This is a genomic window from Streptomyces sp. NPDC001231 (assembly GCF_042896885.1).
In the GTDB taxonomy this organism is placed as follows: Bacteria; Actinomycetota; Actinomycetes; order Streptomycetales; family Streptomycetaceae; genus Streptomyces.
This window is the reverse complement of the sequence record NZ_JBIAXS010000004.1, coordinates 111,312-167,489: the sequence shown is the minus strand read 5'-3', so window position 1 is coordinate 167,489 and position 56,178 is coordinate 111,312. Positions and strand designations below refer to the sequence as shown.

Sequence of the window (56,178 nt, the reverse complement as noted above, 5' to 3'; positions counted from 1 at the left end):
TCCGCTTGGCCTGCTCCGTGCCGGCCGGCTTCACGTCCTTCTCCCCCTCCACCTTCGCGCCCATCCGGATCCCGGCCTCGGCGGCGATGGCGGCCTGCTCCGCGGAGTCGGCCCGGGTGAAGTCCAGTTGGACGGTGATGATCGAGACCGTCCGCCCGGACTCCTCGCGTACGGCCGCCGCCGCGTTGTACTTGCCGCGCTCGGCCGCGCTCTGCTCGACGTAACCCCCGGAGCCCGCGGGATACGACACGGAGACGCCCTTCGTGCTCAGCGTGCCCCAGCCGTCCGGCACGGAGGCGGAGCCCGCGTCGCCCTTGCCGCAGCCCGTGAGGGCGGCCGCGGCGGCGAGCAGGCCCGCGATCAGCAGTCGTGTCCTCATCGGAGCACCAGCCCTCCTGTCGGCGAGATCACTTGGCACAGTAGCTGTAGGGGACGTAGGACCGGCGGTCTCCGTTCGGAGCGCCGAGGAACCGGGCGTCCGTGAGGGTCTCCGCCTTCTGCTCGGTGCTGACCGACAGGCCGAGGCTGAGCCCGAGGTTCAGCTCGAAGCCGTACTCGGCGGCGTTGACCTGGCCGGTGTACGTCATCCTGCTGGACGTGCCCTTGTCGAAGACCAGTTGGCCGAAGGGGTCGTCGGCGCCGGGCCGTCGGGTCGGCGCGTGGTCGTCGAACATGTACTGGAAGGGCGTCATCAGCTGCTCGTCGGTGCCGCTCAGCCACTGCTCGGCGACGGCCCGGTCCCGGTCTCCGGCGGGACCGGGGTCGAAGCTCAGGGAGGTGGTGACGACCTCGATGCCGGTGGAGCTGTCGGTGCCCTTCCCGCTGACCCCGCCGCCGCGCTCGTCCTTGCCCGGCTTGCCGTTGCCCCCGCCGATTTTGGCGCCGTCCTTCTGACCGCCCTTCTCGACGGTGCGGGTCATGTTGACGCCGACCAGTTTGCCGGTGGACTTGTCGTAGGTGACGGTGATGGTGCCGGTCCGGGTGGTGGAGGCCGAGGCGTCGCCCTTGATCGGGCCTGCCTCGTAACTCGCCTTGGTGCCGTACTCGATCGACGAGGAGTACGTGTACGACTTGGTGTTCTTGTAGGCGTTGTCGGTCCAGGTGATCTCGGGGGAGTACTTGAAGTTGCCGCCGAGCGCGGCGCTGAGCTTCTTGTCGTCGCCCGCCGAGATCTTCAGGCCGGCCGCCGCGGACGCCTCCAGGCCCACCTTGCCGTAGGTGATCTTCCGGTTGTCGCCCAGCGCCTTCTTCACCCGGTTCTCCGTGTCCTCCTCGTCCTTGAGCGGACCGGTGCCGAAGAGGTAGAGGATGCTGTCGCCGAGGCTCGCGTCCGCGCCGCCCGGCGACTGGCGCCGCATCTGGTACATCTGGAGCTTCTCGACGTCGTCGCGGAACCTGCGCGCCTCCTCGGGGCTCTCGAACACCCACGTGTCGCCGTTGGTCACCTTGATCCCGGCGCCCAGCTCCACCTTGTCGGTGCCGGCCTTCCCCAGCTTCAGCCCGGGCTTGAAGTCCTTCTTGGCGCCGACGGAGGCCACGTCCGTGAAGGTGAGGTAGACCAGTTCGTCCTGGTCGTCGACCTTGCCGTCGTGGTTGACGTCCGTGTGCGCCGTGAGGTGCTGCTCCTGGAAGCCGTACTCCTTGCCGATCTCCCAGAACAGGATCTTCGCCTTGGAGCCCGCCTTGTCGCTGACCGTCGAGACCTGGCACAGCGCCGGCTCGAAGTCGGCGTCGGTCAGGGCCCGGTCGTCCCCCTGTGAGCTTCCGCCGCCGCAGTCCGTGCCGCCGGTGACCTTGCAGATCTCGGCGGCGATCCCGTCGTGGACGGTCCGGCCGATGCCGGTGGCGCCGATGCCGAGCACGACGGCGACGACGACCACGACCATGCCGAGGTACTCGGTGGCGGTCGCGCCCGAGTCGTCGTACCCGTACGTTCTCCGGCACGTCCGTCTGCCGCCCCCGCGAGCCATGCCGCACCCCTCCTCGCACCGTGGCAAGCGCCATTCCGGTCGGCGAGCGTAGGTGCGGGCGACGCCGGGCGGCGTGGGCCCGCGGGCCCAAACCCGGGCCCACGGTCAACGAGTTGCGTCCGGCCCATGCTTTCGGGTCGGGTCGGGATGCTCAGCCTGCCCCGGTTTGAAATGACTTGCGCAAGGAGAGTTGGCGGCCAGGTACAGAATCGCTGTTCTCCGGTCACAGGGGCGTGGATACAGTGCTGAGGTGGTCACGCAGTGAAGTCAACTCGGTGTGCCGGATGACCACCGGCGGGCCGACAGGCGTCTAACGGGGAGCTGCGCGTGTCAACTGCCATTGCTGTGACGAGTGCCGACATGGCGCTGCCCGCGCAGGACGAGCGGACCGTGCCCGCCGTCGTCCTGAAGGACCTGGACCGGCAGCCGCTGGAGCAGACGCTCGACGCCATGAAGGCCCTGATCGACCACCACGGGCACGTCGTCGTGGTGTGCTCGGACGCCGTCCCCAGCGGTGTGGAACGGCGGCTGCACACCGTCCGCTCACTGCTGGAGAGCGACCGCATCGCCCTGTTCCGGCCCGACCTGCCGCCGCTCGGACTCGCCGTCCTCGCCCGCCAGTTGCGTCAGCTCGCCTCCTGCGACCTCAGCCCCGGAGTGCTCGCCTCGGCCGGCCGGCTGCTCACCCACTACATCCACGCGGGCGCCGTCCTGGCCTCGGTCGCGCGCCTCGACCGCGTCCCCGTCGGTCTCAAGGCGCACGCCAAGTCCTGGGTTCCGGGCAGCCAGTTCGGCGTGATCGCCCACCCGGAACCGCAGCTCGTCCGGATCGGCCCCGAAGCGACCCTGGCCGGGCCGGACTTCGGGAGCTGGATGCTGCTCGCCAAGGGCCAGCTCCAGTCCGACTGGGTCGGCTCCACCCTCGCCCCCGCGTGGAACGCGCTGGGGCTGCGCGAGATCGGCCTGCCGGCCGAGTCGGCCACCTGGTGGGGCACCGGCAAGCTGATCGAGTTCTGCACCTACCTGCCCGACCTGTCGGTGCTCTACCAACTGGTCACCTCGGTCCGCCAGGGTGTGTGCCACTGGTGCGGCATCGACGTCATCGGAGACCGCTGCGTCTTCTGCTCGGCCACCCCACCCGTCCCCGAGAGCCGGACACCCACCGGATGAGTACCTGAACCACCGGCACCACCGTCATTCGATTCCGCTCGACTTCGCCGACCGATATCCCAATGAGGTTGCACGGTTCATGAACTCCCGTCAGCGCCGCGGCGTGATACTCCTGATCCTGTCCGTCATCTGCGCCCTCGCCGCGTTCGCGGGCGTGCTCTCCGTCATCAGCGACGTCAAGTCCAGAGTCGGACCGGAGGTCGCCGCCTACCAGCTGCGCACCGACGTGGCGCCGTACACGACGCTGAGCACGGGCCAGTTCGAGAAGGTCAAGATGCCCAAACGGTGGCTGTCGCCGAACGCCGTCACCGACCTCGGGCAGATCCAGGGCAAGATCGCGGTCACCACACTGCGCAAGGGCTCCCTGCTCCAGAGCGACATGATCGTGAACCAGCCCGCCCTGCAACCGGGGCAGCAGGAGGTCGCCATCATGATCGACGCGGCGACCGGCGTGGCCGGCAAGATCACACCCGGCTCCACGGTCAACGTCTACGCCACCTTCGGCGGACAGCGGCAGGGCGATCCCGCCCAGTCCAAGATCATCGTGACCAACGCCAAGGTCCTCGACGTCGGCAGGATCACCGCACTCCAGCCGAACGCCGACAACCGGGCCCAGCAGCCCACCGACGCCGTCCCCATCACCTTCGCGCTGTCCACCATCGACGCCCAGCGCATCACCTACGCCGAGTCGTTCGCCCAGCGGGTCCGGCTCGCGCTGGTCGCTCCCGGCAGCGACACCAGCGTCCCGGCCAAGGACCGGACCTACGAACTCGCGAACGACAAGTGAGAGGCCGGCAGGCATGACCACCAGGATCCTCCCGGCCGTCGGCGACCCCGACGCGGCCCGTTCCATCACCACCCTGCTCAGCCAGCTCCCCGACGCCGAGCCGGTGGCCCCGGTCGTCGACTCCACCCAGCTCATCGACACGCTGGCGCGCCTGGCCGCCGAGTCCGTCGACGAACTGCCCGAGATCGTGGTGGTGCACGAGCGGATCGGCCCGGTGCCGGCCCTGGAACTGATCCGCGAAGTGGCCCTGCGCTTCCCGGCGGTCGGCGTCATCCTCATCACCTCCGACGCCAGTCCCGGCCTGTTCTCGGCCGCGATGGACTCGGGCGCGCGGGGACTGGTGGCCCTCCCGCTGAGCTACGAGGAACTGGTCAGCCGCGTCCAGGCGGTGGCCCAGTGGTCGGTGGGCGTACGGCGGCACCTGGGCCACGGCGGAGACGTGTTCACCGGGGCCGGCGGCCGGGTGGTGACCGTGAGCGGAGCCAAGGGCGGGGCGGGTGCCACCCTCACGGCGATACAACTCGCCCTCGCCGCCCAGGCCTCCGGGCGCGGCACGGCCCTGGTCGACATGGACCTCCAGTCCGGTGACGTCGCCTCCTTCCTGGACGTCCAGTTCCGCCGCTCGGTCGTCGACCTCGCGGCCATCACCGACATCTCCCCGCGCGTCCTGGCCGACGCGATCTTCCGCCACGACAGCGGGCTCGCGCTGCTGCTCGCCCCGGGCGAGGGCGAGCGCGGCGAGGAGGTCACCGACCGGTCCGTCCGCCAGATCGTCAGCGCGCTGCGCTCCCGCTACGAGATCGTCGTCCTGGACTGCGGCGCCCAGATGAGCGGGGCGAGCGCGGCGGCCGTCGAGATGGCCGACACCGCGCTGCTCCTTACCACTCCGGACGTGGTCGCGGTGCGCGCGGCCAAGCGGACCGTACGGATGTGGGACCGGTTGCAGATCCGCAAGGCAGAGGAGACGACCGTCGTCGTCAACCGCCACACCCGGTCGACCGAGATCCAGCCGCCGCTCATCCAGAAGATCACCGGCACACCGGTGGCGGCCACGGCGATCCCCGCGGGCTTCAAGGAACTCCAGGGCGCGGTGGACGCAGGACGCATCCACGAACTGGAGAGCAAGAGCACGGTCAAACAGGCGCTGTGGGGGCTCGCCGGCGAGCTGGGCATCGTCAAGGCACCCGAGGGCGACCGCAAGGGCGGGCGGCTGCGGGGCGACCGGGGGTCGGTGAGTTTCCGGCGCCGCAGGGAGGCAGGGGGATGAACGTGCGGGCAGGCACAGGGAAGAGGCCGCCGGCCGGGCGGCTCCGCTCGGACAGCGGGCAGGTCGCCGTCGAGCTGCTCGGCATGACGCCCACGATCCTCATCACGCTGGTGCTGCTGTGGCAGTGCGTGCTGCTGGGGTACACGTACACGCTTGCGGGGAATGCTGCGGACGAGGCGGTACGGGCGGGGACGGCGGCCGATCGCGGCAGCAGGAACGCCGCCTGCCAACAGGCCGGGCTCGACAAGTTGTCGGCCGCGTGGCGAAGGGGGGCTGAGGTGGGCTGTGAGACGAGCAACGGCTACGTACGGGCGCACGTCGGCCTCAAGGTGCCCGTCCTGTTCCCCGGCACGATCGACTTCCCCATCACGGTCACGGGTCACGCCGGCGCCGTGGAGGAGGCGACGAACTGACATGCCGTACGAAGGCGTACGCCGCGACCGCCGCCATGACCGGGGCCAAGTCGCCATCGAGTACCTGGGGTTCATCCCGATCCTGATGCTGCTCGCCATGGCCGTCATCCAGATCGGGCTGATCGCCTACACGGCCCAGCAGGCCGGTACGGCCGCCCGCGCGGGGGCGCGCGCGGCCTCGCTCCGGCAGGGAGCCGAGCAGGCCTGCGCGAACGCGGTCAGCGGCTGGCTGGCGGACGGCACCAGCTGCCCGGCCTCGTACGGCGGCCAGGAGGTCACCGTCACCGCGGGCGTCGACATCCCCTCGATCGTCCCCGGCTGGAACTTCGGCCGGGCCCACAAGACCGCCACCATGCCGCTCGACCACTGAGGCCAAATGGACCACTGAGACCGTTCGACGACTGAGACCGTTCGACGACTGAGACCGCTGGACGACTGAGACCGCTGGACGACTGAGACCGCTGGACGACTGACACCGCTCGACGAGTGAGACCGCAGGACGACTGAGACCGCTCGACCACCGGCCAGGACCGGCGCGACAGCACCGGCCAGGACCGACTCGACCACCGACCAGGAGCGAGGAGCACCGGACCCATGAGCCTCCGCGCACGCATCAACTCCCCGGAGGAGAAAGGCAGCCGGGGCGAGGACGGCCACCTCGTCGCCTCCTACCGGGCCAAGCTCCTGGAGGAGATCGACCTCGCGGAGATGAGCTCGCTGGCCGCCGCCGAGCGCCGGGCGCGGCTGGAGCGGGTGCTCGGGCACATCATCAGCCGGGAGGGCCCGGTCCTGTCGACCGTGGAGCGCTCGCAGCTGATCCGCCGGGTCGTCGACGAGGCCCTGGGCCTGGGCATCCTCGAACCCCTCCTCGAGGACGCCTCCATCACCGAGATCATGGTGAACGGACCCGACGCGATCTTCGTCGAGCGCGGCGGCCGGGTCGAGCAACTGCCCATCCGCTTCGCCTCCGACGACCAGCTGATGCAGACCATCGAGAGGATCGTCTCGACGGTCAACCGCCGCGTGGACGAGTCGAACCCGATGGTCGACGCCCGCCTGCCCTCCGGCGAGCGCGTCAACGTCATCATCCCGCCGCTCTCGCTCACCGGCCCCACGCTCACCATCCGCCGCTTCCCGCGCTCCTTCACCCTCCAGGAGCTGATCGGCTTCGGCTCGCTCGACGAGCACATGCTGTACCTGCTGGCCGGCCTGGTGCAGGCGAAGTTCAACGTCATCGTCTCCGGAGCCACCGGCACCGGGAAGACGACCCTGCTCAACGCCCTGTCCGGGCTGATCCCCGAGGGCGAGCGCATCATCACCATCGAGGACTCCGCCGAGCTCCAGCTCCAGCAGACGCACGTGATCCGGCTGGAGTCCCGGCCGCCGAACGTGGAGGGCCGCGGCCAGGTCACCATTCGCGACCTGGTGCGCAACTCGCTGCGCATGCGCCCCGACCGCATCGTCGTCGGTGAGGTCCGCGGCGGCGAGTCGCTCGACATGCTCCAGGCGATGTCGACCGGCCACGACGGTTCGCTCGCCACCGTGCACGCCAACAGCGCCGAGGACGCGCTGATGCGCCTGCAGACCCTCGCCTCCATGTCCGACGTGGAGATCCCCTTCGTCGCCCTGCACGACCAGATCAACAGCGCCGTCGACGTGATCGTCCAGCTCACCCGCTTCGCCGACGGCGCCCGCCGCGTCACCGAGATCGCCCTGCTCGACAGTCATGGCAGCGAGCCGTACCGGCTGGCCACCGTGGCCCGCTTCGCCGCGCAGCCGATGGCGGCCGACGGCCGGATCTACGGCGCCTTCGAGTACCACCCCCTGCCACGCCGCACCGCCGACCGCCTCTACATGGCGAGCCAGCCGATCCCCCAGGCCTTCGGCGTCGCCCAGTCCGCAGACCAGCTGGCCACCCGAGAAGCCAGGTAGGAACCGTCCCCATGGATCTGAGCACTCTCGTCACCCTCACCACCGGCGTCACCCTGCTGACCTGTGTCCTGGCCGTCGCCGGGCTGCACGCCTACACCTCCGGCAAGGCCCAGCGGGCGGCCCTCGTCGACCGGCTCTCCCAGACCGGTCAGATCCCGGTCGGCCGCCGGCGCCGCTTCCCCAACCTCGACCGCCGACTGCGCCGTACGAAACTCGGCCGCAGGCTGGAGCTGAGGCTCGCCGCGACCGGCCTGGACGTCACCCCGGGCGAGTTCTTCGTCTACATGCTCGCCACCGTGGCCGCCCTCTGGCTGATCGGCCAGGCCTCCCTGGCCCCCTTCTTCGGCCCGCTTGCCGGTCTGCTCGGCATCTGGGCGGCGGTGCAGTTCCTCAACTGGCAGCGCCAGAAACGCATCGAGAAGTTCATCAACCAACTCCCCGAACTGGCCCGCATCCTGGCCAACGCCACCCAGGCGGGCCTCGCCCTGCGCACCGCGGTCGGCATGGCGGCGGAGGAGCTGGAGGCTCCGGCAGGCGAGGAACTGGCCAAGGTGGCACACCAGTTGGCGCTCGGCGCGTCGATGGACGACGCACTGGCGGAGCTCACGGTCCGCCTGCCCTCGCGGGAGCTGGTCGTCCTCGTCACCACCCTGGTTCTGTCCAACCGGGCCGGCGGCCAGGTGGTGAGCGCCCTGCGCAACCTCACCGAGACCCTGGAGGAGCGCAAGGAGACCCGCCGCGAGGTCCGCACCCAGCTGTCCCAGGTCAACATGACCTCCTACGCGGTCCCGGTGCTGGGCGTCGGCGCGCTGTTCCTCATGAACGGCGTCAAGGCCGGCGCCCTCGACCGCATGACCGCCTCCCCGATCGGCCAGGGCGCGGTGATCATCGCCTTCGCGCTCTACGCCGTCGGCTTCATCCTCATCCGCCGTATGTCCCGCATCGACGTCTAGCCGGGTTCCCGGAAGGAGGGAAGAGGGATGGCACTGCTGCTCGCACTCGTGATGGGCCTCGGCGTCTGGGGCGTCTTCGCCGGCATCCGCATGTACCGCGCCGACGCCCGGCTGCCCGACGACCTGGCGCTTGCCCTGGAGGTGGGCTCCACCCGCACCGGCGCGGTGGACTCCCTGGTCGACCGCCTCGGCATGCGCTACGCCCCCGCCGTGCTGCGCCTGATGGGCCCCAAGAGGGTGGCCCGGTACCGCCGCAAGATCGACCTGGCGGGCAACCCCGGCGGCCTGACGATCGACCGCTACGCGGCCCGGCGCGCGGTCTACGGATTCCTGGGCGGCCTGGGCGGACTGGTGTTCCTCATGCGCGGCCAGCTCTTCGTGGCCCTGCTCCTGCTCGCCTTCGGCGCCTTCTGGACCGAGGTCGGCATCTGGTCGGCGATCCGCATCCGCAAGGACGTGATCGAGCGGACGCTGCCGGACTTCCTCGACGTGCTCGCGGTCGTGGTGAGCGCGGGCCTCGGCTTCCGCCAGGCCCTGGACCGCGTCGCCGACAAGTACGAGGGCCCCTGGGCGGACGAACTGCGCATCACCCTGCGCCAGATGGACCTCGGCATGAGCCGCCGCCAGGCCTTCGCGGAACTGCGGCGCCGGAACGACTCCGAACAGGTCGCCATGTTCGTCACCGCCCTTCAGCAGGGCGAGGAACTGGGCGCCCCGATCGTCGACACCCTCGTCTCCCTGGCCAAGGACATGCGCCGCACCGACGCGCAGAACGCCCGCCGCAAGGCCGCCCGCGCGGTCCCCAAGGCCACCATGATGATCACCACGTTCATGGTCCCGGCCACGATGATCCTCCTCGGCGCGGGCCTGATCCTCGGTTCGGGCGTGGACTTCGGCTCCCTCACGGGTACGGGCGAGTAGGGGGGCGACGAGGACATGGCGACGACGGAGGAACGCGCGGGGCTGCTGCGCCGCCGCCCGAGGATCCCCGAGATCACCACCCCTCCGGCGGGCACGGTCCTCCCGGCCCACGTCCGCACGGGCGCGCCGGACATCCCGGTGACGTCGGTGACGCCGGCGTTGCCGCCCGGGTGGGAGCCGGCGGAGGCTTCGATGCCGGGGGTGCCGCAGCCGCCGCACGGGCGGACGGCCGCCGACGGTGAAGGCCGCCCGCAGAGGCCACCCGCACCTGGCGAAGACGCCCGCACGGGCGCTGCGGGCGGGACCGAAAGCCGGGCCGAAGGCGGGGCCGAGGCCGAAGCTCCCGCCCAGCTTCCGCCAGGCCCGACCCTCACCCCGGAGCCGGAAAGACTGCAGATCAGCGCGCTGCAAGCGATGTGCCGCTACGTCTTCGCCTTCCGCCTCGCGATGATCGCCCTCTCCGCCCCCGTCGCCCTTCTCAACGCCGCGCCCGGCCTGGCCACCCGCCTGGTCAGCGCCGCGGTCGTCGTCACCTTCATGGGCTCGTACGTCCTGTTCAGGGACTGGGAACGCTTCGGCCCCCTGCTCCTGAGGCACCCCACTCTCCTCGCCCTGGACACCCTCTTCGGGGCCCTCCTCCTGATCGCGGCGGGCCCGGACAGCACACTGGCCTACGTCAGCGTCTGCACGCCCCTCCTCGCCGGTCTCGTCTACGGCTGGCGCGGCGCGGGCCTGTTCGCCTCGCTCCAGTCGCTGATCCTGCTCGTCGTCTCCACCAGCTCCAAGGAGCTGTCCCCGGACCTGGCCCAGGCCGCCCTCCTCCCCGGCCTGTGCGTCATCGCGGGAGCGGCCGGGGTCACCCTGCGCAACCTGCTCCTCCGCTTCGGCGAGGCCACCCAGGCCCTGACCACGGTCCAGGCCCGCCTCGCCGTCACCGAGGCGGTCGGCGCCGAGCGGGCCCGCCTGGCCCGCGAGATGCACGACTCGGTGGCGAAGACCCTGCACGGCGTGGCCATGGCCGCCGACGGCCTGGCGGGCTCGACGGGCGCCGACCGCATGGACCCGGCTCTGGTGAGGCAGCAGGCGGAACTGGTGGCCCGCTCGGCCCGCCGGGCGGCCGCGGAGGCCCGCGAACTGCTGACCGACCTGCGCCGTGAGAACGACCCGGACCACGGCACCGACGTGCTCGTCGAACTCATGGCCCGAACCCGGGACTTCGCATCCCGGACCGGCCTGTCCGCCGCCTACCGCCCGATCGGCGAGCCCGGCGTGCCGCCGGTGCCGCCGGCCGTGGCCCGCCAGCTCCTGACCATCGCGTCGGAGGCGATGGAGAACGCCCACCGCCACGCGGAGCCCACCCACGTCGAGGTACGCGCGGGCGTCCACGGCGACCTGCTGCGCATCAGCGTGTACGACGACGGCCGCGGCCTGCCGCCCGGAACCAGCCTCGAAGAACTGCGCCGCGCGGGCCACTTCGGCCTGGTCGGCATGGTCGAGCGGGCGGCCTCGGTCGGCGCCCGCATCCGTATCGGCCGCGGCGCCCACCCCAAGGGAACGGAGGTCCGCCTCGAACTGCCCCTGGGCGCACTGACGACACCGACCGTATGACCGTCCGACCATCCATCCCTGCTCCACGACCCAGAGAGGAGGCCGCCGCCGTGCCGGACCAGACGACTCCCAACCCCTTCGAGGGCTTCCCACAGCCCGCACCGGCCGCGCCCCTGCGCGTCGTCGTGGCCGACGACAACCCCGTGGTCCGCGCCGGCCTGACGGCCCTGCTCTCCGGCCGCGCGGACATCACCGTGGTGGCCGAGGCCGCCGACGGCCGCGCCGCCTGGGAGGCCGCCCAGCAGCACCGTCCCGACGTCGTCCTGCTCGACGTCCGCATGCCCGGCGTGGACGGCCTCTCCGCACTGCCGTACCTGGTCCGGATCGCCCCGGTCATGATGCTGACCTACAGCAGCGAGTCGGAGATCGTCCAGGAGGCCCTGCGCCTGGGTGCGGGCGGCTACCTGATCCACGGCGAGTTCACGGCCGACCAACTCGTCACCGCCGTACGCGACATCAAGGAGGGCAGGGCCCACTTCACTCCCACGGCGGCGGGCGCCCTGGTGGCTCGGCTGCGCCTGGACCAGCCGGTGGAGGGTGCGATTGCACACGATCACACCTTCCCGACGTCGCATGAACCAGCCACATCTGCCCGACATCTTTCGCAGTTGCAACCGGATGTGGGACAGTCTTCGTCTGGATGGACAGGTGGCCGTCCGGCAGCCGTCGACAGGTCGAGGTTCCAACTCAGCGTGAGGGAGGCGGAGATCATGGACCTCATCGCGTCCGGCATGACCAACCAGCAGATCGCCGCCACCTGCTTCATCAGCGAGAAGACCGTCAAGAACCACATCAACCGCATCTTCGCCAAGCTGCACAGCACCAGCCGTTCCGAGGCCGCCGCCAAGTGGCTGGGCACGGCCCCGGGTTCGTCACGAGGGCTGGGGTGAAGCGTGATGACGACGGTACGGGGGAAGCGCGGCTGGGTCTCGCTTTGGGCCCGGGATTGGGTCCGGGGACCCTCTGGCGGACGGGGTGTTCCGGCATACGTTTCCGGTGTCGCAAGCGGCACCGAGACCGAGCCCGGAGGGGAACACCATGAGCGACCTGATGCTGAAGACCGCGGTTGCGACCAAGGTCCGCGTGAACGGCTGGAAGAACACCACGGCCGAGGCGATGCGGCGCCGCGCCGGCGACAGGGGGCAGACCGCGGTCGAGTACCTGGGCATCATCGCGGTGGTGGTGGCGATCGTGCTGGCGATTACGGGTACGGACATCGGAAAGTCCATTTTCGACGCCATCACGACCAAGATCTCCGAGGTCACCGGCGGGTGACGCGGCCGCGCAGATGCGGCGACGCAGGGCAGGCCTTCCCCATCTACATCACGGTGGTGGGGGGTCTGCTCTTTCTCGCGTTCGCATACCTGGCGGTCGGCCAGGCGGCGGCCAACCGGAACGGGGCGCAGACAGCGGCAGACGCGGCGGCGCTGGCGGCCGCGCAGGACACCCGGGACCAGCTCGCGGGCAAGTGGGTCGACACCGTGCTCGATCCGACCGAGTGGCAGGGCCTCCTCAACGGCAACGTAGCGCAGATGAACGGCTGCTGGCGGGCGTACCAACTCGCGCAGCAGAACGAAGCCCACGTGGAGGGCTGTCAGCCGTCGTTGTTGAGGTACACGGTGCATGTCCAGACCGACAAGTCGGTCGGGCACTCCATTGTTCCCGGCACGGAGAACAAGCGCTCCAAGGCGCACGCCAGCGCCGTCATCGAGCCGCTGTGCACGTTCGACCCTCCCCTTGAGGGCGCCGAGGACAAGGACGTACTTCCGCGACTCACCTGCAAGAACAGGTATTGGGACCTCGATCCGCACCACCTCACGGACCTGCCGCGCCCCGAGGACCTCTTCGACGTCCATCTGGCCGACTGACAAGCGAACGACGAGTGATGAAGGAAGCAGAGTGATGAGCATTCGGTTCACTGCGAAGGCCCGTAGGGGGTTGGTCGCGTTGACCGTGGCAGCCGGGTTGGCCCTCGGTGCGGCCGGTTGCGGCGGTGGCGACGACAAGAAGCCGGATGCGTCGGCATCCACCTCAAAGAGAGGTGGATCCAAGCCGAGCACTCAGGAAGGACAGGACGATGCACCCCTTGCCGAACTCAGGGGACCGAGTGGTCTGACCCTGAAGATCACAGCTGCCAAACGTGACTCTGGGGGGTTCGTCACGATCAACGCCGAACTCAAGAACGACGGGAGCAAGACAGCGGTGCTCTCATCCCAGCTCACAGGCAACGAGACCGAGATCATGAAGAACGGTAGGTCCTTCGGCGGTGCCACTCTCGTGGACTCCAAGGAGAAGAAGCGCTACTACGTGCTGCGGGACACCGATGGGCGACCGCTCACGACGACCGGGGTACAGACGATCAAGTCCGGCGACACCATCCCCATCTTCTTGCAGTTCCCGGCGCCGTCGGCGAGCACGGACGAGGTCAGCTTCCAGCTCCCGACGTTCGCCGAAGCCACCATCAAGATCTCCGGGTGAGGCCCCGATGACCCACACCCGCCTCACCCTGGCCCTCACAGCCGCCGGCGTCATGACCGTCGCGAACCTCTACGGTGCCGTGGCGGCCCGCGCCGACAGTGGTCCCAGCGTGCCGCCGGGCACCGAGCCCTCCGCCTCCGCCCCCGTGAAGGTCGACCCGAGCGACCCCGACCTCAAACTGCCCGAGGGGGCCACCCTCGCCGCAGCCAAGGTGCTGGACATCAAGTCGGTGGTCGAGGAGCAGGGCGGCGAGGAACGCCGTGAGGACACCAACACGGACGTCACGTTCGCCCTCCAGGCCGAGGTGCTGTTCGCCAAGGACAGCGCGAAGCTGAGCGACCAGGCGAAGTCCCGGATCGACGCGATCGCGCAGGAGATCAAGAAGCAGAAGGCGAGCCAGGTCCGTGTCTTCGGCTTCACGGACAACCTCGGCACGCACGCGCACGGCGTGGTCCTGTCCAAGCAGCGCGCCAATGCCGTCCAGGACGTCCTCTCCCAGGAGCTGAACGACCCCAACATCACCTTCGATGTGCGCGGTTACGCCGAGCAGTACCCCATCGCGGACAACTCCACGGAGGACGGCCGCAAGAAGAACCGCCGAGTGGAGGTCACGTTCCCCCGCAGCCAGAACTGACGGCGTACGCCACCAGTCGTGAGCGGGCAGCGATGCCCGGGCGCTGATTGGGTGTCCGTTTGGGTCTCCGGGCCCATGCCGGGCAGGCGGTCGTTCCCTAGCCTCGGGCGGAGTTGTGCGCCAACCGGGGGGAGGGCACATGCCACGGTCGTTGTCGGCGGCGTTGGTGCTCGTGCACGCACTGTTCGTCGCCACCGTGCTCGGCGGGATCGGCCTGCTGCTGACGGCCGGGTCGTACGGCGCCCTCGACGGCGGTGTCATCGCCCTCGTCGCGTACGCCGCCGCGCCCGGGATGCTCGGCTGGTGGCTCGCCCGGCGGAGCTGGGAGGGCGGGGGCCGGATCCGGTGGGCGCTGATCGGCGTGCAGGTGTGGCTGATCCTCGGCGGGCTCGCCAACCTCACCGGAGGTTCGGCCCGCGGTGGCATCCAGCTCTTCCTGCCCATCCTCATCCTCTACTTCCTGCTTCAGTCCGAGACCCGGCAGTGGTACGAACTCCCGGTGCCGGCGCGGGCCGAGCGCCGTCCCTTCTCGTTCGCCCGGATGATCCGGTGGCGGCGGGGGGACGAAGGGCAGACCGCGGTCGAGTACGTGGGCCTGGTCGCGATCGTGGCCGCCATCGTGCTGGCGCTGGTGCTCAGCGGTCTCGGCACGCAGCTATTCGCGAGCATCGAGGCCCAGGTCTGCAAGGTCGTCGGGACGGGCTGCGCGGCCCCGGCGGGCAACGGCACCGACACCCACGCCTCCGGCGACACCAGTGGCAGCACGACCGGTGGCGGCACGACTGATGGCAGTACCACCACGGGTGGTGGCTCCGCGACCGGCGGCAACACGACCGATGGCGGCAACACGACCACTGGCGGCGGCGACCGGACCACCGGCGGCGACCAGACCACCGAAGACACCCCGCCCACCGACGACACACCCACCACCGAAGCCGACAAGACCGACGACACCAGCAGCCCCGACGAGAAGAAGGACGACGGCTGTTTCTCCGGTTTCGGTGCCTTCTTCGGGTGTGCCGGGGATCAGCTCAAGCAGGTGGGTGAGGGGATCTTCGTCGACGGTGTCTGGGGGGACGTCACCGGGATCTGGGACATGGTCACGAACCCGGGGGACACCCTCAGCGGGATCGCCGACTACGGCAAGCAGCTCGGGCAGGACTGGCTGGAGGACTCCAAGGACGCCGGGAAGAAGTGGTCGGACGGGGACTACTTCGGGGCCATCCGGGACTGGGGCGGGGCCTCGCTGAACACCGGCGGGACGGTCCTGTGGGACATGTTCATCGGCGACGACGTGGCCGAGGACTGGAACAACGGCGAGAAGACCCGCGCCGTCTCCCACGTCGTCTGGAACATCGGCTCGCTCTTCATCCCCGGCTACGACGTCGGCAAGATCGTCGAGAAGGTGGGCGACCTCGGCAAACTCGGGAAGCTCGGCAAGCTGGGCAAGTTCGCGGAGCAGGCCGGCGAGGCGGCGGAGGACGCCAAGAAGGCGGCAAAGGCCGGTGACGTCGAGGGCGCCGAGCGGGCCGCGAAGAAGGCGGACGAGGCGGCCGACGAGGCCGAGCGGAAGGCACGCGAGTCCGGCTGCGCGATCGCCGCGCCCGCCCGCCGGATCCCCTACGAGGGCGGCGGCCTCGGAGGCGGCGCCGGCACCGGAACCACCGTCCTCGCCGCGGGCGGTCCCCGCTACGTGGTCCTTGCCCAGGCGGGCTGCGACGAGGAGGCGAAGAAGGAGGCCGCCGAGGCCCGCAAGCAGGCGGACGAGGCGGACGAGGCCGCCGAGGACGCGCGGCGCGAGAGCGGCAGGCCGGCCGGCGAGTGGCAGGCGGGGGACGACGTTCCCGGCCCGGCGCGCGGGAAGACGCTCAAGTTCCCCAACAAGCGTCACACGATCAGCGGAGCGTCGGGCGGTCAGGTCAAGGAGCGCAACACGGTGATCCTCAGGGGCAACGAGGACCTCGTACGCTCGGACATCGAGGGCATCGCCAAGGGCCGGGCGAACCTGTCGCCGGACGGGAACACCTACGAGATCAACGGCCGCAGGTACGAGGTGGAGGCCAACGGGACGGTCTTCCCCAAGTCCGGTCCGGGACTGGTCGAGCTGGACCGCATCGAGTACGCCGCGCTGAAGGAGATCGCGCGGAACAAGGGCGACCTGAGCAAGTCGCAGCAATTGCAGCGCGACCCCAAGTTCGTCAACAATCCCGCGAAGGTGCAGAAGGCCAAGGAGATCTACGACGGGACGTACAAGTGATCGCGAACCTCTTCACCGTCGCGGCGCCGGCGCCGGCCCGTCTTCGAGGGGCCCTGGCCGACCTGCTGGCGGTCCCGGAGGACGCGGTGGACGTGGCCGACGCGGACGGAGACCAGGAAGGGCGGCACTGGGAGGCTCCCGTGCTGTGCACCTACCGCCGGCTGCCGCCGGGTGACCTCGCCCTCGAACTGGACCTCACGGTGGAGGACGGCACCGCCGGACGCCTCACGGAGGGAGGGCTCGCGCGGGGTCTCGCGGTGAGGGCGGGCAGTTCCGTGCTCCACCCCGCGGAGTTCGAACTGCCGAGTGCCTACTGGGTGGCGACGCCTGACGGTCGTTCGGTCAGGTGCCGCCTGGAGGCGCTGGACACCGGGGACGACACGGCGTACCGCGTCGAGGCGGTGGAGGAGCCGGTGGCGGATCTACCGGACGCGACGGTGGAGACGCTCCCGGAGATCCTGGACCGGGAGCCCGTCGACACGCCCCTGTCCGACGCCGTCCTCGCCGGGCGGCGCACGGGCCCGGTGGCGAGCGTCGAGGGACACCTGCACTACGGACTGCGGGTGTGGGAGAGGCTGTGCCGCAGGCTGGAATCCGGGTGGCGGCCTTCGGGCCGCTACCGGGAGGACCTGTTCCGGCGTGACCTGGAGGCCCGGGACGACCTCGCGGACGTCGTCGGACAGGTCGACGAGCCCGGCGCCGACGCACTGCGGTCCGCCGTGGCCCGGCTCGACCTGATCTTCCGTGAGCACACCGAGGAAACACAGGAACCACCGGTCGCTCACCACGCGGCGGACGAGGCGGCGGGCCGGAAGGCGGAGGGCTGGTGGTGGCACCGCCGTCCCAGGAACGTTCCGTGGTGACGCCGCCGCCGGGTCCCGGCGGCCCCTACTCGGCCTCCACCGTCACCAGCACCCCCGCCCGCAGCCCCCACCCCGCCATCGCCCCGGCCTCCGCCTCCAGTACGTGGCGGGAGCACGGGCGGGGCAGGCCCAGGCGGTTCGGCCTCATGGTGACGACGCTGAGGACGCGCAGGTCGCGGTCGAGGTAGGCGACGTCGATCGGGATGCGCATGCGGAAGGTGTGCACGCTGTTGGCGGGGGAGAGCAGGATCGCGCCGTCGACGGCGTCACGGCCCAGCAGGCCCTTGGTACGGGCCCGGTAGGAGGTGGCCAGCTCCAGCGGGACCGCCACCGGCGCCGAACCGTGCACGATCAGCCTGCCCCGCCCGTCACGCCGGCGTCGTCCCATGCCGAGCCGCCCTCCCGCCGAATCGTGTGCCCTGCCGACCGACCGTACCGGCGGGCCGGTGGGCCCCGCATGGGTCCACGGGCCCATGCCCCGCGCGCACGCCGCGGCTAGGGTCCCGGCGTGCGTGTACTGGTGACCGTCGTGGCCGCGCTGTGGGGTGCGGGGACCGGGCTGCTGCTGCCCCGGGCCGCCCACCGGTTCTCGGTCGGCGCCGGGGATGCGTGGAGCGCCCGGTGTCCGGGCGGGCATCCGATCAGCGGCGCGTTCGGGGGCTGGGTGGGCCGGGCCCGCTGCTCGGGAGCGATGGCCGGGTGCGGACCGTACGGGCCGAGCGCCCGGGTCGCGGCCGTCGTGACCGCGCTCGTCTGCGCCGCGCTCGCCGCCGCCACCGGGCCCCGCCCCGAGGTGGCGGTCTGGCTGCTCGTCGCGCCGGTCGGCGTGCTGCTGGCGCTCGTCGACCTCCGCGTGCACCGGCTCCCGGACGTGCTGACGCTGCCGCTGGCCGCGGCGACCGTCGCCCTGCTCGGTGTCGCCGCCGCACTGCCCGGCGCCGCGGGCTCGTGGCCCACAGCCCTGCTCGGCGGACTCGTCCTCGGTGCCGCGTACTTCGTGCTGTTCCTCGTCAACCCGGCCGGCATGGGCTTCGGCGACGTCAAACTCGCCCTGGCGCTCGGCGCGGCCCTCGGCTGGTACGGCTGGCCGGTTCTCGTCGTGGGCGCCTTCGCCGGGCTGCTCTACGGCGCCGGCTACGGACTGGGTCTGGTGGTGCTGCGCCGGGCGGGCCGCAAGTCGGCCATCGCACTGGGGCCGTTCATGCTCTGCGGGGCCCTGACCGGGCTGCTGCTGGGGGCGTTCGCGGTGGCGTGAGGGGCGGGGCGGGAGAGGAGGACGGCCGAGGAGGTGCGCGTCCGTATATAGGAGGCGGCCGGCGACCGTTTTCGGGGACGATCACCTGTATGGCAGACCGTCAGCACCGTCCCACCCGCTCCTACGAGGACCTCGTCGCCGAGGGGGCCGCCGTTCCCACCGAGGGCTGGGACTTCTCGTGGTTCGCGGGCCGGGCCACCGAAGAGAGGCCCTCCTGGGGGTACGCCGTCTCGATGGCCGCCCGGCTGGCCGGGGCCCGCGCCGTGCTCGACGTGCAGACCGGGGGAGGGGAGGTCCTCGACTTCGCGCTCGGCCGGGCCGAGGCCGCGCCCGCGCTGCTCGCCGCCACCGAGGGCTGGCCGCCGAACGTGGCCGGGGCCACCGCACTGCTCCGACCGCGTGGCGTCGTGGTCGTCGACTCCCCGGAGGACGCGCCGCTGCCGTTCGCCGACGGCGCCTTCGACCTCGTCGTCAGCCGGCACCCCGTACGCCCGCACTGGGCGGAGATCGCCCGCGTCCTTGAGCCCGGCGGGACGTACTTCGCGCAGCACGTCGGGCCCGGCAGCGTCTTCGAACTCGTCGAGCACTTCCTCGGGCCCCGGCCGGAGGAGTCGCGCGCCGCCCGCCACCCCGACCGCGAGAGCGCGGACGCGCGGGCGGCCGGTCTGGAGGTCGTCGACCTGCGCGCGGAGCGCCTGCGGATGGAGTTCCACGACATCGCCGCCGTCGTGCACTTCCTGCGCAAGGTGGTCTGGATGGTCCCCGGGTTCACCGTCGAGGCGTACGAGCCCCGGCTGCGGGCGCTGCACGAACGGATCGAGGCGCGGGGCCCGTTCGTGGCGTACAGCACCCGCCACCTCTTCGAGGCCCGCAGGGCGAGGTGAAACACCCGCAATGGGGCGCCTGTTCTCACATCGTTACCGCTTGCCCCTCGCGTCACCCGTTTCACCGCCCATAAAGTTCAGACCAAGGGAATTCGCGTGAGCAAAGCTACGTGGTCGGCACCGCGTGGTGGAGGGGGTTGCGCGGTGCCGCACGGCCCCTGATGGCGGTATCCGCCCGGCCCGGAGGCCGGTGCGGGGCGGGTGCCGTCGGCGTCAAGCGGGCATTCGCGGCCGGGTCGCCCACGGGAGGGATCCGGGGCAACACGCCGTGCGACCCCAAAAGGCCGAGCCTCTTCGCTTCTCGTTGGATCCAGTCCGTTTCGCCGCTGATTCCGTCGTGATTCGGCCACGATCAGGTGCGGAATGACGGATTCCGGCGTTCCGGTGCGATCTCCATGCGTCGCCGCACGACTTCGGAGAGTAATTTTGTCGCGTCTGGGCACACACCAGCCCTTACGAAGGGTTATGGTGGAAACCCCCCCTCGGGCCGGTCCGTCTCCCCCCCACGGACCGGCCCGTTTTCTTTGGGAGTCGCGAGGTCCGCGTCTGATACACCAGGGCGCGCACAGCGCCCTGTTGAGGGACGCTGGGATTGCCGGGGGTAGGCTTCGCCCCCGGGGACCGCCATACGGACCAGGCCGCCGCACGGACAGGGAACGCCCCCGGCCGCGCCTGTCCGATCCATACGGAGGGGCTGACGAACACGTGAACCTGCGCGACAAGCTGCGCGGCCTGCTGGTCAGGCTGTACGCACGCCGGGTGGAGGGCCACCTGGACCCCGCTCAGGTGCCCAAGCACATCGGCGTCATCATGGACGGCAACCGGCGCTGGGCGAAGGCCGCCGGTTCCACCACCGCCCAGGGCCACCGGGCCGGCGCGGACAAGATCGAGGAGTTCCTCGGCTGGTGCAGTGAGACGGACGTCGGGGTCGTCACGCTCTGGCTGCTCTCCACGGACAACTTCGACCGGCCCCAGGAAGAGCTCGTCCCGCTCCTCGGCATCATCGAGGACGTCGTGCGCACCCTGGCCTCCGACGGCCGCTGGCGCGTCCACCACGTCGGCACGATGGACCTGCTGCCGCCGGTCATGCAGGCCACCCTCAAGGAGGCCGAGGAGAGCACCGCCCACGTCGACGGAATAGTCGTCAACGTCGCCATCGGCTACGGCGGCCGGCAGGAGATCGCCGACGCCGTGCGCTCCATGCTCCTCGACGCCCACGACCGGGGCACCTCGATGGAGGACCTCGCCGAGTCCGTCGACATCGACATGATCGGCCGCCACCTGTACACCAAGGCCCAGCCCGACCCGGACCTGGTGATTCGCACCAGCGGGGAGCAGCGGCTGTCCGGCTTCATGATCTGGCAGACGGCCCACTCCGAGTACTACTTCTGCGACGTCTTCTGGCCGGCCTTCCGCAAGGTCGACTTCCTGCGCGCGCTGCGCGACTACGCGGCCCGGGGTCGCCGCTACGGCGGCTGAGGACATACCCCTTCCGCCACCCGGGTGCCACCTCTTCACGAGGAGTTCGTTCGTGCGTCGTTCCGCGTATTTGCATGGCGGCGCATCTTCGAGGGCATAAGGCAAACAGGTCGACACCCGAACCACGGGCGTCGGATCTCAGCGGACGGCTCGGGGCCGTCCGCCCGGGAGGCCCTTTGTGCGAGCCCGACCGTGCGGTCACAGCACGGACGAAGACGTGGATGGCCGGTTCTCGGCCCGCCGTGTGCGGGGGCCGTCGACCGGTCGGCTTACTCCCGCCCGCCCGGCCCGGCCTCCGTCTCGTCGCTCCCCGACCTCATCCGAGGGGGTACGTCCTTCCGTGGTGACCAGCACAAAGCGCCACAAGCCAGACCGGCGCACCTACGTTCTCGACACCAGCGTCCTGCTGGCGGACCCGAACGCCCTGACCCGCTTCGACGAGCACGAGGTCGTGCTCCCGATCGTCGTGGTCACGGAACTGGAGGCCAAGCGGCACCATCCCGAACTCGGCTACTTCGCCCGGCAGGCGCTGCGCCTGCTGGACGACTACCGGGTCCGGCACGGTCGCCTCGACGCCCCCATCCCGATCGGGGACCTCGGCGGAACGATCCGGGTCGAGCTCAACCACTCGGACCCCAGCGTGCTGCCCACCGGCTACCGCCTGGGGGACAACGACTCCCGCATCCTCGCGGTCGCCCGCAACCTGCAGGCGGAAGGGTACGACGTCACCGTCGTCTCGAAGGACCTGCCGCTGCGCATCAAGGCGTCCTCCGTCGGCCTGCTGGCCGAGGAGTACCGCGCGGAACTCGCCATCACCGACTCCTCCGGCTGGACCGGAATGTCCGAACTCACCCTGCCGGGTGAACAGGTGGACATCCTCTTCGAGGAGGGGCACCTCCACGTGCCGGAGGCGGTCGACCTGCCCGTGCACACCGGTCTGACGATCCAGTCCGAGCGGGGCAAGGCCCTGGGTCGCGTCACACCCGAGGGCGGCGTCCGCCTGGTGCGCGGCGACCGGGAGGCGTTCGGCATCAAGGGGCGCAGCGCGGAGCAGCGGATCGCGCTGGACCTGCTGCTCGACCCGGACGTCGGGATCGTGTCGATGGGCGGCCGGGCCGGCACGGGCAAGTCGGCGCTGGCGCTGTGCGCGGGTCTGGAGGCGGTTCTGGAGCGCCGTCAGCACCAGAAGGTGATGGTCTTCCGTCCGCTGTACGCCGTCGGCGGCCAGGAGCTCGGCTATCTGCCGGGCACCGAGGCGGAGAAGATGAACCCGTGGGCGCAGGCGGTCTTCGACACGCTCTCGGCGGTCACGTCCCGGGAGGTCATCGAGGAGGTCACCGCGCGCGGGATGCTGGAGGTCCTGCCGCTCACCCACATCCGCGGCCGGTCGCTGCACGACGCGTTCGTGATCGTGGACGAGGCCCAGTCCCTGGAACGGAACGTCCTGCTGACCGTTCTGTCCCGGATCGGGGCCAATTCGCGGGTGGTTCTGACCCATGACGTGGCGCAGCGGGACAATCTGCGGGTCGGTCGCTACGACGGTGTCGTCGCCGTCGTGGAGAAGCTGAAGGGTCATCCGCTCTTCGCGCACGTGACACTGACCCGGTCCGAGAGGTCCCAGATCGCGGCCCTTGTGACCGAAATGCTGGAGGACGGGCACATCTGATCGAATCCGCCCACTCTGAAGGGTGATGCGGGAGTTGGCGCCGTCCGGCAAAGGCCTGAGCCTAGCCGGGCGGCGTCCGCGTGTGCGGGCATTCGGGGAAATTCCTTGGGCCGAATGGGGTGTGAGCTTTCACACGCAACTCGGAATTGCCTTGCGGCGTTGGATTACGGCAGAGTCTCACTCCTGTCAGGCCCCGCATACGACACATCTGTACCCCCAGCGGTACAGCGACACCTGAGCAGCAACTTCAACTCCATAGCGTCGTCGTATGCCGCCCGAGCACCACGCGGCGCTCCCCTCGGGGGAGTTGCCCACCGGGCCCGCGCCTCCCGTGACCGCGCAGTTGGGAGGCCAGTGCCAGGGGCACGATTGCGTCCGCCAGGGTCACCGAAGCGGGCGATGCTGGAAGGAAACCGTGTGAGCCGGATCTCGGTCCGGGGATTCGCAGTGGCCTCCGCCACCGCGGTCACCGCTGTCGGAAGCGTCGTCGGTGTTGCCTCGGGCAGCACCGCGCAGAACAACGACGCCGAGGCGATGGCAGCCGACGCGACGCTTCTCGCGGACATCCCCGTAGGCCAGCAGGCCCAGGTGCAGACCGCCTCCCTGGCGCAGCAGGCCGACGCACAGGCCATCGCCGCGGACGCGAGCGCCAAGAAGGAGGCCGAGCAGGCCGCCCGCAAGGCCGCCGCACAGACGGCGATCGCCAAGAAGGCGGAGGCCGAGAGGGCCGAGAAGGCCGCCAAGGAAGCCAAGGAGCGTGCCGAGCTCCAGGCGGCGGCCAGCCGTTCCGCGAGCCGCGACGCCTCCAGCTTCCCGGTGCAGAGCTCGTACACCATCTCGCAGATCCAGGCGATGGCGCGCTCGATGGTGCCCGCGGGCCAGTTCCAGTGCTTCAGCAACATCGTGAACCACGAGTCCAGCTGGAACTACCGGGCGGTCAACCCCTCCTCCGGCGCGTACGGCCTGTTCCAGGCGCTGCCCGGCTCCAAGATGTCCTCCGTGGGCGCCGACTGGCAGACCAACCCGGCCACCCAGATCAAGTGGGGCCTGAACTACATGGACAGCCGTTACGGCAGCCCCTGCGACGCGTGGAACTTCTGGCAGGCCAACCACTGGTACTGAGCCGGACCACCGCCGAACTCAACCTCCGCACAGCCCCTCCCCGTCTTAGGGGGAGGGGCTGTTGCCCTGTACGGTCGGACCGGACGACTCCAGGGGGGAGTGGTGGGGAGAGACGGGGGAAGAGGACGGATCATGTCGCGAGTGCCAGGGTGGCTCGGTCGGCTCGGCGCCGGACTCACCGAAATGGGTGAGCGGTTGGACGAGCGCCGCGCCGAGGTGGAGAAGGACCACACCGACCCCGCCGGGCCGGAGCCGGACGTGGATCCCGAGCCCCTGCCGGACCCGATCGCCGGCCCCGCCCGGCCCGATCCCGCCCAGGCCGTGCCGTGGGGCGTACGGGTGGCGGCGGAGGCAGGCTGGCGGGTGCTGGTTCTCGCGGGCACCGTGTGGGTGCTGATGCGTGCCATCAGCGCCATCCAGCTGGTGGTGCTCGCGTTCGTGACCGCGCTGCTCATCACGGCGCTGCTCCAGCCGACGGTGGCGTGGCTGAGGCGGTACGGGCTGCCGCGCGGGCCGGCCACCGCGCTCACCGCGATCCTGGGCTTCGTCATCATGGGGCTGATCGGGTGGTTCGTGACCTGGCAGGTCATGGAGAACATCGACACGCTCTCCAGCCAGATCCAGGACGGTATCGACCAGTTGCGCAAGTGGCTGCTGAACAGCCCCTTCCATGTCACCGACAAGCAGATCAACCAGATAGCGAAGAACCTGCGGGACGCGATCGGCGCCAACACCGATCAGATCACCTCGGCCGGCCTTCAGGGCGTGACGGTGATCGTGGAGGCGCTGACCGGCATTCTGCTGACGGTCTTCTCCACGCTGTTCCTGCTCTACGACGGCCGGCGCATCTGGGAGTGGACGCTGAAGCTGGTGCCGGCGGCGGCGCGTCCGGGCGTGGCCGGTGCCGGTCCGCGGGCCTGGCGCACGCTGACCGCGTATGTGCGCGGCACGGTGATCGTGGCGCTGATCGACGCGATCTTCATCGGGCTGGGGATCTACTTCCTCAATGTGCCGATGGCGGTGCCGCTGGCCGTCTTCATCTTCCTGTTCGCCTTCATCCCGCTGGTGGGCGCGGTGGTGTCGGGCGCGCTGGCGGTGGTCGTGGCCCTGGTCACCCAGGGAGTCTTCACCGCGGTGATGGTCCTGGTGGTGGTGCTGGCGGTGCAGCAGCTCGAGGGGCACGTGCTGCAACCGTTCATCCTCGGCCGTGCCGTGCGGGTGCACCCGCTGGCGGTGGTCCTGTCGGTCGCCGCGGGCGGGTTGATCGCGGGGATCGGCGGCGCGGTGGTGGCGGTGCCGCTGGTGGCGGTGACGAACACGGCGGTGGGATATCTGCGGGCCTATGCGCGCGAGCAGGAGCGGCGTCAAAGACGCGTGCCCGAGGCGGCTCCGGCGGAGCCGGCCACCGTGCCGTCCGGCTCGGGGAGTTCCGAACCGAGCTGAGACCGACGAACCCCGTCCACCTTCGAGGGTGGACGGGGTTCGGCCGTGCGGTGCGCGTTACTCCGCGAGGGCCGCTTCCGCGTCGAGGGTCGTCGCGACGGCCTGGACCACCGCGGCGATCTTGAACGCTTCCTGGATGACCTCGCGGTCCACGCCGGCCTTGCGCAGGACCTGCTCGTGCGAGTCGAGGCACATGCCGCAGCCGTTGATGGCGGAGACGGCGAAGGACCACAGCTCGAAGTCGATCTTGTCGACGCCGGGGTTGCCGATGACGTTCATCCGCAGTCCGGCCCGCAGGGTGCCGTACTCCTGGTCGGACAGGAGGTGGCGGGTGCGGTAGAAGACGTTGTTCATCGCCATGACGGCCGCCGCGGCCTTCGCCGCGGTGTACGCCTCCGGCGACAGGTTCGCCTTCGCCTCCGGCTCCAGCTCACGCAGGACGATCGGCGAGCGCGAGGCGATCGCCGTGGCCAGCACCGTGCCCCACAGCTGCTGCGCGGACAGGTCGCTGTTGCCGATGACCGAGCCCAGGTTGAGCTTGAGGTCCTTGGCGTAGTCCGGGACCGCGGACTTCAGGGAGTCCAGGGACATGGGGGTCACTCACCCGCCAGCAGGGCGACCGGGTCGAGGGTCTCGTCGCCCTTGGTCCAGTTGCAGGGGCACAGCTCGTCCGTCTGGAGGGCGTCCAGGACCCGCAGGACCTCCTTGGGGTTACGGCCGACCGAGCCCGCCGTCACCATGGAGAACTGGATCTCGTTGTTCTGGTCCACGATGAAGACCGCGCGCTTGGCGAAGCCGTCCTCGCCCTCGATGCCGAGGTCGCGCATCAGCTCGTGCTTGGAGTCCGCCATCATCGGGAACGGCAGGTCACGCAGGTCGTCGTGGTCCTTGCGCCAGGCGTGGTGGACGAACTCGGAGTCGCCGGAGAAGCCGAGGACCTGGGCGTCGCGGTCGGCGAACTCGTCGTTCAGCTTGCCGAAGGCGGCGATCTCGGTCGGGCACACGAAGGTGAAGTCCTTGGGCCAGGCGAAGACGACCTTCCACTTGCCCTCGTAGGTCTTGTGGTCGATCGTCTCGAACTCCTTGCCCTTCTCCAGCGAGACGCAGGCGGTCAGTTCGAACTCGGGGAACTTGTCACCGACAGTGAGCACGCGCTCTCCTTGCAGCGAGGAAACACCGGTCGCGCTGGTGTCTCCCATGGGTTGGACGCTGCTGATGTTGGCACACGGTGCATTGATTACAGAAATAGCTACACTCGGTCGGGTTGATCGGAGGTGGTTATCAGTGACTGTCGGTAATCTCGGAAAGCGCAGGCAGCCTAGCCTGTCCCAGTTGCGCGCCTTCGCCGCCGTCGCGGAGCATCTGCACTTCCGGGACGCCGCCGCGGCGATCGGCGTGAGTCAGCCGGCCCTCTCCGGTGCCGTCTCCTCGCTGGAGGAGGCACTCGGTGTCACGCTGCTGGAGCGTACGACGCGCAAGGTGCTGCTCTCGCCCGCCGGCGAGCGGCTCGCCGTTCGGGCCAAGGCCGTGCTCGGGGAGGTCGGCGCCCTGCTGGAGGAGGCCGAGGCCGTCCGGGCGCCCTTCACCGGCGTACTGCGGCTCGGGGTCATCCCCACCGTCGCGCCCTATCTGCTGCCCACGGTGCTGCGGCTCGTCCACGACCGCTACCCCGACCTCGACCTCCAGGTCCACGAGGAGCAGACCGCCAACCTGCTGGACGGGCTCGCCGGCGGGCGGCTCGACCTGCTGCTCCTCGCCGTCCCCCTCGGCGTGCCCGGCGTCGTCGAACTCCCCCTGTTCGACGAGGACTTCGTCCTGGTGACCCCGCTCGACCACCGGCTCGGCGGCCGGGAGGGCATCCCGCGCGAGGCCCTGAAGGAGCTCAATCTGCTGCTGCTCGACGAGGGGCACTGCCTGCGCGACCAGGCGCTCGACATCTGCCGCGAGGCCGGGCTGGGACTGAAGGGAGCGGGGCGAAGCCCCTCCGCCGAGGGTGGTGGGCGACGGGAGGGCGGCCCGGTGACGACGACCGCCGCGGGGCTGTCCACCCTCGTCCAGCTCGTCGCCGGCGGCCTCGGCTGCACCCTGCTGCCCCGTACCGCCCTCCGGGTCGAGACCTCCCGCAACAACCAGCTCCTCACCGGCTACTTCGCCGATCCAGCCCCCTCCCGCCGTATCGCCCTGGCCATGCGCACCGGCGCGGCCCGCGCCGCCGAGTACCGGGAACTGGCCGCCGCCCTGCGCACGGACCTGCGGCCCCTGCCGGTGCGGGTGCTGGACGGCGGCGGCCGGGACTGAGCCCCAGGGTGCGACTGAGCCCCCGGGTGTGGGGGCTCAGTCCCGGGGGTCACTCCGTGCGCAGGCCGTCCGGGCGCATCAGGCGCAGCAGCGGCGGAAGGCTGAGCAGGGTGACCGCGAGGACGACTCCCGCGCCCATGCCGGTCATCGCCAGCACGCTCGGCCAGTGCACGGCCACCGTCGTGCTCGTCATCTTCAGCAGCACGGCCCCCAGCGTCATCCCCACCACCGCGGCCAGCAGCAGGCCGAGCATGACCGGGATAGCCGTCTGCCACAGCACCGACAGGCTCAGCGTGCGCCGCCGGGTACCGAAGGCGACCAGCGCCGACAGCAGCTTCTTCCGCTCGCGCAACTGCTCGAGCTGCGACACCAGCAGGCTCGCCCCGATCAGCAGCAGCACACAGGTCGCGCCGACGAACAGGCCGGTGCGGATGGAGGCGAACTTCTTCGACTCCTCAGTGGCAACCCACACGTGCGCGCCCGTCATCGGGTCGATCGCCGCCGCCGTGTTGCGCACGTACTCGTGCACGTCCGGGATCGACTGGTCGATCGACAGGTAGACCTGTCCCCAGGCCGTCGTGGCCGTCTGCGGGGGCGCCGCGGCCGGCGTCATCAGCAGGCCGCTGCGCCTTTCTCCCATGGGGTCCTCGACCGAGCGGGCGGGCTTCAGGGTGGCCGGGACGGTCCACGGAACATCGTCCTGCTCCACGCCCGATGACATGTCGAAGTACAGCTCGCGGCCGGGCTTGGCCAGCTTCACGGTGTCGGCATCGAACTCGCTGCCGCTGAGGGCGAAGACGTCCCCGTCGCGGCAGGTGGACATGCGCGCCACCTCGCGCAGGGAGGCGCAGTCGCCGATCGTCACCGTGGCCGAGACACGAGATTCCTCCTCGCTCTTCCAGGACTTGTCACCGACCGATCCCTGGGAAAGCACCGTGGCCTTCCGCACGCCCTTCGTGGCCGAGAACTTCTCGGCAGCCCCGGTGAGCGAGATGCCCCGCGGCGCGCTGACCTCCATCTGGGCCCGGAAGAGGTTCTTTCCGGAGTCCTTGGTGTAGTCGCCCTGCACCCCGGCGAAGAGCATCTGGAGCGCGATCGCCCCGGCCACCGCGACCGCGATGCCGCTGACCAGGCGTGCCGCCGTACCGCTGCTCAACTGGAGCCGCCGCACGGCCAGTTGCCAGGCCACCCCGCCGCCGCCGAGCCGGGCGACGACCGTCTCCACGATCCACGGCAGCAGCGCGGTCACCCCGATCAGCAGCAGGGTCACGCCGCCGATCACCAGGTACTGGTTGAAGTCGCCGTTGCCGCGGCCCTGGCCGAACATCGGGTAGAGCATCCCCAGCCCCACGAAGGGAAGCAGCAGCCGCCACCACAGCCGGCGCCGCGCGGGCTTCGCCGTGCGCACCACGCCCAGCGGCTCGATGACCACTCCGCGCAGCGCCAGCAGGGTGACCAGCACCGCCGCGGCCGGTACCGCGACCGCGACCAGTGCGGCCAGCCAGGGAGAGGGGTTGAGGTAGCTCGGGAAGACGCTGATGCCGATGACCTCGACGGACCCGGCCACCTGACGGCCGATCAGGAAGAAGACGGTCCCGAAGACCAGCCCGAGCAGTGAGCCCCCGAGCGCCTCGCCGGCCGCGATCCGGCGGGTCATCCGGCTGTCGGAGCCGACCAGCCGGAGTGCGGCGAGCCTGCGGTCGCGCTGCTCGCCGCCGAACCGTACCGCCGCGGCGATGAACACGGCCACCGGCATCAGCAGCGCCACGAAGACGACCATCACGAGCAGCAGCAGCACCGGGTCCGAGCGCTCCGTCCGCTGCGGACTGCCGTACTCGGTGATCCGGGCCACCTGCCAGCCGTTGATGCGCGGCGCCAGGTTCTCCACGCCCGCGTAGTAGGCCAGTTCGCGGGAGCCGATGAGTCCGCTCTCGGCGATCGTGCCGACCACGCGGTACGGCAGCCGCTCCCGCAGCAGCCTTCCGGACCCGGAGTCGAGCAGTTCCCTGAGTGCGGGCGAGACCACCATCTCGCCCGGCTCCGGGTACGCGGTCACCCCCAGGGGAAGCGGCGCCCGCGGCCCCTCGGGCTCCACCAGCCGTCCGCGTACCTCCTTGTCGCCGTATGTGGTGTCGACGTCCGCGATCACCAGGGTGTCGTCGGCCTTCGGCGGGGGGTTCTGGATGTAGGTGTAGTCCTCGCGGGCCTCGTTGCGATCGTGCCGTACCGACAGCGCGCTCGGTATCGCGGTCGTGAGCAGCAGCAGTGCCACGCCGAGCCCGACGCCGACCGCCGTGAGCACGACCCGGAGCCATCCCTCGCGTCCCCCCGTGAACGCGAACCTGGCCCCCATGCTCAGGTCGCGGGCCCACTGACGTGCGGTCATGCGATCCGCTCCATGTCCCGGGACCTGCCGTCCCGCACGACGATCTCGCGGTCGGAGTAGGCGGCGACCCGGGCCTCGTGGGTGACGAGGACGACCGCCGCGTTGGACGAGCGGGCGGCCTCCGTGAGCAGTTCCATCACCCGCTCGCCGTTGAGCGAGTCCAGCGCGCCGGTCGGCTCGTCGGCGAACAGCACGCGCGGGTCGGTGACCAGCGCCCGGGCGACCGCGACGCGCTGGCCCTGACCGCCGGAGACCTCGCCGGGGCGCTTCTTGCGCAGGTCGTCGACCTCCAGCCGGCGCATCCACTCCAGCGCCGTACGCTCGGCCTCCTTGCGGGAGGTGCCGTTCAGCCGGAGCGGCAGGGCCACGTTCTCCACGCAGGTCAGCTCGGGCACCAGCTGGCCGAACTGGAAGACGAAGCCGAACTCCGAGCGCCTGAGCGCACTGCGCTGGGCGTCGGTCATGGTCGACAGCTCACGGCCGTCGTAGATGATCGACCCCGAGTCGGGGGTGACGATCCCGGCGAGGCAGTGCAGCAGGGTGGACTTGCCGGAGCCGGAGGGGCCCATCACGGCGACGACCTCGCCGGCGTGGATGGAGAATCCGGCGCCGTCCAGGGCGGTGGTCGGGCCGTAGGCCTTGTGCAGGTTCTCGGCGGTCAGCAGGGAGCCGGGGGGAGGGGTCACCGGGCCACCGCCTCACGGAGCTTGTCGAGGCGGGCCGCGGTCAGCTCCAGCCAGCGCAGATCGGCCTCGAGGTGGAACAGGGCGTGGTCGCAGATGAGCTGGTCGGCGAGATCCCCCTTGCGCTTGCGTTCGGTCAGGATCCGCATGCTGCGCAGGTGCTCGGCGCGCTGGGTGTCGAGGATGTCGGCCGCGTCGCGATGGGTGAGCAGTGCCAGGACGACCTTGGTGTAGAGCGTCGACTGAAGGTACAGTTCCGGCTTCTCCGGCGTGGCGAGCCAGTGCTCCACGTCGGTGACGCCGGCCTGGGTGATCGCGTACCGCTTGCGCTCGGGGCCGTCGCCCGCCTCGATTCCGTCGACCTCGACGAGCCCGTTCTTCAGCAGTCGGGACATCGTCGAGTAGACCTGGCCGTAGTGCAGCGGCCGGTCGTGACCGAACTTCTCGTCGAAGGCCCGCTTCAGGTCGTAGCCGTGGCGCGGGCCGGACTCAAGGAGCCCCAGGAGGGTGTGACCGATGGACATGCCGGCGACTCTACACAGTGTGTATACGCGGCATGTATACACCGAGTGTCCATGCGGTGGCGGAGGGAGTGACTGTGCAGGTGGGGGGTGATTGTCACGGTTCTGCTACGGGGGCTGAGGTCCCTCGGGTGGTCGCGGGGTGCGTGGAGGGCGGCCCCGGCGTGGGATGGGGCCGGCCTCGCCCGGCAGGCGGCCCGTCTCCGCGAGGGCGCGGCGCAGGAGGAACTCGATCTGCGCGTTGGCCGAGCGGAGTTCGTCCGAGGCCCAGCGGGCGAGCGCGTCGTACACCGACGGGTCCAGCCGCAGCAGCACCTGCTTGCGCTGCCGCGGCCGGCGGCCGGGCGATGACCCTTCCTCGGTGGCGGTCACTGGTAGAGCGTCCCTGTGTTCAGCACGGGCTGCGGTGCCCGGTCCCCGCACAGCACCACCATCAGGTTCGACACCATCGCCGCCTTCCGTTCCTCGTCCAGTTCCACGATCCCCTGCTCGGAGATCCGGGCGAGCGCCGCCTCGACCATGCCGACCGCGCCGTCCACGATCTCCCGGCGGGCCGCGACGACCGCGCCGGCCTGCTGTCGCTGGAGCATCGCCGAGGCGATCTCCGGGGCGTAGGCCAGATGCGTGAAGCGGGACTCGACGATCTGCACTCCGGCCGCCTCCACGCGCGCGTGCAGTTCGGCGGCGAGCTTCTCGGTGATCTCCTCGGCGTTGCCGCGCAGGGACAGTCCGTCCTCGTCGTGGGCGTCGTAGGGATACTCGATCGCGATGTGCCGTACGGCCGCCTCGGTCTGGGTGGAGACGAACTCCAGGAAGTCGTCCACCTCGAAGGTGGCCTGCGCGGTGTCCCGCACCTTCCACACCACGACCGCGGCGAGTTCGATGGGGTTGCCGTAGGCGTCGTTGACCTTGAGCACGGCGGTCTCGTGGTTGCGGACACGGGTGGAGATCTTCGTCCGGGAGGTGAAGGGGTTCACCCAGCGCAGCCCGTCCTCGCGGATCGTGCCCCGGTAGCGGCCGAAGAGCTGGACCACCCGGGCCTCGCCCGGCGCGACCGTGTTCAGCCCGCACATCCCGAGCAGCGCGCCGATGCCGACCACGAGGGCGACGACGATCAGCGCGGCCTTCGCGCCGGTGGCCGAGGCGTTCACCCCGCCCGCGAGCAGGGCCGCGGCGACCAGCAGTCCGAGGAGCCCGAGGAGCAGGGCGAGTCCGCCCCCGATGCTGTGCGCCGGGAACTCCCGCACGCGCGGCTCGGGCATCTCGGGCAGTTCGGCCGGCTCGGTGGCGGGTGCGGGGCCCTGTGCGAGGTCGTGCGTGGCGTCGCGCGGTGACTGTGCGGGCATGGCGGGTCCCCCTGGTCGTCGAAGGCCCGCGGTATCGCGGACCATGGTTTCTGTCTATCCAAGTGATATCACTTTATCGAGGCACGGCAACCCTTGGTGCCCCTGGAACGTCGGTTCCACTGGGGTGGGTGCTGATTGTCACGTCCGTAATGGGACGTATCAGGGCGCCTTTGTCACAGGCGGCGGTGTTAGCTTTCTGAGCTGACCCGGACCACGCACCTGAGTGACAGGCGAGACGGAAGCGGAGCGTACGGACCCATGGGACGAGCGGAAGAGAGACGAGCGCGGCAGCGCGGGGGCCGCCGCGCGGCGCCCCAGGACTCGTCCGGGACACCGGCGGCCGGCATAGGACCCGCGGGCGGCGGCAGGGCGGCGGCCCGCCGGGCGGCGAGGCCGAAGGGGAAGAGCGGCATGGGCCGCCTGTTCACCTGGAAGAAGATCCTCGGCACCTTCCTCGGCCTCTGCCTGCTGGGCATGGGCGCCTTCATCGTGCTGTACCTGGTCGTGGACATACCCGAGGGCAACGCCGACGCGCAGCGCCAGAGCAACATCTACAAGTACAGCGACGGCACGATCCTGGCGCGTACCGGCGAGGTCAACCGCGAGATGGTGGACCTGTCCAAGGTGCCCAAGGCCGTCCAGCACTGCTTCGTCGCGGCCGAGAACAAGACCTTCTACACCGACAACGGCGTCGACCTGAAGGGCACCGCCCGCGGTCTGCTCAACACGGTGAGCGGCAAGGGCGCGCAGGGCGGCTCGACGATCACCCAGCAGTACGTCAAGAACTTCTACCTCAACCAGGACCAGACCGTCACGCGCAAGCTGAAGGAACTGGTCATCTCGCTGAAGGTGGACCAGCGGATGTCGAAGGACGACATCCTCGCCGGCTACATCAACACCAGCTACTACGGCCGGGGCGCCTACGGCATCCAGGCCGCCGCGCAGGCCTACTACCGCGTCGACGCCAAGGACCTCAGCGTCGAGCAGGGCGCGTACCTGGCCGCCCTGATGCAGGCCCCGAGCCAGTACGACTGGGCCGTCGCGAGCGACACCGGCAAGCGGCTCGCGCAGCAGCGCTGGAACTACGTGCTGGACAACATGGTCAAGCAGCGCTGGCTGGACGCCGGCAAGCGGCAGACCATGAAGTTCCCCGTCCCCAAGGAGCCCCGGCCAGCTCCCGGACGGGAGGGCCAGAAGGGCTACCTGATCGCCCTCGCCAACCAGCAGCTCGAACAGCAGCTGATGAAGGACCAGGACCTCACCCAGGGCCAGGCGGAGCAGGCGGTCGAAGGTCAGGGCTGGACCATCACCCTGAACATCGACAAGAAGAAGCAGTCCGCGCTGGAAGAGGCGGTCAAGTCGCAGCTCACCGGCAAGCTGGACGCGAAGAAGCGGACGGTGGACGGGCACGTCCAGGCCGGTGCCGTCTCCGTCGACCCGGAGTCCGGGCGCATCCTCGCCCTGTACGGCGGCGAGGACTACTTGAAGCACTACCTCAGCAACGCGACCCGGCGGGATTACCAGCCGGCCTCCACCTTCAAGCCGGTGATCCTGGCCGCGGCGCTGGAGGAGGACTCCAGGACCCAGGACGGCCGGCCGATCGCGGCGAACACCGTCTACGACGGCACCAGCGGCCGTCAGGTCCTCGACCACGGCACCAAGGTCGGCTTCGGGCCGCCCAACGAGGACGACCAGAACTACGGCGACATCACCGTCCAGAGGGCCATGAACCAGTCCGTCAACTCCGTCTTCGCGCAGATGGGCGTCGACGTGGGCATGGACAAGGTGATGGAGGTCGCCGGCAAGCTCGGCATGAACACCAAGGGCATGCAGGCGGTACCGGCCCAGACGCTGGGCTCCATGGGCGCCAGCCCGCTGGAGATGGCCGGGATGTACGCCACCCTCGACAACCACGGCAAGAAGGTCACCCCGACCATCGTCAAGTCGGCCGAGCAGAAGAGCCGTGCGGTCAAGATGGCCGACCCGATCGGCGAGCAGGTCATCAGCCGCGAGGCCGCCGACACGGTCACCTCCGTGCTGACCGGCGTGGTCGACGACGGTACGGCCAAGAGGTCGGTGCGGGACAACCCGCGGCGCAACGGCCAGCAGGTGGCGGGGAAGACGGGCACCTCCGACGAGAACAAGTCCGCCTGGTTCACCGGCTACACGCCGGGCCTGGTCACCTCCGTCGGCCTGTTCGGCGAGAACCCGAAGACCCATGCGCACACCACGCTGAGCGGCGCCACCGGCCTCATCCCGGGCAGCGGCCGTATCAACGGCGGTGGCTACCCCGCGCAGATCTGGGCCGACTACACCTTCAACGCGATGGGCGAGGTCAGCAAGTTCGACCTGGAAACCAAGCAGGGTGCCGCCGTGGAGCCGTCCACGTCCCCGTCGGTCACCGAGTCGCCGAGCGAGACTCCGTCCGAGACGCCCACCACCACCGCGCCGTCGGTGTCCGAATCGCCCAGCGAGACGCCCAGCCAGACGCCGTCGCAGACACCGAGCCAGACACCGTCGCAGTCGCCGAGCGACACGGCGTCGAGCAGAGAGCCGACGGAAGGCCTCAGCGACAACCCGCTCCTCCCCAACGAGCAGCAGTGAGCGACGCGCGGTGAGCAGCGCGAAGGGGCGCCCGGCCAGGCCGGGCGCCCCTTCGCGTGTCCGCTTGTTCCGGCTCAGCCCTGGTTCAGCTCGAACCAGACCACCTTGCCGGTGCTCAGCCGGGTCGCGCCCCAGCGTCTGGCCATCCGGTTGACCAGGTACAGTCCGCGTCCGCCCTCGTCCGTGGCGCGGGCCTGCCGCAGACGCGGCAACTGCGGGACGTCGTCGCCGACCTCGCAGCGCAGCACATCGGTGCGCAGCAGGCGCAGGGTGACCGGGCGGGAGGCGTAGCGCACGGCGTTGGTGACGACCTCGCTGATCAGCAGCTCCACGGAGTCGGTGAGTTCCTCCAGGCCCCAGCGGGCCAGCGCCCCGCGGGCCAGGCGGCGGGCCTGGCCGGGGGCGGAGTCCTCCGGGTCCAGGGTCCAGTACGCCACGTCGCTCGGCGCGATGCCGTCGAAACGGGCGGCGAGGAGCGCGATGTCGTCGTCCCGGTCACCCGGGCCGAGCATGTCGAGCACCTCGTCGCACAGCGCCTCCAGCGGCGGCGGATGGTCGGGGCCGGTGAGCTGCGCGGTCGCCGAGAGCTTCTCGCGCAGCTGCTCTATGCCCGTCCACACGTCCCGCAGCCGCGACTCGACCAGGCCGTCGGTGTAGAGCAGCAGGGTCGCGCCCGCCGGGGCGTCCAGCTCGACCGCCTCGAAGTCGACACCGCCGACGCCGATCGGAGCGCCCGGCGGCACCCGCAGCACCTCCGACCGGCCGCCCAAGTGCAGCAGGACCGGCGGCGGGTGGCCCGCGTTGGCGATGGTGATGCGGTGCGCGACCGGGTCGTAGACCGCGTACAGGCAGGTCGCCATGCGGTCGGAGCCCAGGCGCTGCGCCTGCTCGTCGAGGTGGTGCAGCACCTCCTGCGGCGGCAGGTCGAGCCCGGCCAGGGTCTGCGCGGTGGTGCGCAGCTGGCCCATGATCGCGGCCGAGGTCATGGAGTGGCCCATGACGTCGCCGACGACGAGGGCGACCCGGCTGCCGGGCAGCGGGATCGCGTCGTACCAGTCCCCGCCGACCCGCGCGGTCTCCGCGGCGGGCAGATAGCGGGAGGCCAGCCGGACGCCGGTGGGGCGGGGCAGCGTCTCCGGCAGCATGGTGCGCTGCAACTCGTCGGCGATGTACGCCTCACGGCCGTACAGCACCGCTTTGTCGATGCCGAGGGCGCTGTGCGTGGCGAGCTGCGCGGCGACGAGCAGGTCGTCGGGCTGGAACGCGTGGCGCTCCGGGCGGCGCAGGAACAGCGCGGCACCGATGACCCGGCGCCGGCCGCGCAGCGGGGCGAGAATGGTGCGCTGCCCGTCAGGCACGACCAACTCGGAGTCCTCGCCGAGGAGTTCCGTCAGCGCGGCATGGGCCGACGCGGTGTCCGTGAACACCGGACGTACGCCTCGCAGCACCTCGCCCAGCGCGGAGCCGGGCCGTACCTCGCACAGCTCGTTGGTCACCGCCGACAGCTCGGCCGGCTGCTCCGGCACCGGCGCCGGCATGAACCCCAGCTCGGTGTCGCGCTCCGCCGGTATCCGGTCGGTGCGGCGCAGCCGCAGGACGAGCGGGCCGGCGGGCCGCTCGTCGCCCACCGGCAGCGGCTCGCGCAGATACACGAGGATGGCGTCGGAGAAGGTCGGCACGGTGGCCCGGCACAGCCCCAGGACGATCTCGTCGAGGTCCATGCCACGGGCGATGCGCCGGGTGGCCGCCCCCACGAACCGCAGCCGGTCCCCGTCCCGGCGCATCGGCAGCGTCCGCCCGGGCGGCAGTCCCTGCCCGGTACGGCGCTCCTGGCCGTCGGGAGGCACACCGCGCCCGGCCCGCCGCTCCCGGCCGCCGGGCCCGCCCGCCGCGCGGGGCGCCTCGGCGTTCGCCTGCCCGGAGTCGGTGCCGTCGGGGGGCCCGTCCTCGCCGGCCCTGCCCCCGGCGACCCTGGCCGCCGCGTCCGGCTGGGCGGGGATGCCCTCCGGCGCGGGGCGCGGACGGTGTGCGTCGGGCTCGGCGGACGCCGGCTGGGAGTGCTCTGACCCGGCCGCGCCGACCGGACGCGGCACGTCGTCGGCCGGGCCGGACTGAAGCGGTAACGCCGCGGCCCCCGGGGCGGTCGGGGTATGCAGAAGCGCCCCACGGGCGTCCGCGGGGTCGGCGCCCGGCTGGGGGCGTTCGAAGGAGGTCGGCTGCTCCGTCACGCGTGTCGAATCCATCCGTCCGGGGCTGCGCGCCGGGCGCGCAGTTCGTCCCGCCGAAGACCCGATACCCGGAATGCTTGCCCCAGGAACGGATTTCCGGCGTGGTCAGAGGCTGTTGCTGTGCCGCCGGCGAACCGACCGTGGTCCGCACGGGTGTTGCCCTCGTACCCCTCGCTCACGTCCTGCCGCCCCTCGGTGACGTTCGATCAGACCCGGTTTGTGCTCCGGGAGTTGGTACCGGTCCTTCGCCTGTTGCGGAGGACGATCCTACGTTTCCCGCCCGGGGGCGCATCAAGGGTCTCATGAGGCCACGCGCGTGGGGGAGCGGTCCCAGTCGTCCGGCAGTGACGGTACCTCCCAGGCCGGGTCCGGGCGCCACTGCTGCCAGGACTCGCAGAACGGCGGTCGCCAGGCGCGGATCGTCTCCACCGCGTCCCGGCCCGCGGCCCGGACCCGCTCGGCGAGTTCGGCGTCCACCAGCCCGTCCCGCTGCGCCTGCGCGAACTCGTCCTCGTCCCGCCAGTGCCAACTGCGGTCCGGATGAACGGAGATGTCCAGGAAGTGGTCTTCGGAGTCGACCCCGCACGCCCAGCGGGCCAGCGGTTCCTCCAGGTTGACGTACCAGTTCTTGAACCGCCAGCCGGGCTCCCAGAACAGCCACACCGACCAGGGTTCGCCGGGCCGGGCCAGCTTCAGCACGCCCGTGCCGAACCAGCGGTCGCGCTGCACGGTGCGCGGCTTGGTGTAACGCGACGCGAGCGGTTCCAGGTGCACGGGTGTGCCGTCGGCGAGTACGGGTCTGACGCACTCGGTGCCGGGCGCCATCCACACGGCGAGCAGCCCCGGGTCGTCCTGCACGACGGTCACGGGCCGCACGATGTGGAAGCGCGCGCCGCCGTTCTCCCGGTACCGCCACAGGATCCGGCTGCCGGGGGTCCAGGGCGCCGCCGCACCGCCCGTCGTCGCGCGTGGGCTCGCTCCGTCGTGTGCCATGGGCAAATATTAGGTGCCCGGGGCATCCGCCGCCGTGCAGGACGTCAGGGTTCACGCCCCGGCAGCACCAGGTTACGGACGTGTCATCCGCAGGACGTCCAGTGCCCGGTCGAGTTGCTCCGTCGTGAGCAGGCCGCGCTCGACGTATCCGCCTTCCACGACGACCTGACGGATCGTCTTCTGCTCTGCCAGCGCCCTCTTGGCGACCTTCGCCGCCTCCTCGTACCCCAGGTACCTGTTGAGCGGGGTGACCACGGACGGCGAGGACTCGGCGTACTCGCGGGCCCGTTCGCGGTGGGCGACGATCCCGTCCACGGTCCGGTCGGCGAGCAGCCGGGACACGTTGGCCAGCAGCCGGACCGACTCCAGCACGTTCTTGGCGATGACCGGGAGCATGACGTTGAGCTCGAAGTTGCCGGCGGCGCCGGCGGTGGCGACGGTGGCGTCGTTGCCGACGACCTGGGCGCAGACCATGAGCACGGCCTCGGGGACGACCGGGTTGACCTTGCCGGGCATGATCGAGGAGCCGGGCTGGAGGTCGGGCAGGGAGATCTCGGCGAGCCCGGTCCTGGGCCCGGAGGCCATCCACCGCAGATCGTTGGCGATCTTCGTCAGCCCCACGGCGATGGTCCGCAGCTGGCCGCTGGTCTCGACGATGCCGTCCCTGGCCCCCTGCGCCTCGAAGTGGTCGCGGGCCTCGGTGAGCGGCAGCCCGGTGGCGCGGGCGACCTCCTCGATCACGGCGGCGGAGAAGCCGGGCGGGGTGTTGATGCCGGTGCCGACGGCGGTCCCGCCGAGGGGCAGCTCGGCCAGCCGGGGCAGGGAGGCGTTCAGGCGCTCGACGCCGTACCGCACCTGGGCCGCGTACCCGGCGAATTCCTGACCGAGGGTCACGGGTGTGGCGTCCATCAGGTGCGTGCGCCCGGACTTCACGACGTCGGCGAACTCCTCGGCCTTGCGGGTGAGCGCGCTCGCGAGGTGGTCCAGGGCGGGGATCAGGTCGCGGGTGACGGCGGCGGTGGCGGCGATGTGGATCGACGACGGGAAGACGTCGTTGGAGGACTGCGAGGCGTTGACGTGGTCGTTGGGGTGCACGTCCCGGCCCAGCCGTTCACCGGCGAGGGTGGCGATGACCTCGTTGGTGTTCATGTTGGACGAGGTCCCGGATCCGGTCTGGAACACGTCGACCGGGAAGTGCTCGTCCCACTTGCCCTCGGCCACCTCGGCCGCCGCGTCCTGGATCGCCCCGGCGACGTCCTCGTCCAGCACCCCGAGCCGCGCGTTCACCTTGGCCGCGGCGCCCTTGATCCGGGCCAGCGCCTCGATGTGCGCGCGCTCGAGCCGCTGCCCGGAGACGGGGAAGTTCTCCACTGCCCGCTGCGTCTGCGCACGCCACTTGGCGTGCACGGGGACCTGGACTTCGCCCATGGAGTCGTGCTCGATGCGGTATTCGCTCATACCGCGTACAGCGCGGGCGGCGCTGCGGATGTTCCGGCGAGGGCCCGGACGGGGCGGAGCCCCCGGCGGCTGCCGAGGGCTCCGGGAGGATTGTGGGGACCGACTCAGGCGAGACCGAGGCCCCGGACCGGGATCGACGTGAAGGTCGGCTGGGGGGCCGGGTCCTGGAAGAAGTCGTTGCCCTTGTCGTCGACGACGATGAACGCCGGGAAGTCCTCGACCTCGATCTTCCAGACGGCCTCCATGCCGAGTTCCTCGTACTCCACGACCTCGACCTTCTTGATGCAGTCCTGGGCCAGGCGGGCCGCCGGACCGCCGATCGAGCCGAGGTAGAAGCCGCCGTGGGCGTCGCACGCGTCCGTGACCTGCTTGCTGCGGTTGCCCTTGGCCAGCATCACCCTGGAGCCGCCCGCCGCCTGGAACTGCTCGACGTAGGAGTCCATGCGGCCGGCCGTGGTCGGGCCGAAGGAGCCGGACGCGTAACCCTCGGGGGTCTTGGCCGGGCCCGCGTAGTACACCGGGTGGTCCTTGAGGTACTGCGGCATCTCCTCGCCCGCGTCGAGCCGCTCCTTGATCTTGGCGTGCGCGATGTCGCGGGCCACCACCAGCGGGCCGGTCAGCGACAGCCGGGTCTTGACCGGGTACTTGGTCAGCTCGGCGAGGATCGACTCCATCGGCTGGTTGAGGTCGATGCGGACCACGTCCGACGACTCGTCCAGGTGCTCGTCCGTGGTCTCCGGCAGGAACCGCGCCGGGTCCTTCTCCAGCTGCTCGAGGAAGACGCCCTCGGGGGTGATCTTCGCGAGCGCCTGGCGGTCGGCCGAGCAGGAGACGGCGATGGCCACCGGGCAGGACGCGCCGTGCCGCGGCAGCCGGACCACGCGCACGTCGTGGCAGAAGTACTTGCCGCCGAACTGCGCGCCGATCCCGATCTTCTGCGTCAGCTCGAAGACCTTCTCCTCCAGCTCCTCGTCCCGGAAGCCGTTCCCGAGCGGCGAACCCTCGGTGGGCAGGTTGTCCAGGTAGTGCGCGGAGGCGTACTTCGCCGTCTTCAGGGCGTACTCGGCGCTCGTGCCGCCGACCACGATCGCCAGGTGGTACGGCGGGCACGCGGCGGTGCCCAGCGAACGGATCTTCTCCTCCAGGAACTTCATCATGGAGGCCTCGTTCAGGACGGCCTTCGTCTCCTGGTACAGGAAGGACTTGTTGGCCGAGCCGCCGCCCTTGGCCATGAACAGGAACTTGTAGGCGCCGCCGTCCGTCGCGTACAGCTCGATCTGCGCGGGCAGGTTGGAGCCGGTGTTCTTCTCCTCCCACATGGTGAGCGGAGCCATCTGCGAGTAGCGCAGGTTGAGCTTGGTGTAGGCGTCGTGGATGCCCTGGGAGAGGGCCTTCTCGTCCTCGCCCGCCGTCAGCACGTTCTGGCCGCGCTTGCCCATGACGATCGCCGTGCCCGTGTCCTGGCACATGGGCAGCACGCCGGCCGCGGCGATGTTCGCGTTCTTGAGCAGGTCCAGGGCGACGAACTTGTCGTTCGCCGAGGCCTCCGGGTCGTCGATGATGCGGCGCAGCTGGGCGAGGTGGTCCGGGCGCAGGTAGTGCTGGATGTCGTGGACGGCCTCCGCGGCCAGCTTGCGCAGCGCCTCCGGCTCGACCTTGAGGAACGTACGCCCGTCGGGCCCCTCGACGGTGGAGACGCCCTCGGACGTCACCAGCCGGTACGGGGTGGTGTCCTCACCCTGGGGGAGCAGATCGGTGTACGTGAACGCAGGGTGGGCAGGGGGGGAATTGTGCGGCATCTGGCCCATTCCTCACTCGGCAGACGGCTGCCCGCCGACACCGGCGGGCACCGACCAGCGTAGAACCTGCCACCGACGGTGAATCTGTGAGGTCCGGCTCAGTGCGGTTTGACACGGTGCGCGGCGCGCCCGTCGTCCACACCCCTAGTCGCGATCTATCGCGTTTCGGTACGCTGCTGCCGTGGACCTTCAGAAGCAGACCGAACCGCGTACGGCCGCCGCCCCTGTCGCCGAACTGCGCGCCTCGGACGCCGACCGTGACCGTATCGCCGACATCCTGCGCGAGGCCCTCGCCGAGGGCCGTCTGAACGCCGACGAGCACGCCGAGCGCGTCGAGGGGGTGCTGAACGCCAAGACGGTCGGCGAGCTGGAGGTCTTCATCCAGGACCTGCCCGCCGCCCACCAGCGCCGCGCGGCCACCGCGTACACCCCCGCGCCGAACCGGCCGACGGCCGGCGAGATACCCCCCGTCGCCGACGAGAACGTGGTGGCGGTGTTCAGCCAGGCCACCCGCCGCGGCCGCTGGCGCCCCGGGCGCCGGGTGCACGCGTACGCGATCTTCGGCAGTGTGGAGATCGACCTCAGCGAGGCGGTCTTCGAGTACCAGCAGGTCGTGATCAAGGCCGTCTCGGTCTTCGGCGACGTGCAGGTCCGCGTCCCGGAGAACGTGTCGCTGCGCGGCACCGGCGGCGGCGTCCTCGGCAACTTCGAGGTGGTCACGCTGGATTCGCCCGAGTCCGAGGCGCCCGTCGTCTATGTCGACGGCTGGGCCGTGCTGGGCAACGTCGAGGCGCGGCCGAAGCGGGGCAAGCTCGTCGCGGACATTCTCGACCGCGTCCAGAGCAAGGTGGACAAGCATCTGCGCAAGCACATGTGACAACGGCGGTCGTCCTCGGGCGACGGCGGTCACCGGCCGGGCGGTTGGGAACTCAGTGCATAGGCGCGCGCACAGCGGGTAGGCCTTGCTGCATCGTCTCTCGGACCCTCCAGCTCGCGAAGCCGTCGTCAGGAGAAGACCGTGCTGCAACCGCCGCATTCGTCGCTGCAGGTAGCTGCCGTCCCGGCCCAGCGGGCGCCGGCGCGAGACAGGGATCAGGACGCGCCCTGGCACACCGAGGCGGTGTGCCGGCGTGACGAGGCGGGCCTGTTCTTCGCACCCTCCAAGGAGCCCACCGCCGCGCGGCTGTCCCGCGAGGAGGCGGCCAAGCGGGTCTGTGCGCGCTGCCCGGTCATGGTCGAGTGCCGCGAGCACGCGCTGCTGCAACCCGAGCCGTACGGCGTCTGGGGCGGCCTCACCGCCGCCGAGCGCCGCGTCGTCCTGGCCCGGCGCCGCCGCCGTGACCTGGAGCTGAAGAAGGCGGCCCGCGCCACGGGACGCATAGCGGCGGCGGGGTAAGGCCGCCCGGGCGGCGGAGCGAGGCCCGCCCACCGGACCGGCGCCGCCCCGGCCACCCTTTCGGGCCGGGCAACCGGTCGCCGGACCGAGCACCCGTACGCGTATGGGGCGCCCCCTCCGCACAGGGAGCGCCCCATCGCCGTAACGGGTCCGCGGACCGGCTACTTCGCGCGGTCGAAGTCGATCGCGCTGTACGCCCGCAGCTTGCTCAGCCGGTGCTCGGAGTCGATCCGCCGGACCGTGCCGGACTTGGACCGCATCACGATCGAGTCGGTCGTCGCCGTCTCGGCGCGGTAGCGCACGCCGCGCATCAGCTCGCCGTCGGTGATGCCGGTGGCGACGAAGAAGACGTTCTCGCCGGAGACCAGGTCGTCCGTGGTCAGCACGCGGTCCAGGTCGTGCCCGGCGTCGAGCGCCCGCTGCCGCTCCTCGTCGTCCTTCGGCCACAGCTTGCCCTGGATCGTGCCGCCGAGGCACTTCACGGCGCAGGCAGAGATGATGCCCTCGGGCGTGCCGCCGATGCCGAGCAGCAGGTCGATGCCGGTACCGTCGCGCAGCGCCAGGATCGAGCCGGCGACGTCGCCGTCGGAGATCAGCTTGATGCGGGCGCCCGTCTCCCGGATCTCCCTGATCATGCTCTCGTGCCGCGGCCGGTCCAGGATGACGACCGTGACGTCCTCCGGCGTGGACCGCTTGGCCTTGGCCACGCGCTTGATGTTCACGGACACCGGAGCGTTGATGTCGACGAAGTCGGCCGCCTCCGGCCCGGTGACCAGCTTGTCCATGTAGAACACGGCGGACGGGTCGAACATCGCGCCGCGCTCGGCGGCGGCGAGGACGGCGATCGCGTTCGGCATGCCCTTGGCGGTCAGGGTGGTGCCGTCGATCGGATCGACGGCGATGTCGACCTCGGGCCCGGTGCCATCGCCGACGTGCTCGCCGTTGAAGAGCATCGGGGCCTCGTCCTTCTCCCCCTCGCCGATGACGACGACGCCGTTCATCGAGACGGTGGAGACGAGGGAACGCATGGCGCGCACGGCGGCGCCGTCGGCGCCGTTCTTGTCACCGCGCCCGACCCAGCGGCCCGCGGCCATCGCCGCTGCCTCGGTCACCCGGACGAGTTCCAGGGCGATGTTGCGGTCGGGCGCCTCGGAGGGCACCTCGAGCTCGGAGGGAAGATGATGATGCTCGGTCATCGGAGCGCACCTTTCTGATACGACGACGGCCGGATGAGGGTGTTGGCCCCGACTCTATCTCCGGACGAGCAGAATGAGCAGGGGACCCCACGGATGAGCGGAGCGGGCACCTGCGACGATAGGGGCGTGGCAGGTTCGAACGGCAAGCAGAAGACGGTCCGGGACATGATTCTCTCCCTGGGCCTGATCGGGATCGCGGCGGCGGTCATCTACCTCTTCGTCCCGCACGACACCAAGGCTCCCGACATCAAGCGGGTCGACTACAGCATCGAGTTGACCACCGCACGCCGGGCGGCGTCGTACCCGGTGGCCGCGCCCGAGGGCCTGCCCGACACCTGGAAGGCCACCTCGGTCCGCTTCCGGGCCCACGAGAAGGACCACTGGCACCTGGGCTTCCAGGATCCCGACGGTCAGTACGTGGCGGTCGAGCAGTCCGCGGAGAGGCGCAAGGACTTCATCGACGCTGCCAGCCTGGGCGGGCGGGCCACGAAGGTCACCGAGGAGATCGACGGCCGTACGTGGACGCGCTACACCGGCGGCCGCTACGACGCGCTCGTGCTGGAGGACACCGAGGGGGCCACGACCGTGGTGGCGGGCACGGCGTCCTTCGACCAGCTGACGACGATGGCGCGAGCGCTGAAAACATCCTGAGCCTGCCCACGGGCGCCGCCCTGACCGGCGGATTCCCAGGCCCTGACCGCTGGCCCCGGCCGTGACCGCGGGCCTCGGCCCTGGTCGTCGGTCGTACCCCTTACCAGGGGCCCCTGGCCTTCATCGTGGGCCTTGGCCCCGGCTGTGGGCCTGGTCCCGACCGCGGACCCCGGCCCCGAGTGCGGTCCGTGGCCCCGACCGGCGGATCCCCTGGCCTCGACCGCCGGACCCCGGCCCTGACCTCGGGCCCTGGCCCCGGACCGTGGCCGGCTCCGCCCGGCCCCGATCGTGGCTCCCGATCGTGGCTCCCGATCGTGGCCCTCGCCCGGCCCCGACCGTGCCCCGCCGCCTACTCCGAGCCCTCCGCCCCCTCCCGTTCCGTCTCCTCCGCGAGGGCCGCGTCCAGGCGGGCGCGGGCGCCCTCCAGCCAGCGTCGGCACACCTTGGCCAGTTCCTCGCCGCGCTCCCACAGCGCGAGGGACTCCTCCAGGCTCGTACCTCCCGCCTCCAGGCGCCGGACGACCTCGATCAGCTCGTCCCGTGCCTGCTCGTAGCCGAGTGCCTCATCCGCCTTGCTTGTCATCCGCCCACCCTATGTGTCGACACGAACCGTGAACTCGCCCTCGGCGACCCGGGCCCGCAGGGCCTCGTCCGCCGTCACCTCTCCCGGGTCGCGGACCACGTGCCCGTCCGCCTTCTGGAGCACGGCGTACCCGCGCCGGAGGGTCGCGGCGGGGGAGAGGGCCACGACGCGCGCGTGCGTGTGCGTCAGCTCGGAGTCCGCGCGGTCCAGCAGGTGCCTCAGGGTGCGCCGGCCACGGTCGAGGACCGACGCGATGTGGTCCTCGCGCTCGTCGATCATGCGGTGCGGGTCCTCCATGCAGGGCCGGGCGAGCGCGTGGGCGAGCCCCCGCTCCTCCCGCTCGACGAGCGCCCGCACGCACCTGCGGGCCCGGTCGCGCAGCTGCCGTACCCGCTCGTACTCCTCGCCGACGTCCGGTACGACCTTCTTCGCGGCGTCGGTCGGTGTGGAGGCGCGCAGGTCGGCGACGTAGTCGAGCAGCGGGGTGTCCGGCTCGTGCCCGATCGCGGACACCACGGGCGTACGGCAGGAGGCGACCGCGCGCACCAGCTGCTCGTCGGAGAACGGCAGCAGGTCCTCCACGCTGCCGCCGCCGCGCGCCACGATGATCACGTCCACGTCGTCGATCGCGTCCAGCTCCTTCACGGCCTGCACGACCTGCGGGACGGCATGCACGCCCTGCACGGCGACGTTGCGCACCTCGAAGCGGACCGCGGGCCAGCGGTGCCGGGCGTTCTCCAGCACGTCCCGCTCCGCGGCGGACGCCCGGCCGCAGACCAGCCCGACGAGCTGGGGCAGGAAGGGCAGGGGCTTCTTCCGCCCGGCCGCGAACAGCCCCTCCGCCGCGAGCGTCTTCTTCAGCTGCTCCAGCCGGGCCAGCAGCTCACCGACGCCCACCGGCCTTATCTCGGCGGCCCGCAGCGACAGCTGTCCGCGCGGCGCGTACCACTCCGGTTTGGCGTGCACCACGACCCGCGCGCCCTCGCCGACCACGTCGGCGATCGCGTCGAACACCTGGCGGTAGCAGGTCACGCTGACGGAGATGTCGTGCGACGGATCGCGCAGCGTCAGGAACACCACGCCCGCACCCGGGCGCCGCGACAACTGCGTGATCTGCCCCTCGACCCACACCGCGCCGAGCCGCTCGATCCACCCCCCGATCAGCCGTGACACCTCACCGACGGGCAGGGGAGCTTCGGGAGACGTGGAGAGAGCCATGCCCGCGAGAGTAGCCGCCCCCACCGACAACCCCCACCCCCTCGCCCACCGACCCGGGCCGCGCGTCCGTGGGGCGTTCGCGGGGCGTTCGCGGGGCGATCTTCGGGCCGCGGTGGCGGCCTTACGATGGGGGCATGACTGCTTCGTCTGGCCGCCGTGTCCTGCTCGCCGCCCCCCGGGGCTACTGCGCGGGTGTGGACCGCGCCGTGATCGCCGTCGAGAAAGCCCTGGAGCAGTACGGGGCTCCGATCTATGTCCGGCACGAGATCGTCCACAACAAGTACGTCGTGCAGACCCTGGAGAAGAAGGGCGCCGTCTTCGTCGAGCGCACGGAGGAGGTGCCGCCGGGGAACATCGTGATGTTCTCGGCGCACGGCGTGGCCCCCACCGTCCACGAGGAGGCCGAGCGGGGCCACCTGGCCACCATCGACGCCACCTGCCCCCTGGTGACCAAGGTCCACAAGGAGGCCGTCCGGTTCGCCAACGACGACTACGACATCCTCCTGATCGGGCACGAGGGCCACGAGGAGGTCATCGGCACCACCGGCGAGGCCCCCGACCACATCCAGCTCGTCGACGGCCCCGAGGACGTCGCGAACGTCGAGGTCCGCGACCCCTCCCGGGTCGTGTGGCTGTCGCAGACCACGCTGTCGGTCGACGAGACCATGGAGACGGTCGACGCGCTCAAGGACAAGTTCCCGCAACTGCTCTCCCCGCCCAGCGACGACATCTGCTACGCCACGCAGAACCGTCAGCTCGCGGTGAAGCAGATGGGCGCCGAAGCCGACCTGGTGATCGTCGTCGGCTCCCGCAACTCCTCCAACTCCAAGCGGCTGGTGGAGGTCGCCAAGCTCGCGGGCGCGGACCAGGCCTACCTCGTGGACTTCGCCGACGAGATCGACGAGAGCTGGCTGGAGGGCGTCACCACGGTCGGCCTGACCTCGGGCGCCTCCGTGCCGGAGGTCCTGGTCGAGCAGGTGCTCGAATGGCTGTCGCAGCGCGGCTTCGAGGACGTGGAGATCGTCAAGGCGGCCGAGGAGTCCATCACCTTCTCCCTGCCCAAGGAACTCCGCCGGGACCTGCGCGAGGAGGCGGCCGCGCTGGTCGCCGAGCGCGGAGGGTCCGGTACGACGCAGCGGTGACGGTCCGTCGTACGTCGTAACGTGGAGCCATGCAGATCTTCGGCGTGGACATCGGCGGGTCCGGCATCAAGGGCGCCCCTGTGGACCTGGACAGGGGAGACCTGACCCAGGAACGGCACAAAGTGCTGACCCCGCACCCGGCGACCCCCGACACCGTCGCCGACGGGGTCAAAGAGGTGGTCGACCACTTCGGCTGGACCGGACCGGTCGGGCTGACGTTCCCGGGCGTCGTCACCGGCGGCGCCATGGTCCGTACGGCGGCCAACGTCGACAAGAGCTGGGTCGACACCGACGCGCGCGCGTTGTTCGGCGGCCGGCTGGGCGGTCTGCCGGTGACGGTGGTCAACGACGCGGACGCGGCGGGCGTCGCCGAGATGCACTTCGGCGCCGGGCGCGACCGCAAGGGCACGGTGGTGCTGCTGACCTTCGGCACCGGCATCGGCAGCGCCGTCTTCGTCGACGGCGTCCTCGTCCCCAACACCGAACTCGGGCATCTGGAGCTGAACGGCCACGAGGCGGAGAAGCGGGCGTCCAGCAAGGCCAAGGACGACAACGGCCTCAGCTGGGAGCGCTGGGCGCGCCGGGTGCAGAAGTACCTCGCCCACGTCGAGATGCTCTTCAGCCCGGAGCTGTTCATCGTCGGCGGCGGCGTCAGCCGCAAGTCCGAGAAGTTCCTGCCCCTCATCGAGGACATCAAGGCGGAGATCGTTCCCGCCCAGTTGCAGAACAACGCGGGGATCGTCGGCGCGGCGATGCACGCGGCGGAGCACGGGTGAGGCGGTAGCCCTCGACGCGCGGACGCGCTCACCGACGCAGACGGGTCCGGGCGATCCGCCGGTGGCCCTCCCACCGGCGGATCGCCCCGGCGCGTCAGCCCGCCAGGCGCTTGCGCACCGCCCGCCGCCGCGCTGCCAGCGCCACCCGCCGCGCCAGCGCCGTCACCACCGCGATCAGCGTCCCCGCGTACAGCCAGGGCGCCTGGGTGGCGAGCGCGGTCACCAGGCCCATCAGCTTGCCGAGGAACCCCACCTCCCCGTCGAGCACGGGCAGCAGCCCCACGGCGAACCCGATCGGCACCACGACGGGCGCGGTCAGCAGGTCGCCCTTGCGCACCCACAGCGCGGTCAGCGCGCACACCGGCAGGAACAGCACCCCGTACGCGGTGGAGGCCCCGTCGAAGAGCAGCAGGTCGAGACCACCGAGCAGGAACATGACGGCCCCGCAGAACATCCCGGCGCCCAGGCCCGTGAGCCGCGGACCGGACGGCCGCCGCGGCGCGGGTGCCGGGGCCGCCGCCGGAGCGGGGGGACGCCGTGCGGCAGGAGGCCGGCGCGCCGGGGGCACCGGCGGCCTGCTTCGTCGCGGTCCGTGCTGCTGGTGTCGCGTCCTGTGCTGCTCCACTGGACCAACCTAGGTCTGTTTATGTGGCGAATAGCCTGCCTGACACGCCGTGCGCGGCAGCCTGGCCAAGCGTTCGAACCGTCGCGGGGCCCGGCTGCGACACGCCGTAGACTGGTGGATCGGCCGCCTGGCCCCCAGTCTCCTCACGTACGGGAAGTCGCAACGTGTCGCTCACGATCGGAATCGTCGGTCTGCCGAACGTCGGCAAGTCGACCCTGTTCAACGCCCTGACCAAGAACGACGTGCTCGCGGCCAACTACCCGTTCGCCACGATCGAGCCGAACGTCGGTGTCGTCGGAGTGCCGGACGGTCGTCTCGCCCAGCTCGCCTCGATCTTCAAGTCGGAGCGGATCCTCCCGGCCACCGTCGACTTCGTCGACATCGCCGGCATCGTGCGCGGCGCCAGCGAGGGCGAGGGCCTGGGCAACAAGTTCCTCGCGAACATCCGCGAGTCGGACGCGATCTGCCAGGTCATCCGCGCCTTCAAGGACGAGAACGTCGTCCACGTCGACGGCAAGGTCTCGCCCAAGGACGACATCGAGACGATCAACACCGAGCTGATCCTCGCCGACCTCCAGACCATCGAGAAGGTCCTGCCCCGGCTCCAGAAGGAGTCGCGGATCAAGAAGGACGTCGGCCCCAAGGTCAAGGCCGTCGAGGAGGCCAAGGAGATCCTGGAGAAGGGCGACACGCTCTTCGCGCACGGCATCGTCCAGGGCAGCGAGCGCGCCGAGCTCCTGCACGACCTGCACCTGCTGACCACCAAGCCCTTCCTGTACGTCTTCAACGTCGACGAGGACGAACTGGTCGACGAGGACTTCAAGAACGAGCAGCGCGCCCTGGTCGCCCCCGCCGAGGCGATCTTCCTCAACGCCAAGCTGGAGGCGGACCTCGCCGAGCTGGACGAGGACGAGGCCCTGGAACTCCTCCAGTCCGTCGGCCAGGACGAGCCCGGCCTCGCCACCCTCGCCCACGTCGGCTTCCGCACCCTCGGCCTCCAGACCTACCTGACGGCCGGCCCCAAGGAGTCCCGCGCCTGGACCATCAAGAAGGGCGCCACCGCCCCCGAGGCCGCCGGTGTCATCCACACCGACTTCCAGAAGGGCTTCATCAAGGCCGAGGTCATCTCCTTCGAGGACCTCCTGGAGTCCGGCTCGGTCGCCGAGGCCCGCGCCAAGGGCAAGGCCCGCATGGAGGGCAAGGACTACGTGATGCGCGACGGGGACGTGGTGGAGTTTCGCTTCAACGTCTGATACGTCCGGCGAAAGGCCGTCTGACCTGCGACGGAGCGGGTTGGGCGGCCTTTGCGGTCCGCACCGAGTCCGCAGCGTGCTGGATGAGTCCGGCGCGTGGGGGAGCGGTTACGCCGCTTCGTCGACCTGTGGCTGGGCATCGGCGGACTGGTCCGCGTACGCCTTGTCGACGGCGGCCCGGGTCCGCTCTTCGGAGTCGGGCCACAGGTGGGTGTAGATGTTCAGCGTCATGGCCGCGTTGGTGTGGCCGAGGCGCTCGGAGACCGTCTTCACGGACTCGCCGTGCTTGATCAGCAGGCTGGCGTAGTGGTGCCGGAGGGCGTGGGGTCCGGTGCCCTTCGGTATGCCGGCTTTCGCGCAGGCGGGCCGCCAGGACCCGTCCATGAAGTGCGTGTAGACCACGGGTCCGCCTTGCGGCGCCGTGAAGATCCAGCTCTCGGGCCCATCGGCGGGAAAGTCCTGCAGGTGGGCCTTCATCGCAACCACCGCCATGCGGGGGAGCGGGACCGTGCGGTGCGAGCGAGCGGTCTTGGGCGGGCAGACGTACACGCCGTGCTTGGCGGTCTGCTGGATCTGCTGCTCGACCGAGACGGTGGCGTGCAGCAGGTCCAGGTGCCGGAGCTGGAGGCCGAAGAGCTCGCCGGGGCGGAGCCCGGTGGCCGCGCCGAGCAGCACGAGGCCCTTGTAGCGGGCGGGTATCTCCTCGGACAGCGTCCGCACCTGCTCGACGGCCAGTGGCACGATCTTCTTCCGTGGCACCGAGGGCAGCTTTGCCTCGGCACACGGGTTGTGAGGGATCATCCGGTCACGGACGGCCGCCCGGAAGACGGCGTTGACCGTGTTGAAGACCGTTCGTGAGGTGCTGGCGGCCAGCCCGTGCGTGGTGGTCAGGCTGGTGACCCAGCTCTGTACGTCGCCGGGCTTGATGGCGCCGAGCGCCCGCTTCTCCCAGGCCGGGTAGACGTAGCAGCGCAGGTGCTGTGCCACCGCCTTGGCCGTGGAAGGCCGGTGCGGCTGGATGGCCCGCCATTCCTCCGCGTACTCCTTGAAGGGCTTCTTCGCCGACCGCGGGTCAACGTACTGCCCGGTGACCATGCTGGCCGTGACCTCGTCGAGCCACCGCTGGGCGTCGATCTTGCGCTCGAAGTGGCGCGCGTGCTCCTTGCCGTCGAGGTCGCGGTAGCGGGCCCGCCATTTGCCGTTGGGGCGCTTCTGGATGTTGGCCAAGTGGCTTCTCCTTCGTGTCGGTTGTCAGTAGTGGCCGCCGTCCTCGATGTCGTTGCTGAGGGTGCGAGCGTCCCGCTCGTCGCCCATGAGGCGGAGGCACTGCTCGTGGATCGCCCGCGAGCTGTCGGGATGGGCCTTGATGTGGTCGGCGATGGCGACCACGGCGTGGTGCAGGCGGTCGCGTGCGTCTCGGGCCTCGTAGAACGCCTCGACGGCCTCTTGGACGAGCCGCCGGCTGTCGAGGTCGAGCCCCTCCAGGGGCGGGGACATCAGCTCTTCAAGGGGAAGCTCGAAGACGCGGGCGAAGGCGAGGGCCTCGTCGAGGTTGATGCGTCGGCGAGGGGTGCCGTTCTCGATGCGCCAGACCGCTGTCTGGTTCATCTTGACGCCGGCTCTCGTCACCCGCTCCGCCAGCTCGGTCGTGCTCCACCCTCTGACCTCGCGCTCCAGGGCCACGCGCGCGGCCACGTTCCCTTCGCTGTAGAGCAGCGGCACCTCGTCGCCCTCGGGCCTGTCGCCTGTCATCGAACCTCCATCATCCCCATCGCTATCCAAATTGAAACATGAGCTTCCCGATTTGGGTAACCGCTGATCGCGGGGTACAACTTTATGCGGATCGGATCGCCGTCTAGTCGAATGGGAATGCATGCGATACCTGACCACCGCCGAGGTCGCCGAGCGCTACCGCACAGCCGAGAGCACCGTCCGCTACTGGCGCCACATCAAGAAGGGGCCGCACGGCATCAAGGTCGGCAAGCGGGTGCTGTACCCCGAGGCCGAGCTGCTGCGCTACGAGCGCACCCTGATCGACGGCCGAGACGAGTGGGGCCTGGCCTCATGAGCCGCCGGCAGGCCCGGACACAGCAACGGCCCCCGGCGCGCCAACGCCGAGGGCCGGAGATTCCCCTGCACGTCGCCCATCCCTGAACGAACGAACCGGTGAGGGGCGGGACCTTGCCCGACCCGTCCCTCACCTGAGAGGAACGCCTATGGAGAACCCTACGTCCCCCGCCACCTCGAACGCATCCGAGGTCGTCTGGCCCGCCGCCGCGGTCCCCGGCCAGGGCATCCCCTGGCGCAACGGGGACCGAGGCGGGGACCGAACGGAGTCACGGTCCCCTGCTGCACGCTCCACCGACGATGCTTCGACGGGTGTTCCGGTTGGGGACCGAAACACCCCCAGCGCGGAACGTGTGCAGGTCAGTGCCTTGGGGACCGGTCCCGCAGGAGCGGAAGCCGGGGACCGGACGGAGACTTTCGGTCCTCTGGTCCCCGAACCCGGTCCCCGAATCCCGGGCGAGCACGCCGTGCTCCGAGCCGATGGTGGGAGCCACGGTCCCCACGCATCTGCGGGGACCGCGGTCCCCGACGGCGGATCGGGGACCGGGGACCGCGCCGGTGCGGGCGGCGAGACGGCCGACGAAGGAGCCGCGCTGCTGGATGACCTGAGTGCGGCGATCGGTCGGTACGTGGTGCTGCCCAGCGACGAGGCCCTAACGGCGGTCACGCTGTGGGTGGCCGCCTCCCACATCCAGCCCGCACTCCAGCACGCGCCACGGCTGGCGGTCGTGGGGCCGACCAAGGGGTGCGGCAAGTCCCGTGTCCTGGACGTACTCCATGAGACCGTGCACCAGCCGATGATGACGGTGAACACGTCGCACGCGGTGGTCTTCCGCGTCATCGGCAAAAACCCGCCGACGCTGCTGGTGGACGAGGCCGACACCATCTTCGGCCCCAAGGCCGGTGACAAGGAGGACCTGCGCGGTCTGCTGAACGCCGGGCACCAGCGCAACCGGCCCGCCTGGCGGATCTCCGGACCGGAGCACAAGCCGACCGCGTTCCCCACCTTCGCCATGGCTGCCCTGGCCGGGATCGGCGACCTGCCGGACACGATCATGGACCGGGCGGTCGTCATCCGCATGCAGAAGCGCAAGCCCGGCGAGCGGATCACCCCGTTCCGCTCGCGGTACTCGCTGCCCGAACTGCACGCGCTGCGCGACCGGCTGACCGCCTGGCTGGCCCCGCTGCGGAGCACCGCCGCGGGATTGGTTCCGCAGATGCCGGTCGAGGACCGCGCCGCCGACACGTGGGAGCCGCTGGTGATCGTCGCCGACCTGGCCGGCGGGCACTGGCCCTCGCGGGTCCGTGCCGCCTGTCTGGCGATGACGCGCAACGAGGTGGTCCAGGACGAGCTGACGACGCTGAAGACGCGGCTGCTGCGAGACGTCCGCCGCGTGTTCGAGCAGGAGGGCCACAAGGAGGCTCTGCGCAGCCAGGACCTGCTCGCCGCCCTCGTCCAGGACGCCGAGGCGCCGTGGGCCGAGTACGGCACCAAGGGCCTGAACGCCTACCACCTGGCCAACCTGCTGCGCGACTTCGGCATCAGCCCGGCCAACCACCGCTTCGAGAACGGCAGGCAGGCCAAGGCGTACGCCCGCAACCAGTTCCTCGACGCCTGGGCCCGCTACTGCCCCGACCCTGTCCAACCGGCCCCCGCAGCCAGCGAGGCCGCGCTCGCACGGCCAACCCACGGCAAGCCGCCCGCCCCTCCGTCCGGGACGCTGCCCATCGGCCCGCCTGGCGGGCCTGCCAGCCCCAAGCCCACTCGCTGACACCAGCTCCGTATCGATCCGTCGCATCCGTCCCCGCGCAGGTCAGCGCAGGGACGGAGTTCCTTGCCAATACGGATCACTCCGTACCTGCGACCGCCTCCGTACCTACCCTGACCAGCTACGGGACGGATGCAACGGACGTGACGAAGCCCCACCCCACACGACTACCGGAGCACCGCCATGCCCGAAACGAGCACCGACAACGCCCCCATCCGCCGCCGCAAGGGACTCTTCGGCCTGCCCCGCCGATCAGCAGCAAGCTGGAGCGAACGAGCCTCTAACGAGGCTTCGTCCGCGCTTGCCCCCGCCCCAGGGGTGGCGGAGGAGAAGGCCGAGCGCCAGGGGGCGCCCGAGCCGGAGGAGGGCATAGCCGAGACCAGCTGCCCGCCCGCAGCCGACTCCGTTGCCCCTCGCACTCAGCCGCTGGCCGATGTCCAACCGCCCGCCGAGCAGCCCTCCTGGCGGGACCTCGACGCCCCCGCTCTGCCCGCACTGATGAACCGCAAGCGCACGGTGGAGAAGCGCGACCAGGAGAAAACCATCCGCTTCACCCGGACCGCGGTCCGCGTGATCAGCGCCGTCGCTCACCAGCGCGGTCAGAAGTTCGCCGGATTCGTCGGGGACGCCGCCCTGGCCGTTGCCCTCGGCAAGGTGGGACTGGTCGGCAGCCCGGAGGACGATCCTCTCCGCCCGCTGATCGAGGCCGTCGAGGCACACACGGTCGCGCTGAACCGCATCGGCAGCAACCTCAACCAGATCACCGCAGCCATCCACCGAGGAACAGTGCCCGAGCGCGCCGAGGCGGTGCTGGACCGCGTCGAGCAAGCGGCCCAGAACAGCTACCGACTGATCGACCAGCTCCTGGCGGAGGGCACCGCGCATGGTTCCTGACGTCTCCACCGGTTCCGACACCCGCGGACTGATCGTCTACCTCTTCGGCCCCGGCCGCCGCGACGAACACGCCGACCCTCATATCGTCGCCGCCTGGGACATGGCCGGCGCCCCCGACCCCAGCCGCGACCCGGCAGCCACCTACTCCCGGCTCGCCAGGCGTCTCGACCACCACGTCGACCTGCGCACCCGCGAGCTGGGCGGCAAGAAACCGCCTCAGCACGTCTGGCACTGCCCGGTCCGCACCGCGCCTGGCGACCGCTACCTCACCGACGCCGAGTGGGCCGAGGTCGCCCGCCGCATCGTCCACGCCACAGGCATCGCCCCCGAAGACGACGACAAGGCATGCCGGTGGATCGCGGTGCGTCACGCCGACGACCACATCCACATCATGGCCACCATCGTCCGCGCCGACGGGCGCCGCCCGCGCACTCACCGAGACGGACAGCGGGCCCAGGCGGAGTGCCGCAAGATCGAGGCCGAGTTCGGCCTGCGCGGCCTGAATTCCGGTGACCTCACCGCGCCTCGCACTCCCACCGGCGCTGAACGCGCCAAGGCCGAGCGCCAGGGTCAGACGGTCACGGCACGGCACTGGCGGCGCGAGCAGGCGTACGCGGTCGCCGCCGCAGTGCGCAACGAAGCCGACTACTTCACCGTGCTGCAGTCCCTCGGCATCAAGGTCAAGACGCGCCTCGGCCCTGAGACCGGTGACGTGATCGGCTACAGCCTTGCCGCCCCCGGCGACACCAACGCGGCAGGCGCACCCGTCTGGTACGGCGGCTCCAAACTCGCCCCCGACCTTTCCATCAATCGTCTACGCGAACGCCTCTCCGACCAGGAGGTGGCCGACCGGCGGCATGTGGCGGACCCCGCCGACCCATGGCGGTACACCACCACCGCCATCCACACGGCACGCACCGTCCTCGACTCCGGTGACGATGCCGCCGCCCAGGGTTACCTGGCCGCCTTCGGCGATGCCCTGTACAACATCGCCGGCGCCGCGACCGGCCCTCACCGGACGGAACTACGGGCGGCGGCCATGGCGTTCAACCGCGCCCGCCGCTCCGCCATCCGCGCCGACCACCAGGCCGCCACCGCTCTGCGCAAGGCCGCCAAGGAACTCGCCTACGCCTCCAGCGAGCCGGGCGGGCTCGCCGTCGCCCTGCTTTTCGCTACCGTGCATCTGGCTC

At 70.8% G+C, this 56,178-nt stretch carries 54 protein-coding genes (2 of these 54 running past the window's edge); 34 read left to right on the top strand and 20 right to left on the bottom strand.

Going from position 1 to position 56,178, the window contains the following annotated elements:
• Together ACFY3J_RS07030 and ACFY3J_RS07025 are read right to left on the bottom strand one after the other, a co-directional pair.
• Window positions 1-379: the 5' portion of a hypothetical protein gene (locus tag ACFY3J_RS07030; protein ID WP_384172095.1), read on the bottom strand. The gene continues 185 nt to the left of window position 1, outside the view; only the first 379 of its 564 coding nucleotides appear in the window; it begins with the start codon at window positions 377-379; its stop codon lies off the left edge, out of view.
• A gap of 28 nt (window positions 380-407) precedes the next feature.
• Window positions 408-1,970: a hypothetical protein gene (locus ACFY3J_RS07025; RefSeq protein WP_390840466.1), complete on the bottom strand. Its 1,563-nt coding sequence runs from the start codon at window positions 1,968-1,970 to the stop codon at window positions 408-410.
• Window positions 1,971-2,330: 360 nt separating this feature from the next.
• On the opposite strand from ACFY3J_RS07025, the gene ACFY3J_RS07020 reads away from it, so the two are divergent.
• The 16 genes from ACFY3J_RS07020 (at window position 2,331) to ACFY3J_RS06945 (ending at window position 17,253) form a co-directional block, all read left to right on the top strand.
• Entirely contained in the window at window positions 2,331-3,140 is an 810-nt protein-coding gene (locus ACFY3J_RS07020) for a hypothetical protein (RefSeq protein WP_384172626.1), read from the top strand.
• A 79-nt stretch (window positions 3,141-3,219) separates the two neighbouring features.
• Window positions 3,220-3,927, top strand: coding sequence for a Flp pilus assembly protein CpaB (gene cpaB, locus ACFY3J_RS07015; RefSeq protein WP_390840465.1), 708 nt, complete (start codon window positions 3,220-3,222; stop codon window positions 3,925-3,927).
• Between the two features lie 13 nt (window positions 3,928-3,940).
• Complete coding sequence (locus ACFY3J_RS07010) at window positions 3,941-5,194, top strand: CpaE family protein (protein ID WP_390840464.1); 1,254 nt, start codon at window positions 3,941-3,943, stop codon at window positions 5,192-5,194.
• A complete protein-coding gene (locus ACFY3J_RS07005) occupies window positions 5,191-5,607 on the top strand; it encodes a pilus assembly protein (RefSeq protein WP_384172084.1) in 417 nt (138 codons plus the stop codon). The genes ACFY3J_RS07010 and ACFY3J_RS07005 overlap by 4 nt, the downstream gene beginning before the upstream one ends.
• Window position 5,608: 1 nt before the next feature.
• Entirely contained in the window at window positions 5,609-5,977 is a 369-nt protein-coding gene (locus tag ACFY3J_RS07000) for a TadE/TadG family type IV pilus assembly protein (protein ID WP_384172081.1), read from the top strand.
• Window positions 5,978-6,201: 224 nt separating this feature from the next.
• On the top strand, window positions 6,202-7,539 hold the full coding sequence (locus tag ACFY3J_RS06995; RefSeq protein ID WP_141358905.1) for a CpaF family protein: 1,338 nt from the start codon (window positions 6,202-6,204) through the stop codon (window positions 7,537-7,539).
• Between the two features lie 11 nt (window positions 7,540-7,550).
• Complete coding sequence (locus ACFY3J_RS06990) at window positions 7,551-8,492, top strand: type II secretion system F family protein (RefSeq protein ID WP_390840463.1); 942 nt, start codon at window positions 7,551-7,553, stop codon at window positions 8,490-8,492.
• 27 nt (window positions 8,493-8,519) lie between these two features.
• Window positions 8,520-9,413: a DUF5936 domain-containing protein gene (locus ACFY3J_RS06985; RefSeq protein ID WP_384172075.1), complete on the top strand. Its 894-nt coding sequence runs from the start codon at window positions 8,520-8,522 to the stop codon at window positions 9,411-9,413.
• A gap of 15 nt (window positions 9,414-9,428) precedes the next feature.
• Window positions 9,429-11,021, top strand: coding sequence for a histidine kinase (locus tag ACFY3J_RS06980; RefSeq protein WP_390840462.1), 1,593 nt, complete (start codon window positions 9,429-9,431; stop codon window positions 11,019-11,021).
• A gap of 50 nt (window positions 11,022-11,071) precedes the next feature.
• A complete protein-coding gene (locus tag ACFY3J_RS06975) occupies window positions 11,072-11,911 on the top strand; it encodes a response regulator (RefSeq protein ID WP_390840461.1) in 840 nt (279 codons plus the stop codon).
• Window positions 11,912-12,059: 148 nt separating this feature from the next.
• Complete coding sequence (locus tag ACFY3J_RS06970; RefSeq protein ID WP_390840460.1) at window positions 12,060-12,296, top strand: Flp family type IVb pilin; 237 nt, start codon at window positions 12,060-12,062, stop codon at window positions 12,294-12,296.
• The gene (locus ACFY3J_RS06965) at window positions 12,293-12,889 is read left to right on the top strand and encodes a pilus assembly protein TadG-related protein (protein ID WP_390840459.1); all 597 of its coding nucleotides are present in this window, start codon (window positions 12,293-12,295) and stop codon (window positions 12,887-12,889) included. Before ACFY3J_RS06970 ends, ACFY3J_RS06965 begins: the two co-directional genes overlap by 4 nt.
• A gap of 34 nt (window positions 12,890-12,923) precedes the next feature.
• Window positions 12,924-13,499, top strand: coding sequence for a hypothetical protein (locus tag ACFY3J_RS06960; RefSeq protein WP_390840458.1), 576 nt, complete (start codon window positions 12,924-12,926; stop codon window positions 13,497-13,499).
• 7 nt (window positions 13,500-13,506) lie between these two features.
• A complete protein-coding gene (locus tag ACFY3J_RS06955; RefSeq protein ID WP_384172058.1) occupies window positions 13,507-14,133 on the top strand; it encodes an OmpA family protein in 627 nt (208 codons plus the stop codon).
• 139 nt (window positions 14,134-14,272) lie between these two features.
• Window positions 14,273-16,390, top strand: a complete 2,118-nt coding sequence (locus tag ACFY3J_RS06950) for a hypothetical protein (RefSeq protein ID WP_390840457.1) — start codon at window positions 14,273-14,275, stop codon at window positions 16,388-16,390.
• A complete protein-coding gene (locus tag ACFY3J_RS06945) occupies window positions 16,387-17,253 on the top strand; it encodes a hypothetical protein (protein WP_390840456.1) in 867 nt (288 codons plus the stop codon). The genes ACFY3J_RS06950 and ACFY3J_RS06945 overlap by 4 nt, the downstream gene beginning before the upstream one ends.
• A 25-nt stretch (window positions 17,254-17,278) precedes the next feature.
• Here ACFY3J_RS06945 and ACFY3J_RS06940 read toward each other — a convergent pair whose 3' ends face one another.
• Entirely contained in the window at window positions 17,279-17,641 is a 363-nt protein-coding gene (locus ACFY3J_RS06940) for a DUF192 domain-containing protein (RefSeq protein WP_390840455.1), read from the bottom strand.
• Window positions 17,642-17,761: 120 nt separating this feature from the next.
• On the opposite strand from ACFY3J_RS06940, the gene ACFY3J_RS06935 reads away from it, so the two are divergent.
• The 6 genes from ACFY3J_RS06935 (at window position 17,762) to ACFY3J_RS06910 (ending at window position 25,102) form a co-directional block, all read left to right on the top strand.
• On the top strand, window positions 17,762-18,508 hold the full coding sequence (locus ACFY3J_RS06935; protein ID WP_384172046.1) for a prepilin peptidase: 747 nt from the start codon (window positions 17,762-17,764) through the stop codon (window positions 18,506-18,508).
• Window positions 18,509-18,597: 89 nt separating this feature from the next.
• Entirely contained in the window at window positions 18,598-19,392 is a 795-nt protein-coding gene (locus ACFY3J_RS06930; protein ID WP_390840454.1) for a methyltransferase domain-containing protein, read from the top strand.
• 705 nt (window positions 19,393-20,097) lie between these two features.
• Window positions 20,098-20,871 (top strand): isoprenyl transferase, encoded by a 774-nt coding sequence (locus ACFY3J_RS06925; protein ID WP_384172040.1) that lies wholly within the window; start codon window positions 20,098-20,100, stop codon window positions 20,869-20,871.
• Between the two features lie 340 nt (window positions 20,872-21,211).
• Window positions 21,212-22,537 (top strand): PhoH family protein, encoded by a 1,326-nt coding sequence (locus ACFY3J_RS06920; protein ID WP_384172037.1) that lies wholly within the window; start codon window positions 21,212-21,214, stop codon window positions 22,535-22,537.
• A 399-nt stretch (window positions 22,538-22,936) separates the two neighbouring features.
• Window positions 22,937-23,659 (top strand): transglycosylase SLT domain-containing protein, encoded by a 723-nt coding sequence (locus ACFY3J_RS06915; protein WP_384172034.1) that lies wholly within the window; start codon window positions 22,937-22,939, stop codon window positions 23,657-23,659.
• Window positions 23,660-23,791: 132 nt separating this feature from the next.
• A complete protein-coding gene (locus tag ACFY3J_RS06910) occupies window positions 23,792-25,102 on the top strand; it encodes an AI-2E family transporter (RefSeq protein WP_384172031.1) in 1,311 nt (436 codons plus the stop codon).
• 57 nt (window positions 25,103-25,159) lie between these two features.
• On the opposite strand, the gene ACFY3J_RS06905 is transcribed toward ACFY3J_RS06910, so the two are convergent.
• Both ACFY3J_RS06905 and ACFY3J_RS06900 read right to left on the bottom strand, forming a co-directional pair.
• On the bottom strand, window positions 25,160-25,693 hold the full coding sequence (locus tag ACFY3J_RS06905; RefSeq protein ID WP_384172028.1) for an alkyl hydroperoxide reductase: 534 nt from the start codon (window positions 25,691-25,693) through the stop codon (window positions 25,160-25,162).
• A 5-nt stretch (window positions 25,694-25,698) separates the two neighbouring features.
• Window positions 25,699-26,253, bottom strand: a complete 555-nt coding sequence (locus ACFY3J_RS06900) for a peroxiredoxin (RefSeq protein ID WP_225075362.1) — start codon at window positions 26,251-26,253, stop codon at window positions 25,699-25,701.
• A gap of 133 nt (window positions 26,254-26,386) precedes the next feature.
• On the opposite strand from ACFY3J_RS06900, the gene ACFY3J_RS06895 reads away from it, so the two are divergent.
• Complete coding sequence (locus ACFY3J_RS06895) at window positions 26,387-27,400, top strand: hydrogen peroxide-inducible genes activator (RefSeq protein WP_384172024.1); 1,014 nt, start codon at window positions 26,387-26,389, stop codon at window positions 27,398-27,400.
• A gap of 49 nt (window positions 27,401-27,449) precedes the next feature.
• Here the strand turns inward: ACFY3J_RS06895 and ACFY3J_RS06890 are convergent, their stop codons facing one another.
• The 5 genes from ACFY3J_RS06890 to ACFY3J_RS06870 all read right to left on the bottom strand — a co-directional run bounded on the left by ACFY3J_RS06890 (window position 27,450) and on the right by ACFY3J_RS06870 (window position 32,336).
• Entirely contained in the window at window positions 27,450-29,786 is a 2,337-nt protein-coding gene (locus ACFY3J_RS06890; RefSeq protein ID WP_384172022.1) for an ABC transporter permease, read from the bottom strand.
• A complete protein-coding gene (locus ACFY3J_RS06885; RefSeq protein ID WP_390840453.1) occupies window positions 29,783-30,472 on the bottom strand; it encodes an ABC transporter ATP-binding protein in 690 nt (229 codons plus the stop codon). Before ACFY3J_RS06885 ends, ACFY3J_RS06890 begins: the two co-directional genes overlap by 4 nt.
• Window positions 30,469-30,993: a PadR family transcriptional regulator gene (locus ACFY3J_RS06880; protein WP_390840452.1), complete on the bottom strand. Its 525-nt coding sequence runs from the start codon at window positions 30,991-30,993 to the stop codon at window positions 30,469-30,471. Before ACFY3J_RS06880 ends, ACFY3J_RS06885 begins: the two co-directional genes overlap by 4 nt.
• A gap of 105 nt (window positions 30,994-31,098) precedes the next feature.
• Window positions 31,099-31,362, bottom strand: a complete 264-nt coding sequence (locus ACFY3J_RS06875) for a hypothetical protein (RefSeq protein ID WP_390840451.1) — start codon at window positions 31,360-31,362, stop codon at window positions 31,099-31,101.
• Window positions 31,359-32,336 (bottom strand): SPFH domain-containing protein, encoded by a 978-nt coding sequence (locus tag ACFY3J_RS06870; RefSeq protein WP_390840450.1) that lies wholly within the window; start codon window positions 32,334-32,336, stop codon window positions 31,359-31,361. Before ACFY3J_RS06870 ends, ACFY3J_RS06875 begins: the two co-directional genes overlap by 4 nt.
• Before the next feature lie 258 nt (window positions 32,337-32,594).
• Here ACFY3J_RS06870 and ACFY3J_RS06865 point away from each other — a divergent pair, with 258 nt between their 5' ends.
• Window positions 32,595-34,940: a transglycosylase domain-containing protein gene (locus ACFY3J_RS06865; RefSeq protein ID WP_384172007.1), complete on the top strand. Its 2,346-nt coding sequence runs from the start codon at window positions 32,595-32,597 to the stop codon at window positions 34,938-34,940.
• A 74-nt stretch (window positions 34,941-35,014) separates the two neighbouring features.
• Here the strand turns inward: ACFY3J_RS06865 and ACFY3J_RS06860 are convergent, their stop codons facing one another.
• The 4 genes from ACFY3J_RS06860 to ACFY3J_RS06845 form a co-directional block, all read right to left on the bottom strand.
• Window positions 35,015-37,168 (bottom strand): SpoIIE family protein phosphatase, encoded by a 2,154-nt coding sequence (locus ACFY3J_RS06860; RefSeq protein ID WP_384172004.1) that lies wholly within the window; start codon window positions 37,166-37,168, stop codon window positions 35,015-35,017.
• Window positions 37,169-37,468: 300 nt separating this feature from the next.
• The gene (locus tag ACFY3J_RS06855) at window positions 37,469-38,161 is read right to left on the bottom strand and encodes a DUF402 domain-containing protein (RefSeq protein WP_390840449.1); all 693 of its coding nucleotides are present in this window, start codon (window positions 38,159-38,161) and stop codon (window positions 37,469-37,471) included.
• Window positions 38,162-38,233: 72 nt separating this feature from the next.
• Window positions 38,234-39,619, bottom strand: a complete 1,386-nt coding sequence (locus tag ACFY3J_RS06850; RefSeq protein WP_388473973.1) for a class II fumarate hydratase — start codon at window positions 39,617-39,619, stop codon at window positions 38,234-38,236.
• A 104-nt stretch (window positions 39,620-39,723) separates the two neighbouring features.
• The gene (locus tag ACFY3J_RS06845; protein ID WP_390840448.1) at window positions 39,724-41,418 is read right to left on the bottom strand and encodes a fumarate hydratase; all 1,695 of its coding nucleotides are present in this window, start codon (window positions 41,416-41,418) and stop codon (window positions 39,724-39,726) included.
• 181 nt (window positions 41,419-41,599) lie between these two features.
• Here ACFY3J_RS06845 and ACFY3J_RS06840 point away from each other — a divergent pair, with 181 nt between their 5' ends.
• Both ACFY3J_RS06840 and ACFY3J_RS06835 read left to right on the top strand, forming a co-directional pair.
• Window positions 41,600-42,295 (top strand): DUF1707 domain-containing protein, encoded by a 696-nt coding sequence (locus ACFY3J_RS06840; RefSeq protein ID WP_384171992.1) that lies wholly within the window; start codon window positions 41,600-41,602, stop codon window positions 42,293-42,295.
• A gap of 141 nt (window positions 42,296-42,436) precedes the next feature.
• Window positions 42,437-42,814: a WhiB family transcriptional regulator gene (locus ACFY3J_RS06835; RefSeq protein WP_141358846.1), complete on the top strand. Its 378-nt coding sequence runs from the start codon at window positions 42,437-42,439 to the stop codon at window positions 42,812-42,814.
• Window positions 42,815-42,975: 161 nt separating this feature from the next.
• Here the strand turns inward: ACFY3J_RS06835 and glpX are convergent, their stop codons facing one another.
• On the bottom strand, window positions 42,976-44,010 hold the full coding sequence (gene glpX / locus ACFY3J_RS06830) for a class II fructose-bisphosphatase (protein ID WP_326803908.1): 1,035 nt from the start codon (window positions 44,008-44,010) through the stop codon (window positions 42,976-42,978).
• Window positions 44,011-44,136: 126 nt separating this feature from the next.
• Here glpX and ACFY3J_RS06825 point away from each other — a divergent pair, with 126 nt between their 5' ends.
• Window positions 44,137-44,661, top strand: a complete 525-nt coding sequence (locus ACFY3J_RS06825; RefSeq protein ID WP_384171986.1) for a DUF4245 domain-containing protein — start codon at window positions 44,137-44,139, stop codon at window positions 44,659-44,661.
• A gap of 349 nt (window positions 44,662-45,010) precedes the next feature.
• Here ACFY3J_RS06825 and ACFY3J_RS06820 read toward each other — a convergent pair whose 3' ends face one another.
• Both ACFY3J_RS06820 and xseA read right to left on the bottom strand, forming a co-directional pair.
• On the bottom strand, window positions 45,011-45,244 hold the full coding sequence (locus tag ACFY3J_RS06820) for an exodeoxyribonuclease VII small subunit (RefSeq protein ID WP_384171984.1): 234 nt from the start codon (window positions 45,242-45,244) through the stop codon (window positions 45,011-45,013).
• A gap of 9 nt (window positions 45,245-45,253) precedes the next feature.
• On the bottom strand, window positions 45,254-46,462 hold the full coding sequence (xseA, locus tag ACFY3J_RS06815; protein ID WP_384171982.1) for an exodeoxyribonuclease VII large subunit: 1,209 nt from the start codon (window positions 46,460-46,462) through the stop codon (window positions 45,254-45,256).
• A 134-nt stretch (window positions 46,463-46,596) separates the two neighbouring features.
• On the opposite strand from xseA, the gene ACFY3J_RS06810 reads away from it, so the two are divergent.
• Window positions 46,597-47,604 (top strand): 4-hydroxy-3-methylbut-2-enyl diphosphate reductase, encoded by a 1,008-nt coding sequence (locus tag ACFY3J_RS06810; RefSeq protein WP_384171979.1) that lies wholly within the window; start codon window positions 46,597-46,599, stop codon window positions 47,602-47,604.
• Window positions 47,605-47,633: 29 nt separating this feature from the next.
• Window positions 47,634-48,380 carry a polyphosphate--glucose phosphotransferase gene (ppgK, locus tag ACFY3J_RS06805; protein ID WP_384171975.1) on the top strand — a complete coding sequence of 249 codons (747 nt, stop codon included), beginning with the start codon at window positions 47,634-47,636 and terminating at the stop codon, window positions 48,378-48,380.
• Between the two features lie 94 nt (window positions 48,381-48,474).
• On the opposite strand, the gene ACFY3J_RS06800 is transcribed toward ppgK, so the two are convergent.
• Complete coding sequence (locus ACFY3J_RS06800) at window positions 48,475-48,846, bottom strand: DUF6542 domain-containing protein (protein ID WP_384172623.1); 372 nt, start codon at window positions 48,844-48,846, stop codon at window positions 48,475-48,477.
• Between the two features lie 323 nt (window positions 48,847-49,169).
• On the opposite strand from ACFY3J_RS06800, the gene ychF reads away from it, so the two are divergent.
• Complete coding sequence (gene ychF / locus ACFY3J_RS06795; protein WP_384171972.1) at window positions 49,170-50,258, top strand: redox-regulated ATPase YchF; 1,089 nt, start codon at window positions 49,170-49,172, stop codon at window positions 50,256-50,258.
• A 108-nt stretch (window positions 50,259-50,366) separates the two neighbouring features.
• Here the strand turns inward: ychF and ACFY3J_RS06790 are convergent, their stop codons facing one another.
• Both ACFY3J_RS06790 and ACFY3J_RS06785 read right to left on the bottom strand, forming a co-directional pair.
• Window positions 50,367-51,485: a tyrosine-type recombinase/integrase gene (locus tag ACFY3J_RS06790; RefSeq protein ID WP_390840447.1), complete on the bottom strand. Its 1,119-nt coding sequence runs from the start codon at window positions 51,483-51,485 to the stop codon at window positions 50,367-50,369.
• Between the two features lie 24 nt (window positions 51,486-51,509).
• Window positions 51,510-52,010, bottom strand: a complete 501-nt coding sequence (locus ACFY3J_RS06785) for a helix-turn-helix transcriptional regulator (protein ID WP_390840446.1) — start codon at window positions 52,008-52,010, stop codon at window positions 51,510-51,512.
• 121 nt (window positions 52,011-52,131) lie between these two features.
• Here ACFY3J_RS06785 and ACFY3J_RS06780 point away from each other — a divergent pair, with 121 nt between their 5' ends.
• The 4 genes from ACFY3J_RS06780 to ACFY3J_RS06765 all read left to right on the top strand — a co-directional run.
• The gene (locus ACFY3J_RS06780) at window positions 52,132-52,326 is read left to right on the top strand and encodes a helix-turn-helix domain-containing protein (protein WP_390840445.1); all 195 of its coding nucleotides are present in this window, start codon (window positions 52,132-52,134) and stop codon (window positions 52,324-52,326) included.
• A gap of 466 nt (window positions 52,327-52,792) precedes the next feature.
• Window positions 52,793-54,097: a DUF3631 domain-containing protein gene (locus ACFY3J_RS06775; RefSeq protein WP_390840444.1), complete on the top strand. Its 1,305-nt coding sequence runs from the start codon at window positions 52,793-52,795 to the stop codon at window positions 54,095-54,097.
• Between the two features lie 315 nt (window positions 54,098-54,412).
• Window positions 54,413-54,988: a hypothetical protein gene (locus ACFY3J_RS06770; protein ID WP_390840510.1), complete on the top strand. Its 576-nt coding sequence runs from the start codon at window positions 54,413-54,415 to the stop codon at window positions 54,986-54,988.
• Window positions 54,978-56,178, top strand: the 5' portion of a protein-coding gene (locus ACFY3J_RS06765) for a relaxase/mobilization nuclease domain-containing protein (protein WP_390840443.1). 494 nt of this gene lie beyond the right edge of the window; the window shows 1,201 of its 1,695 coding nt (coding positions 1-1,201); the start codon lies at window positions 54,978-54,980; its stop codon lies beyond the right edge, outside the window. The genes ACFY3J_RS06770 and ACFY3J_RS06765 overlap by 11 nt, the downstream gene beginning before the upstream one ends.

Excerpts from the sequence above, each read along its gene's own strand:
- ACFY3J_RS07025 (WP_390840466.1), bottom strand. The coding sequence starts at position 1,970 with ATGGCTCGCGGGGGCGGCAGACGGACGTGCCGGAGAACGTACGGGTAC.
- ACFY3J_RS07020 (WP_384172626.1), top strand. The coding sequence starts at position 2,331 with ATGGCGCTGCCCGCGCAGGACGAGCGGACCGTGCCCGCCGTCGTCCTG.
- cpaB (WP_390840465.1), top strand. The coding sequence starts at position 3,220 with ATGAACTCCCGTCAGCGCCGCGGCGTGATACTCCTGATCCTGTCCGTC.
- ACFY3J_RS07010 (WP_390840464.1), top strand. The coding sequence starts at position 3,941 with ATGACCACCAGGATCCTCCCGGCCGTCGGCGACCCCGACGCGGCCCGT.
- ACFY3J_RS07005 (WP_384172084.1), top strand. The coding sequence starts at position 5,191 with ATGAACGTGCGGGCAGGCACAGGGAAGAGGCCGCCGGCCGGGCGGCTC.
- ACFY3J_RS07000 (WP_384172081.1), top strand. The coding sequence starts at position 5,609 with ATGCCGTACGAAGGCGTACGCCGCGACCGCCGCCATGACCGGGGCCAA.
- ACFY3J_RS06995 (WP_141358905.1), top strand. The coding sequence starts at position 6,202 with ATGAGCCTCCGCGCACGCATCAACTCCCCGGAGGAGAAAGGCAGCCGG.
- ACFY3J_RS06990 (WP_390840463.1), top strand. The coding sequence starts at position 7,551 with ATGGATCTGAGCACTCTCGTCACCCTCACCACCGGCGTCACCCTGCTG.
- ACFY3J_RS06985 (WP_384172075.1), top strand. The coding sequence starts at position 8,520 with ATGGCACTGCTGCTCGCACTCGTGATGGGCCTCGGCGTCTGGGGCGTC.
- ACFY3J_RS06980 (WP_390840462.1), top strand. The coding sequence starts at position 9,429 with ATGGCGACGACGGAGGAACGCGCGGGGCTGCTGCGCCGCCGCCCGAGG.
- ACFY3J_RS06970 (WP_390840460.1), top strand. The coding sequence starts at position 12,060 with ATGAGCGACCTGATGCTGAAGACCGCGGTTGCGACCAAGGTCCGCGTG.
- ACFY3J_RS06960 (WP_390840458.1), top strand. The coding sequence starts at position 12,924 with ATGAGCATTCGGTTCACTGCGAAGGCCCGTAGGGGGTTGGTCGCGTTG.
- ACFY3J_RS06955 (WP_384172058.1), top strand. The coding sequence starts at position 13,507 with ATGACCCACACCCGCCTCACCCTGGCCCTCACAGCCGCCGGCGTCATG.
- ACFY3J_RS06950 (WP_390840457.1), top strand. The coding sequence starts at position 14,273 with ATGCCACGGTCGTTGTCGGCGGCGTTGGTGCTCGTGCACGCACTGTTC.
- ACFY3J_RS06940 (WP_390840455.1), bottom strand. The coding sequence starts at position 17,641 with ATGGGACGACGCCGGCGTGACGGGCGGGGCAGGCTGATCGTGCACGGT.
- ACFY3J_RS06930 (WP_390840454.1), top strand. The coding sequence starts at position 18,598 with ATGGCAGACCGTCAGCACCGTCCCACCCGCTCCTACGAGGACCTCGTC.
- ACFY3J_RS06915 (WP_384172034.1), top strand. The coding sequence starts at position 22,937 with ATGCTGGAAGGAAACCGTGTGAGCCGGATCTCGGTCCGGGGATTCGCA.
- ACFY3J_RS06910 (WP_384172031.1), top strand. The coding sequence starts at position 23,792 with ATGTCGCGAGTGCCAGGGTGGCTCGGTCGGCTCGGCGCCGGACTCACC.
- ACFY3J_RS06905 (WP_384172028.1), bottom strand. The coding sequence starts at position 25,693 with ATGTCCCTGGACTCCCTGAAGTCCGCGGTCCCGGACTACGCCAAGGAC.
- ACFY3J_RS06890 (WP_384172022.1), bottom strand. The coding sequence starts at position 29,786 with ATGACCGCACGTCAGTGGGCCCGCGACCTGAGCATGGGGGCCAGGTTC.
- ACFY3J_RS06880 (WP_390840452.1), bottom strand. The coding sequence starts at position 30,993 with ATGTCCATCGGTCACACCCTCCTGGGGCTCCTTGAGTCCGGCCCGCGC.
- ACFY3J_RS06870 (WP_390840450.1), bottom strand. The coding sequence starts at position 32,336 with ATGCCCGCACAGTCACCGCGCGACGCCACGCACGACCTCGCACAGGGC.
- ACFY3J_RS06865 (WP_384172007.1), top strand. The coding sequence starts at position 32,595 with ATGGGACGAGCGGAAGAGAGACGAGCGCGGCAGCGCGGGGGCCGCCGC.
- ACFY3J_RS06855 (WP_390840449.1), bottom strand. The coding sequence starts at position 38,161 with ATGGCACACGACGGAGCGAGCCCACGCGCGACGACGGGCGGTGCGGCG.
- ACFY3J_RS06850 (WP_388473973.1), bottom strand. The coding sequence starts at position 39,619 with ATGAGCGAATACCGCATCGAGCACGACTCCATGGGCGAAGTCCAGGTC.
- ACFY3J_RS06845 (WP_390840448.1), bottom strand. The coding sequence starts at position 41,418 with ATGCCGCACAATTCCCCCCCTGCCCACCCTGCGTTCACGTACACCGAT.
- glpX (WP_326803908.1), bottom strand. The coding sequence starts at position 44,010 with ATGACCGAGCATCATCATCTTCCCTCCGAGCTCGAGGTGCCCTCCGAG.
- ACFY3J_RS06820 (WP_384171984.1), bottom strand. The coding sequence starts at position 45,244 with ATGACAAGCAAGGCGGATGAGGCACTCGGCTACGAGCAGGCACGGGAC.
- xseA (WP_384171982.1), bottom strand. The coding sequence starts at position 46,462 with ATGGCTCTCTCCACGTCTCCCGAAGCTCCCCTGCCCGTCGGTGAGGTG.
- ACFY3J_RS06810 (WP_384171979.1), top strand. The coding sequence starts at position 46,597 with ATGACTGCTTCGTCTGGCCGCCGTGTCCTGCTCGCCGCCCCCCGGGGC.
- ppgK (WP_384171975.1), top strand. The coding sequence starts at position 47,634 with ATGCAGATCTTCGGCGTGGACATCGGCGGGTCCGGCATCAAGGGCGCC.
- ACFY3J_RS06785 (WP_390840446.1), bottom strand. The coding sequence starts at position 52,010 with ATGACAGGCGACAGGCCCGAGGGCGACGAGGTGCCGCTGCTCTACAGC.
- ACFY3J_RS06780 (WP_390840445.1), top strand. The coding sequence starts at position 52,132 with ATGCGATACCTGACCACCGCCGAGGTCGCCGAGCGCTACCGCACAGCC.